The organism is Ferrovibrio sp., assembly GCF_025869515.1.
Classification (GTDB): Bacteria; Pseudomonadota; Alphaproteobacteria; order Ferrovibrionales; family Ferrovibrionaceae; genus Ferrovibrio.
Window position 1 is genome coordinate 1 of sequence record NZ_JAOZVR010000122.1, and the last position, 54,568, is coordinate 54,568.

A 54,568-nucleotide genomic window follows, 5' to 3' on the forward strand; every position below is an offset into this window, starting at 1 on the left:
CGAGCGCCGATCTGCGCGACGATCCGTCGAAGCTGGAGGCTTGGCTCGCGGTTTCCGATGGCGCACATTGATTTCATAAAACGAGGGAGCGAAACCATGCAACGTACGAAACCGCCATTCCGCGCCGATCATGTCGGCAGCCTGCTGCGCCCGCAGGTTCTGAAAGAGGCCCGCGCCGAACGCAAGGAGGGCAAGATCGATGCTGCCCGGCTGAAAGCGGTGGAAGATGAGGCGATCAAGAAGGTCATCAGACAGCAGGAAGACGTCGGCCTGAAAAGCATCACCGACGGCGAGTTCCGCCGCTCCTGGTGGCATTTCGATTTTCTCGGCTTCCTCGACGGCGTCGAGTATTACACCCATGCCGAACAGGGTATCCAGTTCTCCGGCGTGCAGACCCGCGCCGAGGGCGTCAAGGTCAAGGGCAAGATCGGCTATTCGGGCCATCCGATGGTCGATCACTTCAGGTTCCTGAAGGCCCATACGAAGCAGACGCCGAAGATGACAATTCCGTCGCCCAGCGTGCTGCATTTCCGCAGCGGCCGGAACGCGATCCCGAAGGATCTCTATCCGAATCTGGACGATTTCTTCCGTGATCTCGGCCAGGCCTACAAGAAGGCCGTGCAGGATTTCGCCAATGCCGGCTGCCGCTATCTGCAGCTGGATGAAACCAACCTGGCCTATCTCTGCGACCCCGAGCAGCGCGAACTGTCGCGCCAGCGCGGCGACGATCCGGACAGCCTGCCGGAGAAATATGCCGAGATGATCAATACGGCGATCGCCGACCGGCCGAGCGACATGGTGATCTCCATGCATCTCTGCCGCGGCAATTTCCGCTCCACCTTCATTTCCAAGGGCGGCTACGAGCCGGTCGCCAAGACCCTGCTCGACACGATCAAGGTCGATGGCTATTTCATGGAATACGACAACGAACGCTCGGGCGGATTCGAGCCGTTGCGCCATTTGCCGAAGGGCAACAAGACCGTCATCCTCGGCTTGGTGACCTCGAAATCCGGGCAGCTTGAATCGAAAGACAACATCAGGCGACGGATCGAGCAGGCGGCGAAATTCGCCGATCTGGAGCAGCTCTGCCTCAGCCCGCAATGCGGTTTCGCCAGCACCGAGGAAGGCAACGTGCTGGCCGAGGACGAGCAGTGGGCAAAACTGCGCATGATCGTTGAACTGGCCGAAGAGGTCTGGGGCAAGGCCTGACGTCAGCTCCGGCAGCAGCATCCAGCGGCCTCGCAGGCGACTGCGGGGCCGCTTTCTTTAGCCTCTGTCGCAATTGTGACGATGCCCGGGCTGCGTTTCTGGCATAAACTCCGCATAAACGGGGTGCCGCCATGATCCGATACAGTCTATTCGCAATCCTTCTGTTGGCAGCTGTGCCGGCGCAGGCACAGCAGCAGGCACAGCAACTGGCGCAGCAGCCGGCGTCAATCCTGCCGCTGATCGACGCCCATGTGCATTACAGCCACGACGCCTGGGATAATCTGCCCACCGCCGACGCCATTGCCATCCTGCGCCGGGCCAATCTGCGCAAGGTGCTGGTGTCGAGCTCGAGCGACGAGGGGACCCAGCGGCTGTATCAGGCTGCACCCGATATCATCGTGCCGGAGCTGCGGCCGTATCGCCGGCGCGGCGAGATCGGTTCGTGGTTCCGCGACGACAGCATCATCACCCATATGGAAGCCCGTCTGGCGCAGTACCGCTATGTCGGGATCGGCGAATTCCATCTCTACGGCGCCGATGCAGATCTGCCGGTGCCCAGGCGTATGGTGGCGCTGGCCAGGCAGTACAAGCTGTTCCTGCATGCCCATAGCGATGGCGATGCGGTCGAACGCCTGTTCCGCCACGATCCCGATACCATTATCCTCTGGGCCCATTCCGGTTTCGACCGGCCCGATGCGGTTCGTGCGCTCCTGAAACGCTATCCCAATCTCTGGGCCGATCTGGCCTTCCGCAACGATCACGCATCCGGCAGCAAGGTCGATCCGGCCTGGCGCGCCCTGTTCGAGGAATTCCCCGACCGCTTCATGGTCGGCACCGATACCTTTACGCCGGAGCGTTGGTATTACATCGAGGAGCATGCCAAATGGTCGCGTGCCTGGCTTGCCGACCTGCCGGCGCCGCTCGCCGAGCGGATTGCCTTCCGCAACGCGGAGGCGCTGTTCGCACGCACCGGCTTCCGGATCGATCGCTGAGCCCGGCCATGCGTGCTGTCGCGCTCAGTCTCGCCCTGCTGCTGGCGCCGGCATCGGTTCTGGCCTGCGCGGACCTGCCGGTGCAGGCGCGGCTGGTCGAGGGCTCGCATTTCCGTCTCGTGGTGCTGCCCGATCCGATGCCGATCCCGCTGAATGCGCCTTTCGCTCTTGATATCAAACTGTGCGACGCCCGCATGGCAGAGTTGCCGCGGCTCAGCGCTGTCGATGCCTGGATGCCGGCGCATCGTCACGGCATGAATTATATGCCGAAGCTGGCCAAGCTCGACTGGGGACATTATCGCGCCGAAGGCCTGCTGCTGCATATGCCGGGCGAATGGGAATTCGTTTTCGATTTCGCCGGCCCCGACAAGCCCGAGCGGCTGAGCTTCCGCTTCGACGCGCAATGAGGCTGTTCCGGCTGGTCGCTGGCTGCCTGCTGATCGCGGCTGCCGGCTTTGCGCAGGCCGCGGATGCACCGGTTTTCGATGCCGCGCAGACGCGGCGTATCCTCAGCCATGGCCCCTGGCCGCCCGAGATGGTTGCCGACCGCAGCAACCGCCTGTCGGGCCGGCCGGAAGCGATCCGGCTCGGCGCTGTTCTGTTCGGCGATACACGGCTTTCCGGCAATGGTGCGATCAGCTGCCAATCCTGCCATCAGCCGCAGCATGGCTGGAGCGAGGCCAGGGCGCGCAGCGAGGGACTGCAGCGCCTCGACCGCAATGCGCCGGGCCTGCTCAATGCGCGGCTGCAGCGCTGGTTCGGCTGGGATGGCGCCAATGACAGCCTCTGGGCCGCTTCGATCCGCCCCATCCTGGCGCATACCGAGATGGGCGGCTCTGCTGCTGCCACCGCGCAACTCCTGCGCAACGACCCGCCGCTGGCCTGTCTCGCGCGCCACGTCGATCCGGCGGCGGCAGCCATGGAGGATGCAGACCTGCTGGTGCTGGCGGCCAAGGCCATGGCGGCCTTCCAGGAGACCCTGGTTTCGCCGCGCACGGCTTTCGATGATTTCCGCGATGCGCTGGCGGCCAGCGACCGTATCGCGATGACGCGCTATCCGGCAGCGGCGCAGCGCGGCCTGGCGCTGTTCACCGGACGCGGTCAATGCGGCACCTGCCACAGCGGGCCGAATTTCAGCAACGGTGAATTCCACGATACCGGCCTGCCGTTCTTTATTGGCGATGCCGGCCAGCCGCCCGGTACGCCGCGTCGCGTCGATCCCGGTCGCCATGGCGGCATCGCACAGGTGAAGGTCAATCCGTTCAATCTGCTCGGCCGTTACAATGACGATCCGTCATCGCCGGCGGCGATTCCGATCCGCCATGTGGTGCAGTTGCATCGCAACTGGGGGGAGTTCAAGGTGCCGGGCCTTCGTAACCTGATCGCTACCGCACCCTATATGCATGATGGCAGCAAGGCCGATCTGCACGCGGTGATCCGGCATTACTCCGATCTGGATGAGGACCGCCTGCATGCCGACGGCGAGGCGATCCTGAAGCCGCTCAATCTCGGCGATGCGGAGATGGCCGATCTGCTGGCATTTCTCGAATCGCTCAGCGGTCCCGAGGACAGCGCCGCGCGCTATCAGGCTTTGCGCGCCGAGGCGGCCCGCGTCTGTCCGTAAGCAGGGCTCTCCTGATCAGGTATGGAGAATCTTCGCCGCCGCATTGCGCAGCGGCAGGGTGATCGTCGCCACCGTGCCCTTGCCGGGCTGCGATTCCAGTTCCAGGCTGCCGCCATGCAGTTCCGCCAGCGATTTCACCAGCGGCAGGCCAAGGCCGGTACCCTGATGCTCGCGACTCAGCACGCCGCGCACCTGGCCGAAGGGCGCCAGCGCTTTCGGAATGTCCTGCGCCGTCATGCCGACACCGGTATCGTGTACGGCGATCTTCAGGATGCGATCGTCCAGCGATGCCGCCACCCAGGCGCGGCCGCCGCGGGGCGTGAACTTCACCGCGTTGCTCAGCAGGTTCAGCAGCATCTGCCGCAGCATGCGTTCGTCGGCCTGCAGCAGCGGCAGCCCGTCGGGGATATCGGCGCTGAGCTGAACGCCGGCCCGGTCGGCCTGCATCTGCATCATTTCCAGACTGTCGATGATGACGGCCGATGGATGCAGTGTTGCGATATGCGGCTCCATGCGGCCAGCCTCGACCTTGGCCAGATCCAGCACGTCGTTGATCAGCTGCAGCAGATGCTCGCCGGATTTACGGATATCGTCGACATATTCCAGCTGCTTCGCCGGCATGGCGCCGAAATAACCGGCCAGCAGCGATTCCGAAAAGCCGATAATGGCATTCAGCGGCGTACGGAATTCGTGGCTCATATTGGCCAGGAAGGCGCTCTTCGACCGGTTCGCCACCTCGGCCATTTCCTTGGCATGCAGCAACTCGCGTTCGGTGGCCTCGCGCTCGGCGATATATTTGGTCAGCGCCACGGTGCGCTCGTCGACGCGTGCTTCCAGGGTATCGGCCAGGTCGCGCAGCTGGTCCTGCACCCGGCGCAGCTCGGTGATATCCGAATACGAGGTGACGAAGCCGACATCGGGGATCGGCGTGCCGATGATTTCGATCACGCGTCCATTCGGCCGGCGACGTTGCAGGCGGTGGGCTGCGAACTGGCGCGCGAGCGCTACGCGTTCTGCCACCATGGCATCCACATTGCCAGGACCGTATTCGCCATGCTCCACGTTCCAGCGCACAAAGCGTTCGAAGGGTGTGCCCGGCTCGGCCATATCGGCCGGATAATCCAGCAGCTCGATGAAACGCTGGTTGCAGATCAGCAGCTTCAGCTCGGTATCGAACAGCGTGATGCCATGACTGATGGTGCTCATCACCACGTCGAGCAGGCGGTTCTTGTCGCGCAGCTCGGCGGTACGATCCTGCACGGCGTTTTCGAGCTCTTCGCGCACGCGCATCAGGGCCTGTTCGCTCTTCCGCCGTTCGGTCACATCGCTGTAGACGGAGACCCAGCCGCCGCCGGGCAGTGGCGTGCCGCGAATGTCGATGATGGTGCCATTCGGCCGGGTGCGTTCCAGCCGGTGCGGCTGGAACTGGCCGGCCAGTGCGATGCGCTCGCTCACCAGGGACTCGACATCGCCGGGGCCGTATTCGCCGCGCACGGCGTTGTAGCGGTAGAAGGTCTCGGCCGGCGTGCCGGGTACGGCGAAATTTTCGGGAAAGTCGAGCAGGTCGAGATAACGACGGTTACAGGCGATCAGCTTCAGCTCCCGGTCGAAGATGCTGATGCCTTGATCAAGGTGGTCGAGACCCTGCAGGAGTTGCACATTCTGGTGCACGCCGCCGAGCTCCTTCGCTGTTACTGTCCCCACCAAGCTAAACCGTACGGCGCCGGAAAAAAATGGCGGAAAGGCACGCAACCGCAGTCTGTCGATTCAGCCATGAAAAAAGCCGCCTTTCGGCGGCTTCGTTCGCATTGCGAAGATTTCGCAGATCCGATTACATCGAACCTTCGCGCTGGGCGCGCTTGCGGGCCAGCTTGCGGGCGCGGCGGATCGCCTCGGCTTTCTCGCGGGCGCGGCGCTCGGACGGCTTCTCGTAGTGACCGCGCAGCTTCATCTCGCGGAAAATACCTTCACGCTGCATCTTCTTCTTCAGCGCCTTGAGCGCCTGATCAACGTTGTTATCGCGAACCAAGACCTGCACGTCGGGTCCATCCTTTCGGGTCAATAGAATTCCGTTTGCGGAGCTAGGCTCCGGCAAGTGGCGGGTTCTAACACGCTGCCCCGGCTTTGTGAAGCGGCTTTGTGGATATCCCGATGCAATATTCGCGATCTCTTAAGTCATTGGCAGAAATACATGATCTGACGACTTGGCCAGACGGGTGGTCTGTCCTAGGCTCTGTGCCATGGCAATTCTGAAGATCGCGAAGATGGGCCACCCGGTACTGGCCCGGCCGGCCGACTCGGTCCCTGACCCGACGGCCCCGGAAATCCGGCAGCTGATCGCCGATATGGTCGATACCATGATCGATGCGCCCGGCCAGGGCCTGGCTGCCCCCCAGGTGCATGTGCCGCTGCGGGTGGCGGTGTTCCTGACCCCGGACGAGGGCGACGGCGAGCGCGAACTGGTCACGCTGGTCAATCCGCGCTGGGAGCCGCTGGGGCCGGAGCAGGACATGGCCTGGGAAGGCTGCCTGTCGGTGCCGGGCCTGCGCGGGCTGGTGCCGCGCTACACCCGCATCCGCTATGAGGGTATGTTGCCCGACGGCAGCCGGCTGGACCGCGAGGTCGGCGGCTGGCATGCCCGGGTGGTGCAGCATGAACTCGATCATCTCGACGGCATCCTGTACCCGCAGCGCATGACCGATCTGAAGGACCTGGTTTTCGAAAGCGAATTGCGGCATCGGGCCAGTCTGCGTCCGCCTGAACTTGAAGATTAGGGAAGGAGGAAGAATGAGCGACGAGCATCTTCTGACCGAGAAACGGGCCCTTCTGGCGGCCATGCTGCCGCATGTGCCGTTCGATGGCTGGAGCGCCAAATCCCTGAACCTGGCGGCCGCAGATTGCGGCTACGACAGCGGCATCGCCATGCGGGCCTTCCCCGGCGGCGCGGCAGAGGTGCTGGATTTCTGGGTGGCGGAAACCGATGCCGCCATGCTGCGTGCGCTGGAAAGCCGCGACCTGGCCGCGATGAAGGTGCGCGAGCGGGTGAAGCTGGCGGTGCTGACCCGGCTGGAGCTGGTGGCGGCGCATCGCGAGGCGGTGCGCCGCGCGCTGACGCTGGAAGCCCTGCCGCAGCATGCGCCGCGCGCCCTGAAGCAATTATACCGCACTGTCGACGCGATCTGGTATGCCGCCGGCGATACCGCCACCGATTTCAACTTCTACACCAAGCGCATGCTGCTGGCCGGCGTCTATGCCACCACGCTGCTGCACTGGCTGGACGATAAATCGGAAGGCTTCGCCGGCACGGCGGCGTTCCTCGATCGCCGGCTGGCCGACGTGATGCGCATCGAGAAGGCCAAGGGTCGCCTCAGCAAGCTGGCTGACAGGCTGCCGAATCCGTTCCGCCGCCTGCGGCGGGCCTGACGGCACTGAAACCAAAAACAGGGAAGAGGGCGATCAGATCGACAGGCTGATGAACTTGCCGGCCTGGCTCACGGGCTGCGGCACATTGCCGGTCCCCTTGGCGCTGTAACTGATCACCGGGGCGGCAGGCTCGCCCGAGCCGCTGCTCGGCTGGCTCGAATCATCCTGATAGCTCGGCGCCGATGCGGGGCGTTCGACCGGCTCGGTCTGCGGCGGCGGGCTGTCAGCCAGGAAAGCCGTAAACCGGCTCACCTGCGCATATTGCTGCACAGCAGGATTGTCGGTGTTGCTGATCAGGGCATTCTTGACCGGCCGCTGCGAGAATCTCGCAACGCCAGTCGAGCCTGCACTGAGTTCATCGATCGCCATGATCGCGCTCCATCGCACCCTGGGCGTTCTGGCCCTAGTACCGACAGAAAAACCACCGTTCTCGGCAGTTATGGTTAATCAATATTAACCATCATTATAGCGATGCATCGCCCGACCGCAAGCCGAACGCAACAATATGTTTATGACTTATGGTTGTGGGGCCTGCCCCTTGGGATAGAGCCGGTTGACATGGCCCATCTTGCGGCCGGGGCGGGCTTCCGCCTTGCCGTAAAGGTGCAGTTTCGTTGAACTTTCGGCCAGCAGGGCGGGCCAGGCGTCGACCTCGTCGCCGATCAGGTTTTCCATCACGGCATCGCAGAGCCGGTCCGGACTGCCCAGCGCCAGGCCGCAGATCGCCCGGATATGCTGCTCGAACTGCGAGGTGACGGCGGCATCCAGCGTCCAGTGGCCGGAATTGTGCACGCGCGGCGCGATCTCGTTGACCAGGATCCGGTCGCCGCAGTCGAACAGTTCGACCGCCATCACGCCGACATAGTCCAGGCCCTCGGCCAGGCTGGCGGCAATTCTCTCGGCTTCGGCGGCGAGGACCGGTTCGATCCGCGCCGGCGCGTAGGTGCGCCACAGAATATGGTTGCGGTGGATATTCTCGACCGGACCCCAGGAGGCGATGCGACCGTCGATGCCGCGCGCCAGCACCACCGACAATTCGCGCCGGAAGCTGATGAAGCCTTCGGCGATCAGCTGGTCGGAGTTCAGCGCGGCGAAGGCGGGCGCGGTATCTTCGGTGCTGGCGATCTTGGCCTGACCCTTGCCGTCATAGCCCATGCGCCGCGTCTTGAGCACCAGCGGCAGGCCGAGCGGCCCGACCGCACCGCACAGATCGGCCGGATTGGCGACGGCGCGATAGGGCGCGGTGGCAATGCCGCGGCTGTTGCAGAAATCCTTCTCGAACAGGCGGTCCTGGCTGACGCGGAGCGCCTCGGTGCCGGGGCGCACCGGGACCAGCCTGGCGATCTCGGCCACCGGATCGAAGGGAATGTTTTCGAATTCGTAGGTCACCACGGCGCAGTCGCGCGCGAATGTCGCCATCGCCGCTGCATCGGTGTAGTCGGCGCGGGTGAATTTCGCCGCCACTTCGGCGGCCGGCGGATCGGCTTCCGGCGCGAAGATATGGCAATGATAGCCCAGTCGCGCCGCAGCAATCGCCAGCATGCGGCCGAGCTGGCCGCCGCCGAGGATGCCAATCATGCTGCCGGGCGGAATCACAGTCATTATTTGCCGCGGCTCGGCTTGAGCTTGATCGCCCGGGTCTGCTTGGCGCGCCAGGCCTGCAGGCGCCTGGACAGCGCCGGATCGTTCAGCGCCAGGATGGCGGCCGCGAGCAAACCGGCATTGATGGCGCCGGCCTTGCCGACGGCCAATGTGCCGACCGGAATGCCGCCGGGCATCTGCTGGATCGACAGCAGCGAGTCGAGGCCCTTGAGTGCCTTGCTTTCCACCGGCACGCCGAGCACCGGCAGATGTGTCATGGCGGCCGCCATGCCGGGCAGATGCGCCGCGCCGCCAGCGCCGGCGATGATCACCTGGATGCCGCGCGCATGCGCGCCGTGGGCATAGTCATACAGCCGCTGCGGCGTGCGATGCGCGGAGACGATGCGATGCTCGGCCGGCACCTTGAGCGCCTTCAGGATGTCGGCGGCATGTTCCATGGTCGCCCAGTCGGACTGGCTGCCCATGATGATACCGACCAAAGGCTTCTGGGCGGCCGGACCTTTACGCAACGCCATGAGTTACTCCTGCGGCGGAAAGCGGCGGATTATAGGGGCCGGGTCCGGGCTGTAAAGCCGGACTTGGGCAACCTGCAAAAGCCTGGAATCGGGCACCTTTCCTGCGGTGGCATGGCTGGCCGATCCATGCTTTGTTAACGCCTTCTGCGGCATGAGTAACGCAGACTGCCGTTTCAGACGGCTATGCCTGGAAAGCGGGGCATGGTGAAGATCGAAGACCGTCGACCGGTCGGACTGGGCACGACGACCCCCATCGGGCCGTCGGGTGGCAGCGCGCGCCCGGTTGCGGTCACGCCGGGGCAGGGGGCGATCACCGCCACCACGGCGTCGGCCAATCCGGCCGCCACCGCCACCGTGATGGGGATTCCCGAACCGGAACTGACGCCGCGGGTGCGCGATGCGATCGTGCGGCTGATGGGTGAGGTGGACCAGCTGCGCAATGAGCTGAACCGCACGCGCCATCGTCTGGCCGAGCTGGAACGCCTGGCCGACCGCGACACGCTGACGCCGCTGTATAACCGTCGCGCCTTCGTGCGCGAACTGAGCCGCGCGATGGCGCATGTCGAACGCTACGGCCGGCCGTCCTGCCTGATCTATTTCGATCTCAACGGTCTGAAGGAGATCAACGACAAGCACGGCCATGGCGCCGGCGACGCCGCCCTGATCCAGGTCGGCCAGATCCTGATCGACAACACGCGCGAATTCGACGTCGTCGCCCGGCTTGGCGGCGACGAATATGGCGTCATCCTGAGCGAGACCGATGCCCAGCAGGGCCGCGAGAAGGCCGAGCATCTGGCCGAGGCGATCCGCCGCCGTCCGCTGCACTGGGAGGGCAAAACCCTGCCGCTGGATGCCGCCTATGGCGTCTACCCGCTCAAGCCCGGCGAGGATCCTGGCGCGGCTTTGGCCGCCGCCGACCAGATGATGTACAGCCATAAACTGGCCCGGCGCACCGCGCGCGGCTAGGCGCTCTCTGCCAACCCTCTGATTTCATTCTAACAGTTGCGGCCCGCCCGACCCCGCCCGAGGCCGGATCGCGGCCAATTGGATGCCGGTTCGATCCTGTTCGAAGCCAGTTCGATCCCGTTCGAAGCCAATTCGATCCAATTCGATCCCATCCGATCCGGCTGGATCCCGTTCGATCCGGTCCGGCGCCCGGTCGCTGCGGATCTGCAGATTCACGATGGTCATCAGCGAAAACGGAACATATAATGAACGAAAGCCGGGTTTCAAGACTGTGAGCAAGGAGGCGGCATGGCGGCCGACAGCGACTTCCGCGACTACGTGCTGGACTGCATGGCGGCGACCGGGATGGGACCGGTCGAGAATGCCCGGCTGTTCGGCGGCACCAGCTTCAAGATCGATGGCGCGCTGTTCGCCGTGATCCTGCGCAACACGCTGTATTTCGTGGTCGACGATCTCAGCCGGCCGCGTTTCGAGGCGGCCGGCATGGGGCCTTTCACCTATGCGCGCAAGAACCAGCAGCGCGTGATCCCGCGCTGGTACGAATTGCCCGAAGATGTGCTGCTGGATGCCGAAGACTTACGCGACTGGATGCGCGAGGCCATGGCGGCGGTGCGCCGCACGGCCAAGCCGGCCGGCAAACCGCGCGCCTCCAAAAAGAAGCCGGCGGCCGCAAAAGCCAGGCCGGTGCAGAAGGCGCGGCCGAAGCCGGAAAAACCTGCTAAAACCGCAGCGAAACCCAAAGCCGCCGCGAGGAAAGTCCGCGGCAAATAAAACGGCCCTGCGCGATGATGCCGCGCAGGGCCGGGAGACAGGCCGGGAGACAGGCCCGGAGACAGGGCCGCGGTTCGATATGCCGCGACGCGCGCTGTTTCAGATCGGCTGATGGCGCGGGCGGTGTTCCTCGCGCAGCCGCTGCTCGCGGGCCAGCTTGAACATCACGAAGATCGGCAGGCCGCTGAGCATGGCGGCGAAATTGGCCGCGATGATCCAGTCGACATGGAACCAGGTCACCATGCCGTCGGCGACGATGAAAAATTGCAGGACGGCAAATACCAGGAAAAAGGCGGCACCGGGAAACTGCGTCTTGGGGAAGGCCATGATCGTCTCCTTTTCTTATGTCGTTTTGAGCGCACGACTGCATGGCCGGAGACTAGGCCGTGCGCCCGGTTTGCGCCCCCGATAAGACTGTGACCCCTGTGATCGCCTTGTGACCTGGATGTTGCGGTTTACCGGGAATCGGACGGGCACGGAACGCGCCTTATAAGTTGTAAGGCCGGGGCCGGCAGTTGTAATATTCTGGCCTTACGGTCCAGGGGGACCGGGAGCATCTATTCTGGGGACAAGGCCGTGCGCAGGTTCGTTCGGTTCGGGGCAGGGATGGTCGCCATTGTGGCGGTTGCCGCGCTTTTCCTGTCGGCATCGGTTGCGCTCGCGGCATCGGGCCAGCGTCTGGCGCTGGTGATCGGCAACAATGCCTATGCCGATGGCGTACTGAAAAATCCGATCAACGATGCGCGTGCCATGGCTGGTGTATTGCGCGAGCTCGGTTTCGAGGTGCGCGTGCTGGAAAACGCCGACCGTATGGTGATGCAGCGCGCCGTGGTGGAGTTCGGCCGCAAGCTGAATGAAGATACCGTCGGGCTGTTTTACTTCGCCGGCCACGGCATGCAGGTGCGTGGGTCGAATTACCTGATTCCAGTGAAGGCCGAGATCGCCAGCGAAGACGAAGTTGAAGTCGAGGGGCTGGATGTCGCCTATGTGATGGCGCGCATGGCCACGGCGAAGAACCAGTTCAACATCGTGATCCTCGATGCCTGCCGCAACAATCCGTTCCAGCGCAGTTTCCGCTCGGTCAGCAACGGCCTGGCAGCGATTTCTGCGCCGACCGGCACGCTGATCGCCTATGCCACGGCGCCGGGCTCGGTGGCGAGCGACGGCGATGCGGCCAACGGCATCTACACGTCGGAACTGGTGCGGGCGATCCGGCAGCCCGGCATCTCGATGGAAGAGGCCTTCAAGCAGGCGCGCAGCGGCGTGATTACCCGTACCCAGGGCAGGCAGACGCCGTGGGAGAGTTCGTCGGTGGTCGGTACCTTCATGTTCAAGGCGGCACCCTCGCAGACCGCGTCGCTGGCCGCGCCGGCCGCACCAGCCAGGGACAACGCCGGCGACATCGCGCTGTGGAACGCGGTGAAGGACAGCCAGGACCCGCGCGATTTCCAGGCCTATCTCGACAGTCATCCGAACGGGATTTTCGACCGGCTGGCGCGTGTGCGCATCGCCGCGCTGGGCGATGCGGCCAGCAAGTCACGCGCCGCCGTGCCTGCGGCTGCTCCCGCCGCTGCCGTGCCGGAGGCCAAGTCCCCGCCGCCGTCGGCCAAGGCGCCCGAGCCCACCGTGACGGCCAGCCTGCAGCCGCCCGTCGGGCTGAATACGGCCGCATCAGGGGATTATGAGGGACAGCTGCGCCAGAGCTGGCCGCGGGTGGAAGCGGCATTGAGGGCACACTGGCAGAAGGAATTCGCCAGCTACCGCGTGATGGTGACGGGGATGTCAACGACGGCACTGCCACTGGACCTGAAATTCTCGAAGGCAACCCTGGACTCGGTCGACCTAGCGGTGCGTAAGGCAGTTGTTACGGTCACCGGCCAGCGTCTGGAGGCAGACCGTTACGGCGGTTCCATGTGGGTCGGTTTCGTCACGCCGTTCAGCTATGCGCTGGACCTCGTCGACAACCGGGTCGTGATCGGCGAATACCACCTGGCGCCAGCCGCGGCGCGCGGCCAGTAATCCCTGATTTTGACAATAGCGACCGGAAGCCTGCGGCCTGATCAAAAGCGAAAAGATCGGACGCATGCGCACCTGCGGGCTGGAGCCGGGCGGGCAGGCGCGCTTGCCGACTGGATCGCGCAGCGCCGCATGCTGCCGGTGCGCCGGTTCGACCGCCTCGGCGCTGCTGGTCGAAGATGAGCTTTGCGTCCTGCGGCTCCCGAGCAGAAAAATTAAGATCAGAAGCGACCGGGTTGTGACCATGGAAATGGCGGGTTTCCCGGAATCGGTCGCGGCAGAGCGCGTCTTATAGGTTGTAGGCGGTTTGCCGGAAGTTGTAGTATTGAAGGTAACGTCCAAAAGGACGGGAAGCATCTATTCCGGGGGCAAGGCCGTGCGCAGATTCGTTCGGTTCGGGGCAGGGATGGTCGCCATTGTGGCGGTTGCCGCGCTTTTTCTGTCGGCTTCGGTTGCATTCGCGGCATCGGGCCAGCGCTTGGCGCTGGTGATCGGCAACAATGCCTACAGCGACGGCGTGCTGAAAAATCCGATCAACGATGCGCGCGCCATGGCCGCCACACTGCGCGATCTCGGTTTCGAAGTGAGCAAGCTGGAGAATGCCGACCGCAGTTCGATGCAGCGCGCCGTGGTGGAATTCGGCCGCAAGCTCAATGAAAACACGGTCGGCCTGTTCTATTTCGCCGGCCATGGCATGCAGGTACGCGGCAGCAACTACCTGATCCCGGTGAAAGCCAGCATCCAGAGCGAGGACGAGGTCGAGGTCGATGGCGTGGATGTCGCCTATGTGATGGCGCGTATGGCCACGGCGAAGAACCAGTTCAACATCGTGATCCTCGATGCCTGCCGCAACAATCCGTTCCAGCGCAGCTTCCGTTCGGTGAGCAACGGCCTGGCGGCGATCTCGGCGCCGACCGGCACGCTGATCGCCTATGCCACGGCGCCGGGCTCGGTGGCCAGCGACGGCGATGCCAGCAACGGCATCTATACATCCGAGCTGGTGCAGGCCATGCGCCGCCCCGGTATTTCCATGGAAGAAGCCTTCAAGCAGGCGCGCGGCGGCGTGATCGCGCGCACCCAGGGCAAGCAGACGCCATGGGAAAGCTCGTCGGTGGTGGGCCATTTTTCCTTCAAGCCGGGCGACCAGGTCTCCGCACTCTCAGGCGGCGCACCGTCGACCGACAATGCGGCCGAGATCGCTTTCTGGAATACCGTGAAAGACAGCCAGGACCCGCGCAGCCTGCAGGCCTATCTCGACAGCTATCCTCACGGCGCCTTCGAGCGGCTGGCACGCCTGCGCATCGGCACGCTGGGCGATGCGGACAAGGGCAAGGCCGGCTCAGCCGCGGTGGCCAGTCTGCAAGCACCGCAGGCCACGGGCAGCGGGCTGCCCGATGCGAATGATTTGAGCGCCGCGCTGCTGCGCGACTGGCCGGCCGTCGAGGCAGCCTTGCGCGAGCATTTCAAGGCCAACTTCGCCACCTACCGCGTGATTCTGCCCGCCAACTCGCCGATCATGGATATCCGCTTCGAGAAGGCGACGTTGACGAATGTGGTCGACGCCACCACCGCCCATATCATGGTCGAGGGGCAGCGGTATGCCGCGGGCAGCTATGTGAACAGCGCGCCGACCTGGTGGGCCTTCAAGTCGATGTTCTCTTACGAAATCAAATTCACCGACGGCAAGGTGACCCTGGGCAAATACCGCATGATCCCGGTCACCCCTGACAACCGCGCGCTGCATCAGTAATTCCCGGGGCAACCGGCCGGTGCTGCCGGAATAACGATGATGCTCTGCAATCCAACATCGATCGGCAATCATCCCGGTGCAGAGCAATCCTGAAGTTGTGAAACCCTGCAGCCGTAGTAAAATCCGCGAGCGATCAGGGGGCAGGTGGATGATTGCCCCGGCCTGGCTACAAGAGGAAGCCTGACTACAAGGGGAAGACAGTGCAGACGCTGCTTCGGTTCGGGACCGCAATGACTGCCGCCCTGGTGGCTGCGGGGCTTGTCCTGTTTGCGTCAGCAGCGCAGGCAACATCGCAGCGCCTGGCGCTGGTGATTGGCAACAACGCCTACAGCGATGGCGTGCTGAAGAATCCGATCAACGACGCGCGCACGATGGCGACCACCCTGCGCGAACTCGATTTCGAAGTCCGCATCCTGGAGAATGCCGACCGCACCGCGATGCAGCGCGCCGTGGTCGAATTCGGCCGCAAGCTCAATGCCGGCACGGTCGGCCTGTTTTACTTCGCCGGCCATGGCATGCAGGTGCGCGGCAGCAATTACCTGATCCCGGTCAAGGCCAGCATCGAGAGCGAGGACGAGGTCGAGGTCGAGGGCGTGGATGTCGCCTATGTGATGGCGCGCATGGCCACGGCAAAGAACCAGTTCAACATCGTCATCCTCGATGCCTGCCGCAACAATCCGTTCCAGCGCAGCTTCCGCTCGGTGAGCAACGGCCTGGCGGCGATCTCGGCGCCGACCGGCACGCTGATCGCTTATGCCACGGCGCCGGGCTCGGTGGCCAGCGACGGCGATGCGGCCAACGGCATTTACACGTCGGAATTGGTGCGGGCGATCCGGAGCCCCGGCATCTCGATGGAAGAGGCGTTCAAACAGGCGCGCGGCGGCGTGATCGCGCGCACGCAGGGCAAGCAGACGCCATGGGAAAGCTCATCGGTGGTGGGCAATTTCATGTTCAGGGCGGCGCCGGCGACGCAGGTGGCCTCGCTGGCCGCGCCGGTTGCGCCGCCCGGAGACAGTGCAGCCGAGATCGCCTTCTGGAACACCGTGAAGGACAGCCGGGATTCGCGCGACTTCCAGGCCTATATCGACAGCTATCCCAATGGGGCGTTCGATAAGCTGGCACGTGTGCGCATCGCGGCCCTTGGTGATGCCGCGAAGACGCGGGCGGCTCCGGTTCCTGCCCCTGAGGCCAAGGTGCCGCCGGCCGCGACGCCGGACTCGAAGAAAGATACGGTGGCTGTCGCCAGCCTGAAATCTGCGCCTCTGCCGTCGAAGCCGGGATCCGCCTTCGTGGATACCGGCGATCTGGAGGGCACGCTGCGTCAGAACTGGCCCGAGGTGGAGGCTGCGCTCAAGGCGCATGTGAAGAAAGAGTACAATATGTACCGCACCCTGATCCCGGCCTATACGCCGGTGACCGACGTGCGCCTCGACAAGGCAACGCTCGAGAACGTGGTGGATGCCACTGCGGGCCGCATCCACGTGCAGCTCAACGGCATGATCCAGCTTACCGGCAGCTTCGGCGCCAACATGCCGGTCTGGCGCACGTTCACGGCGCCGTTTGCGTATGACGTGAAGTTCGTTGACGGCAAGGTGGTCATCGGCCGCTACGATTACCGCACGCCGGCCCAGGCGGCCCAGTAACCCGCCGCAATCCGCTGCCGCGCTTTGTTCGAGACGCTGGCGAAGTATCAAGCGCAGTCATACCCAAAGATCGTCACCCTTGGGTCAAGCCCGAGGGTGGCGATGTATGGGCGGATAACGTGTGACGCTATTTCTTCCCATACCGCTTTTCGATCGCCGCATAGAGCGCGCGCAGGCCGGTGGCCTCGGCACCGAGCGGGCGGCCCGGACGCGCCTTCGGATTCCATGCAAACATATCCAGATGCGCGTAGGATTTCGTCCTGGCAACGAATTCCTTGAGGAACAGCGCGGCGGTGATCGAACCGGCAAACGGCGTGTCGCCCGAATTGCTGATATCGGCCACCTTGCCCTCGATATACTCGCGATAGCCGGCATGCAGCGGCATGCGCCACAGCGGATCGGCCACGGCAAGGCCGGCATCGAGCAGCGCTTGGGCCATCGCATCGTCGGTGGCGTAGAGCGCCGGCAGGTCGGGGCCGATGGCGACGCGCGCAGCCCCGGTCAGCGTGGCGGCATCGATCAGCCAATCGGGTTTTTCGGCATCGGCCTCGGCCAGCGCATCGCCCAGCACCAGGCGACCTTCGGCATCGGTGTTGCCGATCTCCACCGTCAGGCCCTTGCGGCTGGTCAGCACGTCGCCGGGGCGGAAGGCATTGCCCGACACGCTGTTCTCGACTGCGGCGATCAGCAGGCGCAGCCGCACCGGCAGCTTCATCGCCATGATGGCGGTGGCGAGGCCGAGCATCACGGCGGCGCCGCCCATGTCCTTTTTCATCAGCAGCATGCCGGCCGAGGGTTTGAGGTCGAGGCCGCCGCTGTCGAAACACACGCCCTTGCCGACCAGCGTCAGCTTCGGGTGTTTCGGATTGCCCCAGCGCAGGTCGATCAGGCGCGGCAGCCGCGCGCTGGCGCGGCCCACGGCATGGATCATCGGATAATTCTGTTCCAGCAGCTCGTCGCCGATAACGGTGCTGAATTCGGCACCGCCGACCAGCGCCACGCCGCGTGCCGCCTCGGCCAGTTCGGCCGGCCCCATATCGCCGGCCGGCGTATTGATCAGGTCGCGCGCCAGCACGATGGCGTCGTGCAGGGCCGTCACGCGCTGCATATTCGCCTTGGCCGGCCAGACCAGCCGCACGGTCTTCCTGTCGATTTTCTTGTAGCGGTCGAAGCGATAGGCATTCAGCGCCCAGCCCAGCGCCGCGGCATCGCCGGCTTTCGTATCCGTGAGTTTGTAATCGCCGGCCGGCAGTGCGCCGGCGATGGCGGCCCAGGACCACAGGTCGGCCGCCTCGCCGATGCCGGCCAGCACGCGCGCCGGTTTGCCGGTGCGGCTGTCGGGCAGCACCAGCACCTGGCCCGCCCTGGCCTTGAAGCCCTGGGCTTCGGCCCAGTTCGCTATCGGGCCGGCGACGGGGCCTTTTTCCTTTGCCCGCCGCGACTCCCAGGCCTTGGCGGTCAGTGTCTCGACCGGAATCGCGGTGGTGGATTTGGCAATCAGGGTGACAGGCACGGGCATCCTCGGAATTGAGACGGTTCAATATTAATATGGGCGGCGGGCAGTCCCTCGTCTATAAGGTGCGCGGCCGATTTGGGCCATACGGGCCACTGCGCAGGAGCCTCTCGTGAGCGATCTTATTCTCGTCATCGGCAACAAGAATTACTCAAGCTGGAGCCTGCGACCCTGGCTGGCGCTGAAGGCGACCGGCCAGCCCTTCGACGAGGCGCTGATCGTGCTGCGCCGGCCCGAGACCAAGGCGGAGATCCTGCTGCATTCGCCGGCCGGCAAGCTGCCCGTCCTGAAAGTCAACGGCCTCAAGCATGGCGACCTGACGATCTGGGAAAGCCTGGCGATCTGCGACTACATCGCCGAGACCTGGCCGGACGCCCGGCTGCTGCCCGCGGATGCCCGGGCGCGGGCTGTGGCGCGCAGCGTGATGAGCGAGATGCATGCCGGCTTCGTCGCCCTGCGGCGCGAGCTGCCGATGGACATCCACAAGCTGAGCCCGGCCGCGCAGCAGGGCGTGACGCCGAGCGACGAGGCGCGGCTGGATATCGCCCGCGTGCAGCAGATCTGGCAGGACTGCCGCGGACGCTTCGGCAAGCAAGGCGAGTTCCTGTTCGGCGGCTTCACCATCGCCGATGCGATGTATGCCCCGGTGGCGACGCGGCTGCGCAGCTACGGCGTCGCCATGGACCCGGTCTCGGAAGCTTATGTGAATGCGATCTATGCCCTGCCGGCGATGCAAGAGTGGTGCGCGGCGGCAGCCAGGGAAGCCCCGCTGCCGGAGAATTGAGGGCGGCAGCATAAATCCGTAGTCTCCACTAGCCTCTTACCCCTGTCGTCATGGCCGGGCTTGGCCCGGCCATCCACGCCTGCAATAGTTCCATATGGCAGGCGGCTGGATTTACATCATGACCAACCGACCCAATGGCACGCTGTATGTTGGTGTGACCAGCGACCTGCTGCGTCGCGCATGGGAACACAGGGAAAGTCTCGTACCCGGTTTTACCAAGCGATATGGGCTTAAACGGCTCGTGTACCACGAATGGCATGATGATATTCGCGATGCCATCCAGCGCGAGACGCTGATGAAGCATTGGGCGCGGGCATGGAAGGTGCGGTTGATTCTGGATGCCAATCCGGAATGGAAGGATCTGTTTGAGACGCTCAATCAGTAGAGCGGGAAGAAAGACGTGGATGGCCGGGTCAAGCCCGGCCATGACGGTATTTTTAGAACGACAACTTTTTCACGTGATCAGCTTCATCTCGCGATAGTAGCGTTCGGCGCCGGCATGCAGCGGCACGCTGACGCCGAGCAGCGCGGTGCCGAGCCGGATGCGCTGCGCCATCGCCGGGCCGGCATCGAGCAGCTTGCGATTGCGCGGATGCCACAAGGCGCGCAGCACTTCATAGACCAGATCGGGGTCCAGGCTTTCCGGGCCGATCCACTGCATGCCGATGCTGAGCGTCTCGGTCTCCGGTACATCGCGATAGGTATTGGCCGGAATGATGTCGCGGATGAAGAACTGGTGCCGGCGCAGCGCGCCCTCGATCTGGCGGCCCGACAGCGGCACCACGCGGGCGATCTCGCGGTCGGTGAGGTCGCCCACGGTCGGCGCCGGCTGGCCGGAAATCAGGAAGAAGGCATCGAGCTCGTCCTTCGCCATCAGATCGGCGGCTTCGCCGGGATCGACCTCCAGCACGCGGAGCTGGTTCAGCCGCAGGCCGTAGGCCGCCAGGATGATCTCGGCATTGAAGCGCGTGCCCGAGCCGGTGCGGTCGAGCGAGATGCGTTTGCCGGCCAGTTCGCGGATATCCTTGATGCCGCTGTTGCGCCGGACCACCAGATGGATGGTCTCGGGATACAGGCTGGCCATCACGCGCAGGTTGGCCTGCTTGGCGCGGCGGAAATAGACACCTTCGCCATGGAAGGCGCTGTAGACCAGATCGGCCTGGGAAAACCCCGATTCGATGCTTTCGTTGCCGATGGCGGCGAGGTTGGCGACGCTGCCCTGGCTGGTCAGCGCCACCGCGATGAGGCCGGGGACGCCGCAGGAGCCGCCCTTCTCGCAGGGGCGGCTTCCGGGCGGATTCGAAATGGCGGAGGCCACCGTCACGCCGACCGGAAAGGCCGTGGTATGCGCCGAACCGGTGAGGATGCGGAAAAAGCCGCCGCTGTCCTTTGGCCGGACCGTATCTGCCCGGGCGTCGCCCGCCCGCCAGGGCGCCGCGGCGAGGGCGGCACCGGCCATGGCTGAGCCAAGGAGGAAGTCACGACGGTTCATTGCATGACTGGGCATGCCGTCCGTTATAGGACGGACCGGCTTCAGTGACCAGTCGAGCCGGCGGCTTCGGCGGCGGAGATTTTGCCGGGCCGGTCGAATCTCAGTTTGGCGACCAGCACGGCGGCGGTCAGGCCCAGGGTGACGAGATTGGCCGCGATCAGCCCGGGCGAGCCGATCAGCAGGCCGTAGACCAGCCACAGCGCGATGCCGGCATTCATCAGCAGGAACATGCCGAGCGAAATGTCGCGGGCAGAGCGGCTGCGCCACACCTTCACCACCTGCGGCACATAGGCCAGGGTGGTGAGCGCCCCGGCGATCAGGCCGATCGTTTCGACAGTGTCGCTATGCATGCAGACAGTATAGCCACTCAGACGCGCGTGATGAAGGCGTTCTGCAGTTTGGCCACGGTGGCGCGCATCGCCGCATCGTCATAGGGCCTGGGCGGCAGCTTGCCCCAGACCGGGCCGGGCCAGGCGCCGTCCTCGCGGAAACGGGCGATGACATGTACATGCAGCTGCGGCACCACGTTGCCGAGCGCCGCGGCATTCAGCTTGTGCGGCGTGAAGACATGCTGCAGCACGCGCTCGGCCTGGGCGATCTCGTTGATCAGCAGTTTGCGCTGCTTTTCGTTGAGGTCGACGATCTCGGTGATGTTCTCCACCGCCGGCACCAGGATGAGCCAGGGATACTGGCTGTCGTTCATCAGCTGGACCAGGCAAAGCTTCATGCGGCAGACGGCGAAAGTGTCGCGGCGTAACTGGTCGTGCAGGGTGAACATCGACTAAGGTTCGCTTTCTTTATTTTGTGCGACGCGAAGGCCGTCCCGCGCTGATACCGAGGTCCTGAGGATTTGTCCATGACTTTCAATACGTTGCCCGTTCTGCGCGTGAAAGCGCGCGAAGACCGCCGTGTTAGGGGTGGGCATCCGTGGGTGTATTCCAATGAGATTGCACTCGATGCCGAAGCCAAGGCGGTTGCACCCGGCAGCCTTGTGCGGCTCGTCGATTCGCAGGGAGAAACGCTGGGAATCGCCAGTTTCAATGCGCATTCGCTGATCGCCGCACGTTTGTGGACGGCTGCGGCTGCTACCGTCGACGCCGGCTTCCTCGCTGGCCGGTTGCGCGCGGCGCTCGCATTGCGGGAGCGATGCTTCGCCCAACCCTATTACCGGCTGGTGCATGCCGAAGCCGACGGCATGCCGGGTTTCATCATCGACCGCTACGGCGATGTGCTCTGTGTCCAGGCCAATACCGCCGGCGCCGAGCATCTGCTGCCGCAGCTGCTGGAGTCGCTCGACGCGGTGCTGAAGCCGCGCGCCGTGGTGCTGCGCAACGACACGCCGGTGCGGGCGCTGGAAGGCCTGCAGCCCGAAATCCGCCTCGCGGCCGGCAGCCTGGACGACATGCCGGCCGCGGTGGAGGAGGGCGGCTGCCGCGTCAGCCTCGATCTGCTCGAGGGCCAGAAGACCGGCTGGTATTTCGATCTTGCCGGCGCGCGCGCGCTCATCGCCGGGATGGCGAAGGGCGAGGACATGCTGGATGTCTACTGCAACTCGGGCGGCTTCGCGCTCACGGCGGCCAAGGCCGGGGCGAAAAGCGTGCGCGGCATCGACCGTTCGGAGCTGGCCATCGGCCAGGCGGTGCAGGCCGCGAAGGACAACGCCCTCTCGCGCATCGCGAAGTTCGAGAAGGCGGAGGCTTTTCCGGCGCTGGAGCAGCTGCAGGGCGAGAAAGCCAGCTTCGGCATCGTGGTGACCGACCCGCCGAATTTCGTCAAAAGCCGCAAGGATCTCGGTCCCGGCGCCAAGGCCTACCGCAAGCTGGCCAAGCTCGCCGTGCCGCTGGTGCGGCCGGGCGGGCTGTGGTTCGTCGCCTGCTGCGCGCATCTGCTGCCGGGCGAGGCGTTCGCCAGGGAAGTCGCCATCGGGCTGTCGCAGGCCGGCCGCTCGGGCCGGATTCTCTACAGCGGCGGCGCCGGCCCGGACCACCCGGTGCATCCGCACCTGCCGGAAAGCGCCTATCTGAAATGGCAGATCCTGCAGATCGACTGAATTCCGGCGTTACTCTGCCGCAATTCCGCCATCAGTCGGCAACAGCATTGCGGTCGGCAAGCTTCCGATAAAAACCGGCACGTCCCATGGCGGGCGTGTCGCCCCAGCAAGATCGGCTGAAGCAGGGAAGTCTCGCCCGAGACGACCATGCTTTCCCCCACAGGTTTCCCATGTATCGCTGCGCTGCTGGCACTGGCCGCGCTGCTGCCCGGCTGTGCGGCTTATCACTGCAATGCGCTGTCTGAGCGCGAACAGTGCTACGCCGCCTATGACGAATACGAAAGCTGCCAGTACCAGGCGCGGCCGCTGATCCGCCAAGTCGGCGAAACCTGGCGCAGCGAATGCCGCACCGAGCGTGTTTCCTGTGGCAAGCGCGACAAGCGCTGCAGCGAGCGCACGCGCGAAGTCTGCCGGTCTTACGCCGAGCCGATCTACGACTATCGCGACTACACTCTCGGCGTCTCGCAATGCATGCGCCAGCGCGGCCTTGCGGCCTATGACATGTATTTCAACCGGCCGCTGTTCTGAAGTTCATGCCCGGAAATTCAGACTCCTGAACCACGGCTCCAGCCGCGCGATGGCCTCGTCGATGATGGCGGCATCCATGCAGAAGGAGAAGCGGATGTAATGCCGGCCCTCGGCGGTGTCGAAATCGACGCCGGGCGCCGCCACCACGCCGGTCTCGTCGAGCATGCGCTTGCAGAAAGCCACCGAATCGTCGCTGAAATCGCCGATATCGGCATAGAGATAGAAGGCGCCGTCGGGCGGCGCGAAACGCGTGATACCGCAGCGCGGCAGCATCGCCAGCAAGGCATCGCGGTTGCGTTTGTAGCCGGCCACGCGCGGGACCAGTTCGGCATCGGAATCCAGCGCGGCGATACCGGCGAGCTGCGACAGCGTGGGTGCGGAAATCTGCAGGCTGCCATGCAGCGCCTCGATGCGCGGCACCAGCCGTTCGGGCAGCACCAGCCAGCCGAGCCGCCAGCCGGTCATGCCCCAGTATTTCGAAAAACCGTTGATCACGATGGCCTCGGGGCCGGCGGAGAGCACCGTCTCGGCCGGCTGGTCGTAGGTGACGCCGTGATAGAGTTCATCGACGATCAGCCACAGGCCGCGGCGCTGGCACAGGTCGTAGATCGCGCGCAGTTCGGCGGCCGACAGCATGGTGCCGGTCGGGTTGGCCGGGCTGGCGATCACCACGCCCTTCACATGGGCCGGCAGGGCCTCGATCATCGCCGCCGTGACGCGGTATCCGGTCGAGGCGTCGGTGGCCAGTCGATACGGGACCAGGTCGATGGCCTTCAGCGTGCCGCGATAGGCCGGGTAGCTCGGCTCCACCACCGCGACCGTATCGCCGGCCGAAAAGGCGGCGAGGAAGGCCAGCATCAGGCCGGCCGAGGTGCCGACCGTGACGGCGACGCGCTTCGCCGGGATGTCGAGGCCATGGCGGCGGCGATAGAGCTGTGCGATGCCGTCGCGCAGGGCCGGGATGCCGAGCGCCTCGGTATAGCCGAGCGGCTTGCCGCCGGAGAGCGCCGCCTGCGCCGCGGCGATGGCGGCCTGCGGCGGTGGCAGGGTCGGTTCGCCGGCCAGCAGGCTGACCACCTTGCCGCCGGCCTTCACCCGCGCATTCACCGCCTTGAAGATCTCCCACATCTGGTAGATCTCGACATCGCTGCGCGGCGAGGGGGCGGGGGCGAAGACCTTGTCGATATGGTCGAGCATGCGATTCATTCTACTACTCAGGCAGGCCGTTCAGTCAGGCGAATAGCACACGGCTTCGATGCGGTAGCCGTCGGGGTCGATGATGAAGCCGGCATAGTAGGTCGGCGTGTATTGCGGGCGCAGGCCGGGTGGACCGTTGTCGGTGCCGCCATGCCGGAGCGCGAAAGCATGGAAGGCATCGACCGCCGCGCGGCTGTCCGCCCTGAAGCAGATATGGAAGCAGGATTTCGGATCGGCCGGCACCGGGCTGTCGGTGCGGTCGATCCAGAATTGCGGCTGTTTGGCGCCGTAGGCAATGCCGTAGTCGCCTTCATACAGCCGGGTATAGCCGAGCGGCTTCAGGGCGGCGTCGTAAAAGGCGCTGGAGCGGGCGATGTCGCGCACGCCGAGGGACAGGTGATCGAACATACCTAACCTCCTTATCGGTTAGATACAGTGTAGCGGTTAAACGCCCCGTTGGCCAGCGCAACGCCGAGGCTGACGGCAACGATTCCGCCCCAGGTCGCCGGTTCGGGCCATTCGCCCAGCAGCGGTACGGCGAGCAGGGCGGTGAGGGCGGGCGTCAGCGCGGCAAAGGCGGCGGCGGGCGCGGCGCCGAGCCGGCGCACGGCGTAGCCGTAGAAAGCCATGCTGAGCAGCCCGGAGGCGACGGACTGCACGACCTGGATGCCGATATGGAAAATCGGCGCGGTCAGCAGCCGGCTGTCGAGCCAGAACAGGTAGACCGGCGTGTAGAGCACGAAGGCGCTGACATAGACGATGGCAGCCGCCTGCCAGGCGCCGATGCCGCTTTTCTTCAGTGCCACCGTGTAGCAGGACCACATCGCGCCGGCGCAAATGAACATCAGGTCGCCGCGCCAGGTGTTTCCATCACCACCAATGACCTGCCAGCCGCCGACCGCGATGGCACCCAGCAGCATCAACACCGTGCCGATGCCGCGCTGGGCAGTGAAACGCTCGCCAAGGAACAGCACGGCGAGGAGTGCGGCAAACAGCGGCATGCTGCCGGGCATCAGGGCGCCGGCATGGGCGGCGGGCGCGAAGAACAGCCCACCGCTGCCGGTCAGCATGAAAGGCAGGCCGGCGCCGGCCATGATGATGACGAGCAGCAGGCCATGACGGCCGCGGCTCCGGCCGGCTGGCGCAGCCGGCAATCGGAACAGCAGCGGCACCAGCAGGAAGGCGGGCAAGGCCATGCGCAGGAACACCACATCCCACAGCGACAGCGATCCGGCGGTGGCGCCGAAGCGGGTGATGACCAGGCCGATGGCCCAGAGCAGGATGGTGGCCAGTGCGGCGGCGGCGCCCAGCAGGCGGCTCGGTTCGGCTGCGACCACGGGGGCAGGGGTGGCAAGACTTGTGTCGGCGGACATCAGCGGGACTCCGGGGTGTCAAGCGCAGGATGGCCGGGAACATGCCGGCATGTCCTTGCTAATTCTGCTTGTTATGGGATTATTTCAGCAATATATGACAATAATTGTCAGCATTTGAGGCATAAAGTGCCAAATCAGAACCTCGACGCCTTCGACCGCAAAATCCTTGCCGCCCTGCAGCGGGACGGGCGGCTGAGCAATGTCGACCTGGCCGAACAGGTCGGCCTGTCGCCATCGCCCTGCCTGCGCCGGGTCAAGCGGCTGGAGGATGAGGGCTATATCCGCAGCTATCGCGCCGTGCTGGACCGTCGCAAGGTCGGCCTCGGCCTCACCGTCTATGTCGACATCAAGGTGGAGAAGCATTCGGCCGAGAATGCCGCCAGCCACCAGCGCATGCTGGAAGCGATTCCGGAGGTCGTCTCGGCGCATATGGTATCGGGCGAGGCGGATTTCTTCGCCGAGGTGGTGGTACCCGATCTTGCGGCCTACGAGGAATTGCTGACCCAGCGCTTGTTGTCGCTGCCGATGGTGAAGGATATCCGCTCGAATTTCGTGATCCGGCCGATCAAGACCGATGGTGCCCTGCCGCTCGAGCATCTGGCCGAGGGCTAGCCGGGCCGACACCGCAGCGCGGCGGCAAACAATTCGTATAAACCGCCGTCCCCTCGACTCTTTTTTTGCCCCACCGTATAGTCCGCCGTCTGCCGTAAAGCCGCCATATTGCCTGCCTATTCAGACTGCCAGCCGGGAACCGGTACAGGCGGTTTGGGCCGGTACGGGGTAACCGGCGCTGCGTCGCAATCTCTGCCCCGGGGCCAAAGTGTCCAAGTCTCTTGCCATGCGCTATTCGGGACTGTTCGTCCTGCTCATTGTCGGCGTCCTCAATCTGGCCGGCTGGGCCTATATGAACCGTCCGATCGAACCGCGCCCGTGGGGCGAAGTGATTGCGGGCATCGACTACTCGCCGTTCCGCGGCGATCAGGACCCGCGCAACAACAAGTATCCCTCCGAAACCGAAATCGAGCAGGATATGCAAATCCTCGCCGGGCAGGTACGGCAGGTGCGCACCTATTCGACGCTGGATGGCCAGGGCGAAATCGCCAAGATCGCCGGCCGCTACGGCCTTGAGGTGATGCAGGGCAGCTGGCTCGACGGCCGGCTGGAGCGCAACGAAGACGAAATCAAGAATCTGATCGAAGTCGCCGCGACGCAGGACAACATCCGTCGCGTGCTGGTCGGCAACGAAACGCTGCTGCGCGCCGACATGCCGATCCAGGACCTGGTCGAGTATATCCGCCGCGTGCGTACCGGCCTGGCCAATCGCGGCAGGCATATCGAAGTCTCGACGCCGGAGACCTGGGATATCTGGCTGCGCTATCCGCAGCTCGGCCGCGAGGTCGATTTCATCGCCATCCATCTGCTGCCCTACTGGGAAGGCCAGGCGCCGGACAAGGCCGTGGAATACGCGCTCAGCCGCTACCAGCAGGTCAAGGATGCCTTTCCGACCAAGAAGGTGGTGATCACTGAAATCGGCTGGCCGTCGGAAGGCCGCATCCGCCGCGATGCAGTGCCCAGCCCGAGCAGCCAGGCCGCCTTCCTGCGTGCCTTCCTCAATATCGCCAACCAGCGCGGTCTCGACTATTTCATCCAGGAAGCCTTCGACCAGCCGTGGAAGCGCAATATCGAAGGCTCGGTCGGCGCCTACTGGGGCGTGTTCAATGCCGACCGCACGCCGAAATTCCCGATGGTGGGCCCGGTCAGCGACCGGCCGCACTGGCCGCAGCTGGCGGCCGCCTCGATCCTGCTGGCGCTGCCGCTGATGGCCTGGTTTCTGGCGCGCTGGGCCGATCTGCGCTTCTCCGGTCGTGCCTTCTTCATCGCGCTGATCCAGATCATCACCAGCGCGCTGGTGATGGTGGTCGATTCCGGTTTGCGCACGTATATGAGCCCGGGCATCGCGCTGATGTGGGCGATGCTGCTGCCGCTCCTGCTGCTGCTGTTCATGGTGGTGCTGGCCGAAGGCCTCGAACTTTCCGAGGTGATCTGGGCGAGCCGGCGGCAGCGGCATTTCCTGCCCTTCCGCACCGATATCGAACGCGCCTGGCCGAAGGTGTCGATCCATATCCCGGCCTATAACGAGCCGCCGGAAATGCTGAAGCGCACGCTGGATGCGCTGGCCAGGCTGGACTATCCGAATTTCGAAGTGATGCTGATCGACAACAACACCAAGGACGAGAAGGTCTGGCGGCCGGTGCAGGACTACTGCCAGCAGCTCGGGCCGGACAAATTCCGGTTCTTCCATGTCTCGCCGCTGAAAGGTTTCAAGGCCGGCGCGCTGAATTTCGCGCTGCGCAACATGGCCAGGGATACCGAGATCGTCGGCGTGATCGATGCCGATTACCTGGTCGAGCCCGACTGGCTCAAGTCGCTGGTGCCGTATTTCGACCGCGCCGATATCGGCTTCGTGCAGGCGCCGCAAGACCATTACGACTGGAAAAACGACCGCTTCAAGGAATTCATCAACTGGGAATACGCCGGCTTCTTCCAGATCGGCATGGTCCAGCGCAATGAACGCGACGCCATCATCCAGCACGGCACCATGACCCTGGTGCGCAAGGCCGCCATCGAGCATGTCGGCCCCTGGGCCGAATGGTGCATCTGCGAGGATGCCGAGATGGGCCTGCGGCTGCTCGCCGGCGGCTGGCACTCGGTCTACACCGACAAGCGTTACGGCTACGGCCTGACGCCCGACAGCTTCTCGGGCTACAAGAGCCAGCGCTTCCGCTGGGCCTATGGCGCCGTGCAGATCATCAAACGGCACTGGCGCGACATGCTGCCGGGCGACGAGCGCAAACTCGACCCGATGCAGCGCTATCATTTCGTCACCGGCTGGCTGCCGTGGTTCGCCGATGCGCTCGGCCTGATTTTCGCCATCGCCTCGCTGGTCTGGACGGTTGGCGTGCTGATCCTGCCGAAATATTTCGAACTGCCGCTGGCGCTGTTCCTGCTGCCGGTGGTGGCGGTGTTCGGCGCCAAGCTGGCGCAGTTTCTCTGGCTCTACAAAATCCGCGTGCCCTGCACGCTGCGCCAGCGGCTCGGCGCCGGTCTGGCCGGTCTGGCACTGACCTACACCATCGCCAAGGCCATGCTGTTCGGCCTGTTCACCTCCAAGCTGCCGTTCATCCGCACGCCCAAGCATGAAGACCAGGCCGCCGTCGTGCAGGCTTTCATCATGGCGCAGGAGGAAACCCTGATCGCCGTTCTGCTGCTGCTGGCCGGCATCGGCATGTGGAATTTCCAGGGCGGCGAGGATCCTGAAGCGCGGCTCTGGGCGATCGTGATGTGGGCGCAGTCGATGCCTTACTGGGCCTCGCTGATCCTGGCTTTCATCAGCACGACGCCGAAATCGCCGAGCAAGACCGCGGCGATTCCGGCCCCGGCTGCCACCCCGACCGATGCTGCCTCGCAGGGCAGCCCGGCGCAGTAACTCAAGAGCAGGTTCCGTATCATGACTGCGCCGACATCCCGGCCGGCCACGCGCTTCGTGTGGCTGCTGCTGCTGGTTCTGCTTGCCGCTCTCGCCAATGTCGTCGCCTGGTGGTGGCCGAACCGGCCGGTCCAGGTCGGCCATGCGTCCTATGCCGCGCAGGAGCATGTGGTGGAAAGCATGTCCTTCGCGCCCTTCCGGCGCGGCCAGAGCCCGCTGACCAAGACCTATCCGACGGCCGAACAGGTGACCGAAGACCTGCAGAGCCTGAAGGGCATCACGCGCGGCATCCGCACCTATACCGCGCGCGAAGGCCTGGAGATCGTGCCGCCGGAAGCGCAGAAGCTCGGCCTCAATGTGATGCAGGGCGTCTGGCTCGGGCCGGAAAAAGACATCAACGACAAGGAAGTGGCGGCCGCCATCGCGCTGGCCAACAAATACCCCGATGCGATCAAGTCGCTGGTGGTCGGCAACGAGGTGCTGCTGCGCAAGGACCTGACGGTCGACCAGGTGATTGCCTATATCCGCCAGGTGAAGGCGGCGGTGAAACAGCCGGTCACCTATGCCGATGTGTGGGAATTCTGGCTGCGCTTCCCGCAGCTGCTCGACGAGGTCGATTTCGTCACCGTGCATTTCCTGCCCTATTGGGAGGACCTGCCGATCGCGGCCGGCCATTCGATGCCGCATATCCTGGATGTGTACAAAACCGTGCGGGCCAAACTGCCGGGTAAGCCGATCACGATCGGCGAGGTCGGCTGGCCATCCGAAGGCCGGTCGCGCCGCGACGCGGTGCCCTCGCGCACCGAAGCTGCCGGCTTCATCGCCGATTTCATGCAGCTGGCGAAGAAAGAAGGGCTTTCCTACAACCTGGTCGAGGCTTTCGACCAGCCGTGGAAAGTGAAACTGGAAGGCACGGTCGGCGGCGCCTGGGGCGTGCTGGACGAACTGCGGCAACCGAAATTCGAAGTCGGCGGCATGGTTTCCAATCTGCCGGAATGGCCGCTTTTTGCCGGCCTTGGCATATTGCTGGCGCTGATTCTGCTGGTGCTGCATGCCCAGGCCGTGGCGATGCTGGCGCCGGCCGGCATGGCGGCGGCGATCTTCTTCGCGCAGGCGCTGGCTGCACTGCTCGCGGCGGCCATCGAACGCAGCCTGGAATACAATTACTCGATATTCCACAATCTTGAGGGCGGCACGGCGATCGCCCTGCAGGTGGCTTTCGCGCTGTTGCTGTTCCGCCGCCTGCTGGCTGTGCTGGGCGGCCGGGCCGTTGCGCAGCCGCTGCGTTCACTCGGTACCGCGTTCGACAGCCTGCTTCGCGTGCTCGGCAACGTGCCATTTCGGCATCCGCGGCTGGCAGAAGCGATCTACGGTCTGCTGGCGCTGTGGGTCGCTTATCATGCGGTGATGCTGGTGGCGGCCGGGCGCTATCGCGATTTCCCGATCGACTATTTCCTGCTGCCGGTGGCCGGTCTGCTGCTGCTGCGGCTGATCGCCGGTCTGTTCGGGCGCAATGGCCACGGCGGGCCGGAAAGCGCCGGGCTGGGCCGCATCGCGCTGGGCACGACTTTCGCCACGCCGCAGGATGGCGAAAACCCGCAGGGAAGATACGGCTGGGAAACGCTGCTGGCCTTCCTGCTGCTGGCCACGCCGGTGCTGGTGCTCGCCAATGAAACGCTCAGCAATCGCGAGGCGTTCTACTGGTGCACGATCACCGCGGTCTATGCGCTGCCGCTGCTCGGCAACCTGACAGTTGCCGCGCAGCGGCGGGCGATGCGCACCGCCACGGCTGTCGTCTAGCCAGCGTCAGGCGGTGCGGTTCACGACCGCTGTCCGCACCCGCTGGGTCACCGCCAGCGCCGCGGTCAGGGCCATGCCGACCAGTTTCATGATGGCGATATGCTCGCTGCCCAGCGTGGTCGACACCGCATCGAGCAGGGATGGGAACAGCAGCAGCGTGCCGGCGACGATCAGGCCGATCCGCACGACCATGCCGGTGCGGCCGAACAGCCAGCCTTGCGTGGCGCCGGCATAGGCCCAGATGCCGGCGGCAGTGGTCACCGCGACCCAGGCGATATTCGTCCAGTCGCCACCCTTCGGTACGGTCAGCAGCAGGCCGACGCCGTTGGGATCGAGCACGAAGACGAAGGGCACCAGGAAGGCCGGCATGGTGTATTTCCATGACTGCAGCGTGGTGCGGTAGGGATCGGCGCCGGTGATGGCGGCGGCGGCAAACGGCGACAGCGCGGTCGGCGGCGAGACTTCCGACAGCACGGCGTAATAGAAGATGAACATATGCGCGGCATAGTCCGGCACGCCCAGCTTGATCAGGGCGGGTGCGGCGATCACCGCGCAGATGATGTAAGATGCCGTCACCGGCACGGCGAGGCCGACGATCCACACGATCAGCGCGGTATAGACGGCGGTCAGCACCAGGCTGCCGCCGGCATAGGCGATGGCGATGGCGCTGAACTTGAGCCCCAGCCCGGTCAGCGTGACGACGCCGACGATAATGCCGGCCGAAGCGCAGGTGGCGGCGGTGCCCAGCACGCCGATCGAACCGGCGGCCAGCGCGTTGACCAGTTTTTTCGGCGTCAGCGCGGTGTCGCGGCGGAAATAGCTGACCGCGATGGCGGCGACGGTGGCCCAGAACACCGACAGCACCGGCGAGAAGCCCATCAACATCAGGATGACGATCGAGAACAGCGAACTGAAATGATAGCCGTAGTGCTTGGTCAGATCCCACAGGCTGTCGCGCGGACCAGTATCGACATTCGAGATCTTGTATTTACCCGCGTCGAACTCGACCATCGCCAGCAGGCAGAAGTAGTAGAGCACGGTGGGAATCGCCGCCATGCGGATGACGTCGAGATAGGAAATCTTGAGGAATTCGGCGATCAGGAAGGCCGCGGCGCCCAGCACCGGCGGCGAGATGATGGCACCGAGACCGCCAGCCGCCAGCAGGCCGCCGGCAGCGGAGGCGATGTAGCCGGATTTCTTCAGCATCGGCCAGGCGACCGAGCCGATGGTCACCGTGGTGGCGACGCCGGAGCCCGAGGGCCCGCCGAGCAGGAAGGACGACAGCACGATGGCGCGGCCGGCGCTGGTGCTCTTGCCGCCGAGCGCCGAGAAGGAAAAGTCGATGAAGAATTTTCCGGCGCCGGAAAACTGCAGGATGGCGCCGAAGATGGTGAACAGGATGATCAGGCTGGAGGACACGTCGACGGCCGAGCCGAAGATGCCTTCCAGCGTCATGTAGAGATGGCCGATCAGGCGTTCGGCATCGTAGCCGCGATGGGTCCACGGCGCCGGCAGATAGGGCCCCAGCATCGCATAGGCGATGAAGATGAGGCCGACGACGGGCATGATCGGGCCGGTGGTACGGCGCGTGGCTTCGAGGATCAGCACGACGAAGACGGTGCCGACCAGCACGTCGGTCTGGTTCGGCAGGCTGGCGCGGTCGGTCAGGTCGTCACCGCCCATGACCAGATAGGCCATGGTGGCGATGCCGATCAGCGCGGTGATCACATCCCACCAGCGGATACGGTCGCGGAAGCGCAGGGCCACCGGGTAGAGCAGGAAGATCAGCAGCATGACGAAACCGACATGGATCGGCCGCAGCTGCTGCGTCGGCACGATGTCGTAGGCGGCATAGAGGTGGAACAGCGTCATGAACACTGCCAGTGCGGTGATCAGATGGCCGGACCAGCCGGACAGGCGATTGGCGGCGCCTTCTTCCTGCTCGATATATTCCTCGACCTTGCGCTGGGTTTCCTTGTCCAGCGCACCCGGCGCAATCATCGCCTCGGTGACGCCCTTGGTCGTTTCCTCGGTCATCCGTTACTCCCCTCGCGCCGCCTGTTGGCGCTGCGCCCCTGTTATGGAGTGTCTTTTAACAGCGAGCCCCGCCGCGGCCAATGCCGGGGCGGGGCTCTTCGTCTGGTAAAATCTATATAAACAGCGGCAGGATCACTTCGGATCGATCTTGACGCCCTTTTCCGCCATATACTTGATCGCACCCGGATGGAACGGCACCGGCGTGTTGGCGCGCAGCTGGTTCTCCAGTTTCACGTTCTTCGCCTCGGCATGCACCGTGGCCCATTCATCGCGCTTCTCGAAGATGGTCTTGACGATGTTGTAGGCCACATCGTCAGGCATGGCGTCGGACACGACGAGGATGTTCCAGACGCTGGAGATTGCGTTCGGCGTGGCCTGGCCCGGATACATGCTGGCCGGAATGGTGCCCTTGGCATAGAGCGGGCCGTATTTCGCATTCATCTTCTCGACCACGTCGGAATGGTCGACCAGCTTCAGTTTGACGCCGGGGGTGGCGCCGAGATCGGTGACCGCCGATGTGGGCAGACCGCCGACCCAGAAATAGGCGTCGATCTTGTTGTCCTTCACCGCATTGGTCGATTCGGCGGCGCCGAGACGCTCGCGGCGGAGATCCTTGTCCTTGTCGATGCCAGCGGCTTCCAGCACGCGGAAAGCCATCACCTCGGTCGCCGAACCCGGCGAACCGGTGGAGACGCGCTTGCCCTTCAGGTCGGCCATCGTCTTGATGCCGCTGGCCTCGGTGGTCACCACATGCATGATGTTGGGGTACAGCACCGCCAGCGTGCGCTGGTTGACCACGTTGCCCTTGAACTTGTCCTCGCCGCGCGAGGCATCCAGCGAGGCATCGGCCATGCTGAAGGCGATATCGGCGCGCTTGGCCCCGAGCAGCTTGAGATTGTCGACCGAGCCGCCGGTGACTTCGGCGGTCGCCTGCCAGCCCGGCACATGCTTGGTCAGCAGATTGGCGAGACCGCCGCCCAGCGGGTAATACACACCGCCGGTACCACCGGTCACGATCGAGAGATTCTTGGTTTGCGCCAGGGCACCGTCGGTTGCGCCAACAGCTGCGAATACCAGGCCGGCCAGAGCCACGCTAATGACTTGGGCCGCGCCAAACATAAGGCGTTTCATTCTTGTTTCCTCCTCGTTGTCCGCCGTTCCGGCGGCCATTCCCTGTGCGGAGCACAGACGATACGGACTGTGACCGCTAAATCAACCCTCTTTTGCCTTGCCGCAGCGCACAACACCGGGTGCAGCACCGCAGCCATTGTGTTTCCTGCGATCAAGGTCTAAGCCCGGAACCCGATTGCCTACGAAAAAAGCAAAGTCCCCCATCATGTCGTCTGCCTCTGCCGTTACCGCCTCGCAGCGTGCCGCCCAGCGTCTGGCGCTGGCGGCCCTTGTGCTGGGAGCCCTGGCCATTGCCTTCTCGCCGATCTTTGTCCGTCTCTCGGAGGTGGGTCCGACGGCGACCGGTTTCTACCGCACCATACTGGCAGTGCCGCCGCTCTGGCTGGTCTGGCGCTTCCGGCCCGCCGATGCAGCGCCACGTGCCAGCGAGACGTCATGGGGGATTCCACCACTCGGTGTCCTGCTGATCCCGGGCCTGCTGTTTGCCGGCGATCTGTTCTTCTGGCACCTGTCGATCAAATACACCTCGGTGGCCAACGCCACCCTGCTGTCGAATTTCGCGCCGGTGATCGTCACACTCGGTGCCTGGCTGGTGTTGCGCGAAAAGATCACGTCTTCTTTCCTGGTGGCCTTGCTGGTCGCCTTCTGCGGCGCGCTGATGCTGGTCGGCGCCAGCTTCCGGCTTGGCGGCGATTACGTCTTCGGCGACCTGCTCGCCTTCACCACCGCCATCTTTTACGGCGCCTATATGATCGCGGTGGCGAAACTGCGTGGCCGTCACGGCACCCAGGAGATCATGTTGTGGTCCAGCCTGGTCAGCGGCCTGGCGCTGCTGCCCATGGTCTGGCTGATGGGCGAGAGCCTGTGGCCGGCGACACTGCAGGGCTGGGCGATCCTGTTCGGCCTGGCCTGGATCAGCCATGCGCTGGGGCAGGGCCTGATCGCCTATGCGCTCGGCCATCTGCCGGCGTCGTTCTCCTCGCTGGTGGTGCTGGTGCAGCCCGTGGCGGCAGCCTTTTTCGGCTGGCTCTGGCTCGGCGAGGGACTGCAGCCGCTGCAGATCGCCGGCGGCGCGGTGGTGCTGATCGGCATCCTGCTGGCGCGGCGTGCGCAACTCAAAGGCTGACGGCCCGCCCCAGCTGAGCGGGCGGGCCCCCAGTTCGCATTACGCGCCGAAACTCAGCGCCTTGCCCGGCAGCGCCTGCTGCAGGGCAGCCTGCAGCGCGGTCCAGTGCATGGTCTCGTCGGCGGCAATCCGTCCGGCCACCCTGGCCAGTTGCGGATCGGTAAAAGACGGTATCACGCTCAGGTAGGTATCGCTGGCGCCCTTCTCCAGCCGTGCGGCCAGCATCAGCACGTCGGTGCCGGTCTTCAGCGACGCTGCATTGATCTTGCCGGCCACTTCGGCCTTCATCGGCATGCCGACCGGGGTGCCGCCCAGTTTGCGCACCGTGGCGTCCAGGGCTGCGGCATGTTCCTTATGATGGGTCTGGAACAGCACGGCGGCATCCAGCGCCGGCTTCTGCAGCAGGCCGCTTTCGGCACCGATCTGATAGGCGGTGATGGCCTGATATTCCAGGCCGAGCGCGGTGTTGAGGATTTTCACATCCTCGGCGGGCTTAGCCATGGTGCCGCGCGCCATGCTTTCGCAGCCCATCAGCAGGGCCACGGCAGTGGCAGACAGAGTGGCGGTGCCGGCGGTGCGCAGGAACTGGCGCCGGTCATTGGGTACGACGAGGTTGGTCGACGATGTCATGCTGATCTCTCCCGGTGGCCATCGCCGATGAATGCCGGCGACGGTGCAGGAGATACGGATCAGATGACGCGCCGGATGGCGTCGCGTCGATCAGCTTGCCGTGATGTGCCTTGCGGGCGGAAACAGGAACGACTCACGTCGCCGTGAAGATCACGCCGCGCGCTGCTTCGCGAATTCCACGAACCAGGCCAGACTGCCCGGATTGGCCATGGTGCCGGGATTGGAGACTTTATCTGCCGCCTGGCCGAGCAGGATCTTCTTGACCGGCACTTCCAGCTTCTTGCCCGACAGCGTCCGCGGCACCTCGGATACCTGAAAGATGTCGTTCGGCACGAAGCGCGCCGAGACGGCCTTGCGGATGGCCTGGTTGATGCGGTCCTTCAGCGCGGCATCCAGCGTCAGGCCCGGGCGCAGCACGACGAAGAGCGGCATGTAGCTGTCGCGGCCGAGATATTCGAGATCGACCACCAGGCTGTCGAGCATTTCGGGCAGTTCCTCCACCGCGCGGTAGATCTCGCTGGTGCCCAGCCGCAGGCCATAGCGGTTGATGGTGGCATCGGAGCGGCCGTAGATGATGGCGCCGCCGCGCGGCGTGATGCGGATCCAGTCGCCATGGCGCCAGATGCCGGGATACATGTCGAAATAGCTGTCGTGATAACGCTTGCCGTCAGGATCGTTCCACAGGAACAGCGGCATCGACGGGATCGGTGCGACGCAGACCAGTTCGCCGACCTCGTCTTGCAGCGGCCTGCCATTGTCGTCGAAGGCCTGGATGTCGGCGCCGAGGCAACGCACCTGCATTTCGCCGGCATAGACCGGTTTCAGCACGCAGCCGGCAACGAAGGCGCCGGCGAAGTCGGTGCCGCCCGAAATCGGCGTCAGCCAGATATCCTTGCCGAGCTGGTCGTAGATCCAGGCATAAGAGTCTTCCGACAGCGGCGAACCGGTGGAACCGACCGTGCGCAGGCCGGAGAGATCGGCCACCTTGCGCGGTTCGACGCCGGCCTTCTGGCAATTGGCGTAGAAGGCGGCGCCGGCGCCGAAGAAGGTGGCCTTCACCTCGCCGACGAACTGCCAGAGCCGGTTCCAGTCCGGCCAGCTCGGGCTGCCGTCGTAGATGGCGATGGTGGCGCCGACCAGCAGGCCCGACACCTGCGCATTCCACATGATCCAGCCAGTGCTGGAATACCAGTGGAAGATGTCGTCGGCCGCGATGTCGTTGTGCAGCGCCATCATCGCCATGATGACGACGACGATACCGCCATGGCCATGCACGATCGGTTTCGGCAGGCCGGTGGTGCCCGAGGAATAGACCACCCAGAGCGGATGGTCGAAGGGCACGGATTCGATCTGAAGGTCGACAGGCGCGGCGACGATCTCGGCCCAGCGCGCGAGGGCAACGCGGCCGGGCAGGGCATGGGTCGTCTCGCCCGGCATCAGCACCAGGTTTTTCACGGTCGGCAGTTCAGCCACCAGCGCAGCCAGCACGTCACCCTTGTCGATGAACTTGCCGTTATAATGGCTGGACGGCACGGCGAAGATCGCCACCGGCTCGATCTGGCGGAAGCGGTCGAGCACCGCATTCAGGCCCATATCCGGCGAACAGACCGACCAGACCGCGCCGATGCTGATCACGGCCAGGAAGGCGATGATGGTTTCCGGTGTGTTTGGCGCATAGGCCACCACGCGGTCGCCGCGTTTCACGCCGATACGGCGCAGATGCGCCGCCATGGCGCCGGCCTGGCCGCGCAGGTCGTGCCAGGACATTTCCTTCAGCGGCTGCGTTTCTGACGAATAGAGGATCGCCGGCTTCTGGTCCGTCTCATGACGGAAGACTTCCTCGGCGAAATTCAGTTCCGCGCCGGTGAACCATTCGGCGCCGGGCATGGTGCGCCTGCCCAGCACACGGCTGTAGGGCTTGTGGGCCCTGATCTGGAAATAATCCCACAGCGAGGCCCAGAAAGCCTCGACATCCGTGACCGACCACTGCCACAGCGCATCGTAATCGGCAAAGACAAGGCCGCGCTCACGCGCCAGCCAGTCCATGTAGCGGCGCAGCTGGCTGCGCCGGATACGCTCGGCCGACGGGGTCCACAGCAGGGCGGGCGCGGCAGTCTCGGTCATGGTCTCTCCCGGAAGAACTTAAGCCTTTTCGATCAGCTTACGCACATCGGGGGAAAATGCACCATCCAGCAGGATGAAGGCCATGCGGGCGGGACTGGTTTCCGAAGGATTTTCCCAGGCATGGTCGGTGCCGCGCTGCACCACCACGTCGCCGGTCTTCAGATGGGTGCGCGAACCGTCATCCAGCACCAGCACGATCTCGCCATGCACGACGATGCCATAATCGATCGATTCGGTACGATGCATCATCGGATGCGGCGAACCCGGCTTCCAGGTCGAGGCATGCGCCGAGCCGACCAGGGCGAAGGCAGCCTGTGCCATTTCCCTGGTCATCGCCGGCGCACCGGCGGCGACAGCCTGTTTCGGGCCGAAATCGACGAAGCGGATGATGCTGCCCTGTTCGGGCGGTTCGATCTGCAGGCCGCGGGCAGCGGTCGGGTCGGCGCCGTTATCTACCGTCGCCGGGCAGCCGGCCGTGTTCCAGACCTCGAAGAAAGCGATGCCAAGCTCCGGCTTCTCGATGGTCGGCGTCATCACCGTGTCGATGGCAACGACGGACTGGCCGGCGGCATTGTGGCCGGTGACGATACGGCGGGGGGCTTTCATCGTTCGCTCCAATGGACCATGGGAAGGCCGGGGACCGGGCTGCGGAACCAGGGAATATTGGTGCCGAACAGCGTGCCGATATAGGCATTGCGCAGATCGGGTCCGCCGAAAGTGACACTGGCGATCCAGGGCGCGACCGCGCTGCGGGTCGCCATCATCTGCTCCGGCGTCGGCCTGCCGGCCTGATAGCCGGCTTCCAGCGCAGCGATCTTGTCGGGCTTGCCGTCGTCGAACAGGGTGAGCAGCTCGCCGTCCGGTGTCAGCGCGATCAGCTTTTCGGCCATCACCAGGGTGACCCAGAGATTGCCGTAAGAATCGAAGGCACAGCCATCGGGGAAGCCGGCCGGGCCGAAATCGCTGGGGCCGAAAATCTCGCGGCCGGACAGGCTGCCGTCATCTCCGACGCGGAAGCGGGTGATGCGGCGGCCGCAAGTCTCCACCGCATAGAGATACTCTTCCTTCGCATCAAGCCGCACCTCGTTGGTGAAATGCAGGCCATCGGCGACGATCCGCAGGCCGTTTTCATCGGCCAGCGCGATATAGCCGTCGGCCAGACCAGGCCGGATCGCCTCCATCCAGTTCTTGATGCGGGTCGAGACGGTGAGCCAGATGCGGTTCCTGGAATCGCGCAGCACGAAATTCACCTTGCCGATCGGCTGACCGTCGATGCTGTCATACAGCACCCGGCTGTGGCCTTCGCGGTCCATGATCTCAAGCCGGTCGGTGCCGAAATTGGAAATCAGGATGTCGCCGTTGCCGGCGAAAGCGAGGCCGTTGGGCAGCGTGCCCTCGGTGAAGCGGCGCGCGAGATCGGTGGTGCCGGCGAAATGGCTGTCGGCCTGCTGGGCGATCAGGCGCTGGCTGCCATCGGGCGCAATCCGCATGACACCGCCGCGCGCATCGGCCGACCACAGTGTGCCGTCGGGTTCGGCCAGGATGCATTCCGGCCGCTGCAGGTCGGTGCCGACGAAGTTCAGGTCGTCGCGGGTGAGGCGGAATCCTTTGAGCGGATTAGTCATTCTATAATAGCGCCAGCGTGAGTTTGGGGAAGAGCACCAGCAGGATCAGCGTCAGCAGCATGATGAGGGCAAAGGGCATGGCCCCCATGAAGATGGTGCGCAGCGTGATGGCGGAATCGTTCAGCGTGCTTTTTATGACAAAGACGCTGAGTCCAAAGGGCGGGGTCAGCAGTCCGATCTCCACCGCGACGATAGTGACGATGCCGAACCAGATCAGGTTCATGTCGAAGCCGGTGGCAATCGGCAGCATCAGCGGCAGCACGATCAGCAGGATCGAGCTGGAGTCGATGAAACAGCCGAGGATGACGATCAGCAGGATATAGATGGCGAGGAAGGCGAAGGGGCTGAAGCCCGCGGCGCTGATCTCGCCGACCAGGAATTGCGGCACGCCGCTGAGTGCCAGCATGCGGGTGTAGAGGCTGGCGCCGATGATGAGGAAAGAGACCGACACGGTGACATGGCCGGTTTCGACCAGCACCTGCCAGAATTTCTTGCCATCCAGCTTGCGCTTCCACAGCGCAATCGCCAGCGCGCCGGCGGCGCCGACCGCGCCGGCATCGGTGGCGGTGAAGAAGCCGGCATAGATGCCGCCCAGCACCACGGCGATCAGCAGCACGATGGGCAGCAGCTTGGCACTCATCTCGCCGCCGCCCATCAGGGTGACGCCGGCGGCATCGCCCTCGGGCGGGGCGCCGACATAGGAGGGCCACAGTCTCGCCATCACCATGATGCCGATGGAATAGGTGCCGGCGAGCAGCAAGCCGGGCACCACGCCGGCCATGAACATGGCACCGACCGAGACCTCGGCCAGGAAGCCGTAGAGGATCATCAGCAGGCTGGGCGGGATCAGCATGCCGAGCACGGATGAGCCGGCCACCACGCCGGTGGCAAAGGCCGGCGTGTAGCCGTAGCGCAGCATTTCCGGCACGGCGACGCGGGTGAAGACGGCGGCGGAGGCGATGCTGATGCCGGTGATGGCGGCAAACACGGCATTGGCTGCCACGGTGGCGATGCCCAGGCCGCCGCGCAGGCGGCGCAGGCCCTGGTTGGCGACCTCGAAGGCATCCTTGCCGATATCGGCGATGGAGACCAGGAAGCCCATCAGCACGAACAGCGGCACCACGCCAAAGATATGGCTGGCGATCGAATCCGAGGCGCCCTGGGCCAGCATGCTGGTGGCGACGCCGAGGTCGCCCTTCAGCAGCCAGACTCCGACAAAAGAGGTGAGGCCGAGCGCGACCGCGACATGCAGGCCGCACCAGACCAGCAGCATCATGCCGGCCAGGGTAAGGAAGCCGATTTCAAGGCCGGTCATTTGTCACCTGTGGCGACGAAACGGAAATCCTGCCAGGCCATGACCAGATACTGCAGGCCGGTGGCGGCAGAGCCGATCAGGATCAGCAGGCGGATCGGCCAGGTCGGTGCGGTGAAGTCGCCGGCGGCGCCGACATATTCACCGATCTCGATGGCCTCCTTGAAGGGCGCGATGCTGCCCCAGAAGATGACGGCGAGGAACAGCACGCCGAGCAGGTTGAACAGGCCCTGCAGTCCACGGCCGATCCGTGGCCGCAGTGTCAGCAGGTTCTCGATCACCATGTCGGATCGCGTCATGCGGCCGACCATCAGGGTATGGCCAAGCTGCAGGAACACGATGCCGACAATCGACAGCGACAGCAGTTCGGTGGTGCCGCGCACCGGGGCGCTGAACAACTCGCGCCCCAGGATGTCGGCGTTGATCAGCACCATGAGGAGGAAAATCCACACGGTGCCGAGCGCGTTCATCGCGCCAAGCAGTCGGGAAAACATCGCGGTACCACCCAATGATGAACTGGCGAAACAGGCCTGGACTTACTCTTTCGACCAGTCGCGCGGGAAGCTGACATTCGCCGCCTTCATCTGCGCCACGAACTCGTTCAGCACCACGGTGCCGGGCAGGCCCTTGGCATCGAGATCCTTGGCCCAGGGCAGCGCAACGTTCGGCAGGGCCATCGCCCACTGCTTGCGCTCGGCGGGCGACAGGTCGCGCACCTTGGCGCCGCCTTCCACCATCTTCTGCATCAGCGTGACGGTGGTGGCGGTGAGCAGGGCGGCGAATTTCGCGTCATACTCGGCGCCGACCTCGTTGACGATCTTCCTGGCATCGGCCGGCAGCTTGTCGTAGACGCGCTTGCTCATCACCAGGGCGCCGGCGAACTGCGCGCCGTAATTCACCTTGGTGATATGCGGCGCCACTTCGATCAGCTTGGCCGGGAAAGCGCCGGTGGTGAAGGTGAGCGCGCCTTCGGTTACGCCGGTCTGGATGTCGTTGTAATAGGTCTGCAGCGTGCCGGCGACGGCGACCGCGCCGGTGCCCTTGACCCAATTGGCCGAGGGGCCGGGCGCATTGATCTTCTTGCCATTCAGGTCTTCCAGTTTGTTGATCGGCCCCTTGGTGAAGAGGTGATAGCTGTCGAGGCCGGTGCCGCCGAGGAAGATCATGTTGTTCTTCGTCCAGGCCTCGCCCATCGCCGGGATCTTGGCCTGCATTGACTTCACCACCTTCGACATCACGGCAACGTCGTCGGTCATGAAGGGTGCCACATAGGACACGTTCTGCAGCGGGAATTTCGGCGCCTCGAAGATGGTCGAGACGAAGGCCAGTTCGGCCAGGCCGTCCTTGATCGCGCCGGACTCGCTGCCCAGCTTCACTGCCGTGCCGCCCCAGGCCTTGGTCCATTCGAACTTGGTCTTGCTGTTGGCGGCGGCGAGGCGCTTGTCGACCTCGGGGATGAAGAATTCATCGGCCAGCTTCACCCAGGGGAAGATGGCCGGATGGCCGGCGACCGCCGTCATCTTGACGGTCTGCGCCAGTGCCGGCTGCGCCAGGGCGAGCAGAAGTCCGGCGCCAAGGATGCCGGGGATGGTCTTGATTGCGGTCATGGTTTCCTCCCGAGGATTTATCCGCGTGTTTTTGCTTGTCAGGCTGTCAGGGTGGTGCCGTCTGCCTGGCATTCGCTGCGGCGGTATCGCCGTAGCAGAATTCATACGTGTGGCTGAGATGATGGTGCAGGCTGTCGCAGGCACGGGCTGCATCGCGGGCCAGCACCATGTCCATCAGCTGCTTGTGCTCGTCCATGATGCCGGCGCCCTGCACGACGAGGAAGTTCTGCATCATGCCGTGGCGATAGCGTTCGGCCTGGTCGTAGAGGCGGCTTTGCTCGTCCAGCAGGCGCGGCGAGCCGCAGGCGGCGATCAGCGCGACATGGAAGCCTTTGTGCAGCTCGCCGAATTCAGCAAGGTTTTCGATCGGCTTACCCTCCAGGCGCGCCACATAGCGGTCGAGCCGGTGATAGGCGCCGAGAATATCGGCCTCCCAGGCATCGTTGCCGCGCTCGATCGCACGTTTCAGCGCGGCGGTTTCCACCACCTGGCGGGCCAGCGTGATATCGGCCAGATCATCGGCGCTCATGGCGGCAACGCGGAAGCCGCGCTGGCTTTCCACCGAGACGAAGCCCTGGCTGATCAGGCGGGCCAGCGCCTCGCGCAGCGGGCTGGCGCTCAGCCCGTAGCGGGCTTTCAAATCGTCGATCTGCAGCTTGGTGCCGGGCGGGAAGCGGCCGGCAATGATGTCGGCCCGGATATTCCGGTATGCAGATTCGGTCAGGCTGCCGGCTTCGGCCGCCAGATCGCGGATATCTGCTTTTGTCCTCCCGTCATTCATGCGGCCACTCTGGGCAGCGGGTCAGAGAGTGTCAACGATAAAAAAGAAAAAAATCGACAAAATGATCCGTGGTCGTTATTGTTGCCCGTGAGCCGCCCGCCAGAGCCGGCCGAAAAGAGTTTCTTGGAGGAATCATGCCCCGTCGCTTTGTCGACCTCTCCATCTTTCTCGAAAACGACGTCCAGTCCGATCCGCCGGGCTTCAGCCCGAAGATCGACTATATCCGCCACAAGGACAGCGCCTCGGATGTGGTGAAGTTCTTTCCCGGCCTGAAAGAGCAGGACCTGCCCGATTCAGAAGGCTGGGCGGTGGAGAATGTGCAGCTCAACACCCATAACGGCACGCATCTGGATGCGCCGTACCATTTCCATTCGACGATGAACCATGGCGAGCGCGCCTGGACCATCGACGAAGTGCCGCTCGAATGGTGTTTCGGCGATGGCGTGAAGCTCGACTTCACCAGGCTGCCCGACGGTTATGTGGTGACCGACAAGGATGTCGAGGCCGAACTGAAGCGGATCGGTTACACGCTGAAGGAACACGATATCGTCGTGGTCAACACTGCCGCGGGCAAAGCCTATGGCAAGCCCTCCTATGTCAGCACCGGCTGCGGCATGGGTTACAAGGCCACGATGTATCTGCTGGAGCGTGGCGTGCGCGTGACCGGCACCGATGCCTGGAGCTGGGATGCACCCTTCGTGCATACCGCCGAGAAGTTCAAGGACAGCAACGATGCGTCGCTGATCTGGGAAGGCCACAAGGCCGGCCGCCATATCGGCTACTGCCATCTGGAAAAGCTGCATAACCTGGAAGTGCTGCCGCCGTTCGGCTTCACGATTTCCTGCTTCCCGCACAAGATCCGCGGTGCCTCCGCCGGCTGGACCCGCGCCGTCGCCATCTTCGAGGAATAACAGATATGAAATTCTGCACCTTCAGCCACGCGTCGCGCGGCGAGAAACGTCCCGGCGTGCTCACTGCCGACGGCAGCACGATCATCGACCTGGGCGACAGTTTCGACAGCACGCTCGCCATCATCAAGGGTGGCGACGAGGCCAAGGCAAAGGCGAAAGCCCTGCTCGATAAAGCGGAAATCCGCGTGCCGTTGAGTGAAGCAAAGCTGCATGCGCCGGTGCCGGTGCCGGAGCAGATTCGCGACAGCATGCTGTTCGAAAAGCATGTGCAGCAGGCGATGGAGCGCATCGTCATGATGCGAAAACCCATTCTCGGCCCGCTGATGGTCAGGCTCGGCATGGTGAAGGTGGCGCCGACCTGGTACCAGATTCCGATCTACTACAAGTCCAACCGTTTCTCGGTGAACGGCCCGGAGGGCGATGTGATCTGGCCACGCTACAGCCAGGTGATGGATTTCGAGCTGGAATTCGGTTTCTTCCTCGGCAAGGGCGGCAAGAACATCAAGCCGTCAGAGGCGCGCGACCATATCTTCGGCTTCACCATCTTCAACGACTTCTCCGCCCGCGATGCGCAGTCGATCGAGATGCAGAGCATGCTCGGGCCCTGCAAGGGCAAGGATTTCGATACCGGCAACAGCATGGGGCCGTTCCTGGTCACGCTGGACGAGATCGGCGATCCCTACAGTCTGCGCATGCGGGCACGCGTCAACGGCGAAACCTGGTGCGACAGCAATTCCAGCACCATCCATCACAAATTCGAAGACCTGCTGGCCCGTGTGTCCTCCGACGAAACCGTGTATCCGGGTGAATTCTTCGGCTCGGGCACCGTGGGCGACGGCTGCGGCCTGGAGCATGGCCGGTATCTGAAGGATGGCGATGTGGTGGAGCTGGAGGTCGAGAAGATCGGCATCCTGAGCAACCGCGTGGTCAGGCAGAAATAGTCAGCCGGCGAACGGCGTTTCCGGCAGGCCGGGAATATCGACCCGCACTGAGAAAATGCCGCCAGCCAGCGGCATTTTCGCCAGTTCATCGGCATCGTGCTTCTGCCGCGCCGTGGTGATGTAGAGCGTCTTCAGGTCCGGCCCGCCGAAGCAGGGCATGGTCGGTGCCTTCACCGGCAGATGCACATCACGCAGGCGCTCGCCCACAGGCGAAAACTGCACCACCCTGCCGGCGCCATACAGTGCAACCCAGTAATTGCCGGCTGAATCCACCGCGGCGCCATCGGGCCGTTCGCCGCTGTCGCGCAGGTCGAGGAACAGCCGGCGGTTCGAGATCGCCGCGGTCTTTGCATCATAGTCATAGGCGAAGACGCAGTGCGTCGGTGTATCGGCGTGATACAGCGTGGCGCCGTCCGGACTCCAGGCCAGTGCATTGGATGTGGCAATGGCGCCGACCAGGCCCTGACGGGTCAGGCGCCCGGGGAGACTGGCGCCATCCAGGCGATACAGCGCGGTTTCCGGCTCGCGCGTGTCGGTCATGCCGCCGACCCAGAAACGGCCCTGGCGGTCGCAGCGGCCGTCATTGAAGCGCGCGGCTTCCAATGGGGAGGGCGCCAGCAGGGTTTCCGGCCCGCCTGCAAGATCAAGCCGCCAGATGCCATCGCGCCGCGCGGCGATCACGCCACCGTCCTGCATCAGCGCGATGCAGCCGATGGCGGCCGGCATTTTCCAGGTTTCGAGGGTGAGCGTTGCCGGATCGAGGCGATGCAGGGCCGGGGCGTTGATGTCGACGAACCACAGCGTCTGCCCGGCGACCGACCAGACCGGCGATTCCGCCAGGTCGAATTTGCCGTCCAGCAGGCAGGTGGCGTCCATGCTTACTCCAGCCGAATTAATCTATCTGGCTCGCCATGTCGGCGACCAGTTCGCCGATGCTGAGCGAGGCGGTCAGTCCCGGGCTTTCGATGCCGTAGAGATTGATCAGGCCGGGCACGCCATTCTGATCCGGTCCCTGAATCAGGAAGTCGTCCCCCGTCTTGCCACTGCCGCGGCTGAGCTTGGGCCGGATGCCGGCATAGCCGGGCTGGATCGCGCCGTCGGGCAGGCCGGGCCAGTATTGCCGCACGGCTTCATAGAAGCTGTCGCCACGCGCCGGATCGACGTTGTAATCGACGGTCTCCACCCATTCGACATCGGGACCGAAGCGCATCTGGCCGCCCATATCGATGGTGACATGGGTGCCGAGGCCGCCGGGTGTCGGGATCGGATAGATCAGCCGCGAAAACGGCGGCTTCACGCCGGACAGCACGAAATAATTGCCCTTGGCATAATAGGTGGGCGGCACGCTGTCGGGCCGGATGCCGGCGATTCTGGCGGCAATGGCCTGGGCGGCAAAGCCGGCCGAATTGATCACCAGCCGCGCCTTCAGCCGCATCGGATCGGCGCCGCCGGTCTCGATGACGATACCGTCGTTGGCCATGTCGCCGCGCAGCACCGGGCAGCCGAGCGCCAGCATCGCGCCGTGGTCCTCGGCCTCGCCCTGATAGGCCAGCATCAGGCCGTGGCTGTCGATCACGCCGGTGGACGGCGAAAGGAGCGCGGCGACGCAATGCAGCTGCGGCTCCAGACGGAGCGCCTGCTCGCGCGTCAGCCATTGCAGGTCATGGACACCGTTGGCCTCGGCCTTTTTCTTCAGGGCTTCCAGGTCCGGCAACTGCGTCTCGTCAGCGGCGACGATCAGCTTGCCGCAGCGGTTATGGGCAATGCCGCGTTCGACACAATAGGCATAGAGTGCCTGCTTGCCCTCGACGCAGAGCCGCGCCTTCAGGCTGCCGGCCGGATAGTAGATGCCGGCATGGATCACTTCGGAATTGCGCGAGGAGGTCTCGCTGCCGATCAGGTCGGCGGCCTCGGCGATCACCACCTCGCGGCCGCGCCGGGCCAATGCCCGCGCCACACCCAGGCCGACCACGCCGGCCCCGATCACCAGACATTCGACGCTGTCCATCGCCCGCGCTGCTCCTTCTGACGCCCCGTTATCGGCAGGCGGCAGCGGCAGCGCAACCCCTTGTTTGGCCTGCCCGTAATAGCTTCCGGACGGCGCTTGACTTCTCCAGGCCGGAGCCGTAAACACTCGCCTCGGTTCGGACGGCCCCTCAGGTCGCCCCGCACCGCCTGCCCAGGTGGCGGAATTGGTAGACGCGCTAGCTTCAGGTGCTAGTGACCGAAAGGTCGTGTAAGTTCGAGTCTTATCCTGGGCACCAATTCCTCGATTGCCGCGCCGCGTAGCTTAAGGCGCCCGCAACCGAGTGCAGCACCCGAGAGTGCACCGCAAATGACTATCGCCGTACATCAGAATGATCTGCCTGCCGGCCTCGATCTCGGCGCCGTGGTGGCGGTCGATACCGAGACCATGGGGCTGCGCACGCTGCGCGACCGGCTCTGCGTCGTGCAGCTGTCGGGCGGCGACGGCAATGCGCATCTGGTGCAGTTCCGCAGCGGCACCGGCTATGCCGCGCCGAACCTGAAGGCGCTGCTGGAAAACCCGAAAATCCTCAAGCTGTTTCACTTCGCCCGCTTCGACCTGGCGGCGCTGAAACAGTATCTGGGTGCGGAAACCACACCGGTTTACTGCACCCGCACGGCATCAAAGCTGGTACGCACCTTCACCGACCGCCATGGTCTGAAGGATCTGTGCCGCGATCTGATCGGCGTCGAAATCTCCAAGCAGGAGCAGTCCTCGGACTGGGGCGCCCAGACCCTGACCGAAGCGCAGCAGCGCTATGCCGCTTCGGATGTCCTGCATCTGCATCAGCTCAAGGCCGTGCTGGACGGCATGCTGGTGCGTGAGGGGCGCATGGCCCTGGCCGAGGCCTGTTTCGGCTTCCTGCCGGCCCGGGCGGCCCTCGACCTCGCCGGCTGGCCCGAGGACGATATTTTCGCCCATTAGTCGTCTTCGGATCGTCTTGGAATTTCCGGGATTTATCCTGAATCCGGCAAGTCTCTGAATTTGGCTGCGAACCGGTCATCAGGTTTGCAATTCCGGGGGCGATTCTCCATACTTGGCACGATTCTTGTTAGTGTCTCGCAAGCGGTGGAAAGCCCATGACGTCCGCACCATCCGCCGCGCGTGTTAAGCGCGCCGGAAAGAAACGTGCGAAAGCGCAGCCAAAAGCCAATTCGGCGAAGCCCAATTCGGCAAAGCCCACTTTGGCAAAGCCCACTTTGGCAAAGGTCGTGCAGGTCGCCAGCCGGCGCCCAGCCGCGAGTCCCGATATCGAAGTCGGCCGCCGCGTCCTGCTGATGGAAGCCAACGGCCTGGCCGCCCTGGCGGCCAATCTGGACAGCAGCTTCGGCAAGGCCCTTGATACGCTGCTGAATGTCAGCCGCGAGGGCAGCCATTTCCGCGTCATCGTTTCGGGTATGGGCAAGAGCGGTCATGTGGCGCGGAAAATCGCCGCGACCATGGCCTCGACCGGCACGCCGGCCATGTTCGTTCATCCGGCGGAAGCCAGCCACGGCGATCTGGGTATGGTCACCAATGGCGACGTGCTGCTCTGCCTCTCGAATTCAGGCGATGTGCCGGAAATGGCCGACCTGATTGCCCATGCCAAGCGGTTCGGCATTCCGCTGATCGGCATGACCAGCAAGCCGAAATCGGCGCTTGGCCAGGCTTCCGACATCACGCTGGTGTTGCCGCCGGTGGAAGAAGCCTGCCCGATGGGGCTGGCGCCCACCACATCGACCACCATGATGCTGGCGCTGGGTGACGCGCTTGCGGTCGGCCTGATGGAGCGCAAGGGCTTCACTCGCGATCACTATCGTGTCTTCCATCCCGGCGGCCGGCTCGGCAAGCAGCTCATCAAGGTGAAAAGCCTGATGCACAGTGGTGCCGAGATGCCGCTGGTGCCATCCGGCACCGCGATGCGTGAAGCGCTGGTCACCATGGCCGGCCGCAGTTTCGGCTGTATCGGCATCGTCGGCAAAACCGGCCGCGAGAAAGACAGGCTGATCGGTATCGTGACGGACGGCGATCTGCGTCGTCATATCGAAGGCGATCTGCTGGCGCAGAAGGTGGATGCGGTGATGACCCGGAAGCCGATGACCATCGGCCAGGACCTGCTTGCCGTGGAAGCCCTGCGCGAAATGAACAGCCGCCGCATCACGGCATTCTTCGTGGTCGAGAACGGCCATCCTGTCGGCATCCTGCACATGCATGATTGCGTGCGCGCAGGCATTACCTGATGCATGGCGCCATGATGACCGCAGATTTCAGTCAGCAGGGTTCTCCCAAGTCGCATCGCAGCGCCGATTTCATGCCGCGCGATGCCCGGCAGGTACTGTCGGCGTTGCCGCGCCGGCGCGGTTTCGTCCGCTTCATGAAATTCATCCTGCCGCTGCTCGCGCTTGGCACCGTGGCGGCGGTGATCGCCTGGCCGCAGCTGAGCAAGCGGCGGCTGGCGATCCCGCTGACCTTCAGCGATGTTGACAGCGTCAATGCCGCGCTGGTGATGAACAATCCGCGCTATCGCGGTTCGGATGCGAACGGCCAGCCCTATGTGGTCACCGCCGATCGCGCCATCCAGGACCCGAATGACGACAAGCAGGTGACGCTCGACCGCGTGCAGGCCGATATCACCATGAGCAGCGGCGAATGGTGGTCGCTGACCGCCGATACCGGGCTGTATAACGGCAATGCGAGCCTGCTCGACCTGTACGGCAACATCAATGTCTATGGCGACCGCGGCAACGAAATGCATGGCCATTCGGCCGAGGTCAACCTGCAGACCAAAGTGATTTCCAGCGATGATAAGGTCTGGGGCCAGGCGGAATTCGGCACGATCCACGCCAATGGACTGCGGGTTTATGACAGGGGGCGGGTTATTGTGTTCATCAATGGCGTGAAGACGAAGGTCTTTCCGCGCGAGAAGCGGGGATGACCGCGATGTATCGCTTCCGACTGAATCGACCCGGCAAGATCGCGGTCCTGACCAGCCTGGCGGGCCTGTTGCTGGTCTGCGGCCCTGCCGCGGCCCAGCTCAATCTCGGCGCCCGGCAGAACAGCAACGAGCCGATCGATATTTCCTCCGACACGCTGGAAGTGCAGCAGGACAAACAGCTGGCGATCTTCCGTGGCAAGGTCGATGTGCAGCAGGGCGATACGCGCCTGCGCTCGGATGAACTCTTCGTCTATTACCGCGACCGCAACCCGCCGGCGACCGGCACGGCCGGCGGCGCACAGCCGCGCCAGCCTGTGCCACGGCCGGCTGCGGGCCAGGCTGCCGGCCCCGATTCCAGCTCGATCACCAAGATCGAAGCCAAGGGAAATGTATTCGTCTCTACGCCGAAGGAACGGGCGCAGGGGGATTTCGGCGTCTACGATGTCGACAAGCGCACCGTCACCATCACGGGCAACGTGCTGCTGACCAGCGACGACAGCACGCTGCGCTGTGCCCGTGCCGTGATGTATCAGGATACCGGCCGCAGCACCTGCGACCCGGCTGCCGGCCAACGTGTGCGCGGTGTGATCATGCCCAACAATGCGGAGAAATCCGGCCCTGTGCCTGCAGCCCCGGCACAGGGAGGGCAGCGCTGATGACAACGGGTGGCGAAAAGCTCGAAGCCGGCGGCGACGGCCTGCGCCTGGTGGCGGAAAATCCCTTCCCCGGCCTGGCGGCGCATCGCCTGGGGAAAAGCTTCAAGAAGCGGCCGGTGCTGCGCGATGTGTCGCTGTATGTCCAGCGCGGCGAGGCGGTCGGCCTGCTCGGTCCGAACGGCGCCGGCAAGACCACGACCTTCTACATCATGACCGGCCTGATCCGGCCCGATCACGGTGCCATCACGCTGGATGGCCATAACATCACCGGCCTGCCGATGTATCGCCGGTCGCGGCTCGGCATGGGCTACCTGCCGCAGGAGGCCTCGATCTTCCGCGGCCTGACGGTGGAGCAGAATATCCGCGCCGTGCTCGAACTGGTCGAACCGGAAACCGACCGCCGCGAGGCGATGCTGGACGATCTGCTGGCCGAATTCTCGATCACGCATCTGCGCCGCACCCCGGCGCTGGCTCTGTCGGGCGGCGAGCGGCGGCGCTGCGAAATCGCCCGCGCGCTGGCGACGCAGCCTTCCTTCATGCTGCTCGATGAGCCGCTGGCCGGCATCGACCCGATTGCGGTCGGCGAAATCCGCCAGCTGGTGTCGCATCTGAAGGATCGCGGCATCGGCGTGCTGATCACGGACCACAATGTCCGCGAAACACTCGATATCATCGACCGCGCTTACATCCTGCATGACGGCAAGGTCTTGATGGAAGGCAGCCCGAGCGAGATCGTCGCCGACGAGAATGTCCGGCGGGTTTACCTCGGCGAACGGTTCAGCTGGTGACGGGTACCTAGACCATGGCCTTGGGTCCTCGTCTTGAGCTCAGGCAAGGTCAGGCGCTCGTTATGACGCCGCAGTTGCAGCAGGCGATCAAGCTGCTGCAGCTCTCCAATCTCGAATTGATGGCCTATGTCGAGCAGGAGCTCGAACGCAATCCGCTGCTCGAGCGGATCGATGGCGATGCGCCGGGCGGCGAGGACAGCCGCGATGCCTTCGAAGTCACGGATGGCGATGCGCCGGCCGAGCGCCTGGACCTCAGCTCCGACGGCATTGCCGACAAGGCGCGGGAGGCGATGGATGTCGACCCCGACGGTGACAATACCTTCAACAATGACAGCGGTTACGACGCCGCCAATGCCGATATCGGCCTGGCCAGCAATTATATCAGTGGCCGCGGCGGTGATGGCCGTTTCGATGACGAAGGCGGCGGGCTGGAGCAGACGCTGTCCGAAACGCTGAGCCTGCGCGAGCATGTGCAGGACCACTGGCTGCTGATGCCGGCCAATGTGACCGACCGGCTGATCGGCCAGGCCCTGATCGATTGCCTGGACGATGCCGGTTATATCACCGAGCCGCTGGAAGAGATCGGCGCGCGGCTCGGCATCGAGGCCGATGAGATCGAAGCCGTGCTGCTCGATCTGCAGACCATTGAGCCGGCCGGCCTGTTCGCGCGTTCCCTGAAGGAGTGCCTGGCACTGCAGCTGCGCGAGCGCGACCGGCTCGATCCGGCGATGCAGGCGCTGCTGGATAACCTGGAACTGCTGGCCAAGCGCGATATTCCTGGCCTGATGCGTATTTGTGGCGTCGACCAGGAAGACATCGCCGATATGGTGCAGGAAATCCGCGCCCTGAACCCAAAGCCGGGCCTGTTGTTCGGCGGTGAGCCGGTGCAGACGCTGGTGCCCGACGTTTATGTGCGGCGTACCAATGACGGCAGCTGGACGGTGGAATTGAACAGCGACACGCTGCCGCGCGTGCTGGTCAACAGCCGCTATTATGCGCGCGTGACCAAGCCGGAAAAGAACAGCGGCGCGCAAAATGGTCAGCTCAAGCAGACAAAAACCTATATGTCGGACTGCCTCAATTCGGCGAACTGGCTGGTCAAGTCGCTGGACCAGCGCGCGCAGACCATTCTGAAGGTTGCCAGCGAAATCGTGCGCCAGCAGGATGCCTTTCTGCGCCATGGCGTATCGCATCTGAAGCCGCTCAATCTGCGGGCCGTGGCCGAGGCGATCGAGATGCATGAAAGCACGGTCAGCCGCGTGACCTCGAACAAAACCATGGCGACGCCGCGCGGCATCTTCGAGATGAAGTATTTCTTCACCGCCAGCATTGCAGCCACCGATGGCGGTGAGGCCTTCTCGGCCGAATCGATCCGGCATCGCATCAAGACGCTGATCGATGGCGAAAGCATCGAGGATGTATTATCGGATGACAAGATCGTCGAGATGCTGGCCGGTAAAGGTGTCGACATCGCCCGCCGCACCGTGGCGAAATACCGCGAAGCAATGAATATTCCGTCTTCAGTCGAGCGCCGGCGCCTTAAAAAGGCCGGCCTGCTGAAGGCCGGTTGAGGCAAGGCAGACCATGGCTGATATTGCACCCCTGTTCGAAAGCAACCGCGCTTGGGCGATTTCCAAGCTCAATGCCGATCCAGGATTTTTCGACCGTCTGGCGCATCAGCAGAACCCGTCCTATCTATGGATCGGCTGTGCCGACAGCCGCGTGCCGGCGAATGAAATCGTTGGTCTGGATCCCGGCGAATTATTCGTCCATCGCAATGTCGCCAATCTGGTGCATCCCGCCGACATGAATTGCCTCGCGGTATTGCAGTACGCCATCGAATTCCTGAAGGTGAAGCATGTCATCGTCACGGGTCATTACGGCTGCGGTGGTGTGCGGGCGGCGATGCAGCCACAGCAGCTCGGCCTCATCGATCACTGGCTGCGGCCGATCCGCGATGTCTATGCCAAGAATGAAGCTGAGCTTGAGGCCGTGATCGACGAATACAAGCGCGTCAATCTGCTCTGCGAGTTGAATGTCCGTGAGCAGGTCGCCAACCTGGCCAAGACCACGATCGTGCAGAATGCCTGGCATCGCGGCCAGGATCTCAGTCTGCATGGATGGGTATACGGAATATCAAACGGCTTGATCCGCGATCTGGGCGTTACCATATCCGGCGTGGAAACCGTCGACCGAATCTTTCGTACCGAAACGGACCGGTCGGCGCCTTAACCATTGGGATCATGGATAAACCATGGCATTGGGCTGTGGATATCTTTGAAATCAATGGCTTAACGAATTTCCCTGCGGTTGACAGGGAAAAAGCCCTTCTCTATGGTCCGCCACCGCATGACGGGCGTAGGCCGCCGTACTAGACTTCATGCCCTGACCGATCGAACTCGGATTTCGACACAGATGAAAATCCTGACTTCCGGACAGCAGCTCGACCTCGGCGACTCTTTGCGCGCCTATGTCGAGGAGCATCTCATCACCGCCGTGTCCAAGTACATGGACAATGCCATCGAGGCCAATGTCGTGTTCAAACGCGAAGGTCCGATGTTCCATTGCCAGTGCACGGTTCATGTCGGCAGCGGCATTTCCATGCAGTCGGCGGGTGAGGCCAATGAAATTTACCTCAGCTTCGACCAGGCACTGGAGAAGCTGGCCAAACAGGTCCGGCGTGATAAACGCAAGCGACGTAATCATCACCAGCGGCTCTCCGAGCCTGGAGATGTGGCCTGAGCCTCCTGTGAGGTCAGCCCATCAATGGCAGAAGCCGCGGAGGCAGTATTCCCCATGGAAATCTTTCAGCTCTTGAGCCCGGATGGCGTGATTGCCAATCTCAAGGCCAACAGCAAGAAACAGTCGCTGCAGGAACTTTCTGCCCGCGCGGCCAAGATCACCGGCCAGCATGAGCGCGCCATTTTTGACACGCTGCTCGAGCGCGAGCGGCTGGGCACCACCGGCGTGGGCAACGGCATCGCGATTCCGCACGGCCGCCTGCCCGGACTGGACAAGCTCTACGGCCTGTTTGCGCGCGTCGAGCGGCCGATCGATTTTGACTCAATCGATGAGATGCCGGTCGATCTGATTTTTCTGCTGTTGGCTCCGGAATCGGCGGGTGCCGATCACCTGAAGGCGCTGGCACGAGTGTCGCGCCTGCTGCGCGACAAGGCGGTCTGCGAAAAACTGCGCGGCGCCGAAAGTGCCGACGCCATCTACGC

The 54,568-nt window shown here is 64.2% G+C and carries 56 protein-coding genes and 1 tRNA gene (1 of these 57 cut by a window edge); 31 read left to right on the forward strand and 26 right to left on the reverse strand.

What is annotated here, in order from left to right; translation table 11 throughout:
* The first annotated feature begins 96 nt into the window (after positions 1–96).
* The 4 genes from OJJ21_RS23275 to OJJ21_RS23290 all read left to right on the forward strand — a co-directional run bounded on the left by OJJ21_RS23275 (position 97) and on the right by OJJ21_RS23290 (position 3,825).
* Positions 97–1,209, forward strand: coding sequence for a 5-methyltetrahydropteroyltriglutamate--homocysteine S-methyltransferase (locus tag OJJ21_RS23275; protein WP_297690344.1), 1,113 nt, complete (start codon positions 97–99; stop codon positions 1,207–1,209).
* A 173-nt stretch (positions 1,210–1,382) separates the two neighbouring features.
* Entirely contained in the window at positions 1,383–2,201 is an 819-nt protein-coding gene (locus OJJ21_RS23280) for an amidohydrolase family protein (protein ID WP_297690455.1), read from the forward strand.
* 8 nt (positions 2,202–2,209) lie between these two features.
* Positions 2,210–2,608, forward strand: a complete 399-nt coding sequence (locus tag OJJ21_RS23285) for a hypothetical protein (RefSeq protein ID WP_297690345.1) — start codon at positions 2,210–2,212, stop codon at positions 2,606–2,608.
* Entirely contained in the window at positions 2,605–3,825 is a 1,221-nt protein-coding gene (locus tag OJJ21_RS23290) for a cytochrome c peroxidase (protein ID WP_297690346.1), read from the forward strand. The genes OJJ21_RS23285 and OJJ21_RS23290 overlap by 4 nt, the downstream gene beginning before the upstream one ends.
* A gap of 15 nt (positions 3,826–3,840) precedes the next feature.
* Here the strand turns inward: OJJ21_RS23290 and OJJ21_RS23295 are convergent, their stop codons facing one another.
* Both OJJ21_RS23295 and rpsU read right to left on the reverse strand, forming a co-directional pair.
* The gene (locus tag OJJ21_RS23295; RefSeq protein WP_297690347.1) at positions 3,841–5,496 is read right to left on the reverse strand and encodes a PAS-domain containing protein; all 1,656 of its coding nucleotides are present in this window, start codon (positions 5,494–5,496) and stop codon (positions 3,841–3,843) included.
* 160 nt (positions 5,497–5,656) lie between these two features.
* The gene (gene rpsU, locus OJJ21_RS23300) at positions 5,657–5,863 is read right to left on the reverse strand and encodes a 30S ribosomal protein S21 (RefSeq protein WP_144069020.1); all 207 of its coding nucleotides are present in this window, start codon (positions 5,861–5,863) and stop codon (positions 5,657–5,659) included.
* A gap of 202 nt (positions 5,864–6,065) precedes the next feature.
* On the opposite strand from rpsU, the gene def reads away from it, so the two are divergent.
* Both def and OJJ21_RS23310 read left to right on the forward strand, forming a co-directional pair.
* Positions 6,066–6,599 (forward strand): peptide deformylase, encoded by a 534-nt coding sequence (gene def / locus OJJ21_RS23305; protein ID WP_297690348.1) that lies wholly within the window; start codon positions 6,066–6,068, stop codon positions 6,597–6,599.
* Positions 6,600–6,612: 13 nt separating this feature from the next.
* Positions 6,613–7,248 (forward strand): COQ9 family protein, encoded by a 636-nt coding sequence (locus tag OJJ21_RS23310; RefSeq protein ID WP_297690349.1) that lies wholly within the window; start codon positions 6,613–6,615, stop codon positions 7,246–7,248.
* A 33-nt stretch (positions 7,249–7,281) separates the two neighbouring features.
* On the opposite strand, the gene OJJ21_RS23315 is transcribed toward OJJ21_RS23310, so the two are convergent.
* The 3 genes from OJJ21_RS23315 to purE form a co-directional block, all read right to left on the reverse strand.
* Positions 7,282–7,617 carry a hypothetical protein gene (locus OJJ21_RS23315; protein WP_297690350.1) on the reverse strand — a complete coding sequence of 112 codons (336 nt, stop codon included), beginning with the start codon at positions 7,615–7,617 and terminating at the stop codon, positions 7,282–7,284.
* 147 nt (positions 7,618–7,764) lie between these two features.
* Positions 7,765–8,850, reverse strand: a complete 1,086-nt coding sequence (locus OJJ21_RS23320; RefSeq protein ID WP_297690351.1) for a 5-(carboxyamino)imidazole ribonucleotide synthase — start codon at positions 8,848–8,850, stop codon at positions 7,765–7,767.
* On the reverse strand, positions 8,850–9,365 hold the full coding sequence (purE, locus tag OJJ21_RS23325) for a 5-(carboxyamino)imidazole ribonucleotide mutase (protein ID WP_297690352.1): 516 nt from the start codon (positions 9,363–9,365) through the stop codon (positions 8,850–8,852). The genes OJJ21_RS23320 and purE overlap by 1 nt, the downstream gene beginning before the upstream one ends.
* Positions 9,366–9,566: 201 nt before the next feature.
* On the opposite strand from purE, the gene OJJ21_RS23330 reads away from it, so the two are divergent.
* Positions 9,567–10,331 carry a GGDEF domain-containing protein gene (locus OJJ21_RS23330; protein WP_297690353.1) on the forward strand — a complete coding sequence of 255 codons (765 nt, stop codon included), beginning with the start codon at positions 9,567–9,569 and terminating at the stop codon, positions 10,329–10,331.
* 24 nt (positions 10,332–10,355) lie between these two features.
* Here the strand turns inward: OJJ21_RS23330 and OJJ21_RS23335 are convergent, their stop codons facing one another.
* On the reverse strand, positions 10,356–10,556 hold the full coding sequence (locus tag OJJ21_RS23335; RefSeq protein WP_297690354.1) for a hypothetical protein: 201 nt from the start codon (positions 10,554–10,556) through the stop codon (positions 10,356–10,358).
* A gap of 63 nt (positions 10,557–10,619) precedes the next feature.
* Between OJJ21_RS23335 and OJJ21_RS23340 the strand changes: the two genes are divergently transcribed.
* Entirely contained in the window at positions 10,620–11,102 is a 483-nt protein-coding gene (locus tag OJJ21_RS23340) for a TfoX/Sxy family protein (protein WP_297690355.1), read from the forward strand.
* 99 nt (positions 11,103–11,201) lie between these two features.
* On the opposite strand, the gene OJJ21_RS23345 is transcribed toward OJJ21_RS23340, so the two are convergent.
* Positions 11,202–11,429, reverse strand: a complete 228-nt coding sequence (locus OJJ21_RS23345) for a hypothetical protein (RefSeq protein WP_297690356.1) — start codon at positions 11,427–11,429, stop codon at positions 11,202–11,204.
* Positions 11,430–11,708: 279 nt separating this feature from the next.
* Between OJJ21_RS23345 and OJJ21_RS23350 the strand changes: the two genes are divergently transcribed.
* The 3 genes from OJJ21_RS23350 to OJJ21_RS23360 all read left to right on the forward strand — a co-directional run bounded on the left by OJJ21_RS23350 (position 11,709) and on the right by OJJ21_RS23360 (position 16,511).
* Positions 11,709–13,121 carry a caspase family protein gene (locus tag OJJ21_RS23350; RefSeq protein WP_297690357.1) on the forward strand — a complete coding sequence of 471 codons (1,413 nt, stop codon included), beginning with the start codon at positions 11,709–11,711 and terminating at the stop codon, positions 13,119–13,121.
* Between the two features lie 403 nt (positions 13,122–13,524).
* Positions 13,525–14,868, forward strand: a complete 1,344-nt coding sequence (locus OJJ21_RS23355; protein ID WP_297690358.1) for a caspase family protein — start codon at positions 13,525–13,527, stop codon at positions 14,866–14,868.
* 230 nt (positions 14,869–15,098) lie between these two features.
* Positions 15,099–16,511: a caspase family protein gene (locus OJJ21_RS23360; protein ID WP_297690359.1), complete on the forward strand. Its 1,413-nt coding sequence runs from the start codon at positions 15,099–15,101 to the stop codon at positions 16,509–16,511.
* 127 nt (positions 16,512–16,638) lie between these two features.
* Here the strand turns inward: OJJ21_RS23360 and OJJ21_RS23365 are convergent, their stop codons facing one another.
* Positions 16,639–18,024, reverse strand: coding sequence for a leucyl aminopeptidase family protein (locus OJJ21_RS23365; RefSeq protein WP_297690360.1), 1,386 nt, complete (start codon positions 18,022–18,024; stop codon positions 16,639–16,641).
* A 112-nt stretch (positions 18,025–18,136) separates the two neighbouring features.
* Here OJJ21_RS23365 and OJJ21_RS23370 point away from each other — a divergent pair, with 112 nt between their 5' ends.
* The gene (locus OJJ21_RS23370; RefSeq protein ID WP_297690361.1) at positions 18,137–18,808 is read left to right on the forward strand and encodes a glutathione S-transferase family protein; all 672 of its coding nucleotides are present in this window, start codon (positions 18,137–18,139) and stop codon (positions 18,806–18,808) included.
* A 94-nt stretch (positions 18,809–18,902) separates the two neighbouring features.
* Positions 18,903–19,193, forward strand: coding sequence for a GIY-YIG nuclease family protein (locus OJJ21_RS23375; protein WP_297690362.1), 291 nt, complete (start codon positions 18,903–18,905; stop codon positions 19,191–19,193).
* A 69-nt stretch (positions 19,194–19,262) separates the two neighbouring features.
* On the opposite strand, the gene OJJ21_RS23380 is transcribed toward OJJ21_RS23375, so the two are convergent.
* The 3 genes from OJJ21_RS23380 to OJJ21_RS23390 are packed head-to-tail and all read right to left on the reverse strand — an operon-like array spanning position 19,263 to position 21,078.
* Positions 19,263–20,300: a TAXI family TRAP transporter solute-binding subunit gene (locus OJJ21_RS23380; RefSeq protein ID WP_297690363.1), complete on the reverse strand. Its 1,038-nt coding sequence runs from the start codon at positions 20,298–20,300 to the stop codon at positions 19,263–19,265.
* 41 nt (positions 20,301–20,341) lie between these two features.
* Complete coding sequence (locus OJJ21_RS23385) at positions 20,342–20,650, reverse strand: SemiSWEET transporter (protein ID WP_297690364.1); 309 nt, start codon at positions 20,648–20,650, stop codon at positions 20,342–20,344.
* 17 nt (positions 20,651–20,667) lie between these two features.
* Entirely contained in the window at positions 20,668–21,078 is a 411-nt protein-coding gene (locus OJJ21_RS23390) for an HIT family protein (protein WP_297690365.1), read from the reverse strand.
* Positions 21,079–21,156: 78 nt separating this feature from the next.
* Here OJJ21_RS23390 and OJJ21_RS23395 point away from each other — a divergent pair, with 78 nt between their 5' ends.
* Positions 21,157–22,350, forward strand: coding sequence for a class I SAM-dependent rRNA methyltransferase (locus tag OJJ21_RS23395; protein ID WP_297690366.1), 1,194 nt, complete (start codon positions 21,157–21,159; stop codon positions 22,348–22,350).
* A gap of 147 nt (positions 22,351–22,497) precedes the next feature.
* Complete coding sequence (locus tag OJJ21_RS23400) at positions 22,498–22,878, forward strand: hypothetical protein (protein WP_297690367.1); 381 nt, start codon at positions 22,498–22,500, stop codon at positions 22,876–22,878.
* Between the two features lie 3 nt (positions 22,879–22,881).
* Here OJJ21_RS23400 and OJJ21_RS23405 read toward each other — a convergent pair whose 3' ends face one another.
* Genes OJJ21_RS23405 through OJJ21_RS23415 form a run of 3 tightly spaced genes read right to left on the reverse strand, consistent with a single transcriptional unit; the run spans position 22,882 to position 25,448 of the window.
* Positions 22,882–24,084, reverse strand: coding sequence for an aminotransferase class I/II-fold pyridoxal phosphate-dependent enzyme (locus OJJ21_RS23405; protein ID WP_297690368.1), 1,203 nt, complete (start codon positions 24,082–24,084; stop codon positions 22,882–22,884).
* A gap of 21 nt (positions 24,085–24,105) precedes the next feature.
* On the reverse strand, positions 24,106–24,483 hold the full coding sequence (locus OJJ21_RS23410) for a VOC family protein (RefSeq protein WP_297690369.1): 378 nt from the start codon (positions 24,481–24,483) through the stop codon (positions 24,106–24,108).
* Positions 24,484–24,494: 11 nt separating this feature from the next.
* Positions 24,495–25,448, reverse strand: a complete 954-nt coding sequence (locus tag OJJ21_RS23415; protein ID WP_297690370.1) for a DMT family transporter — start codon at positions 25,446–25,448, stop codon at positions 24,495–24,497.
* Positions 25,449–25,574: 126 nt separating this feature from the next.
* Between OJJ21_RS23415 and OJJ21_RS23420 the strand changes: the two genes are divergently transcribed.
* The 3 genes from OJJ21_RS23420 (at position 25,575) to OJJ21_RS23430 (ending at position 30,735) form a co-directional block, all read left to right on the forward strand.
* Positions 25,575–26,060, forward strand: coding sequence for an Lrp/AsnC family transcriptional regulator (locus OJJ21_RS23420; protein ID WP_297690371.1), 486 nt, complete (start codon positions 25,575–25,577; stop codon positions 26,058–26,060).
* Between the two features lie 208 nt (positions 26,061–26,268).
* A complete protein-coding gene (locus tag OJJ21_RS23425) occupies positions 26,269–28,935 on the forward strand; it encodes a glycosyltransferase (protein WP_297690372.1) in 2,667 nt (888 codons plus the stop codon).
* Between the two features lie 21 nt (positions 28,936–28,956).
* Positions 28,957–30,735: a hypothetical protein gene (locus tag OJJ21_RS23430; RefSeq protein WP_297690373.1), complete on the forward strand. Its 1,779-nt coding sequence runs from the start codon at positions 28,957–28,959 to the stop codon at positions 30,733–30,735.
* Positions 30,736–30,741: 6 nt separating this feature from the next.
* Here the strand turns inward: OJJ21_RS23430 and OJJ21_RS23435 are convergent, their stop codons facing one another.
* Together OJJ21_RS23435 and OJJ21_RS23440 are read right to left on the reverse strand one after the other, a co-directional pair.
* On the reverse strand, positions 30,742–32,772 hold the full coding sequence (locus tag OJJ21_RS23435) for a TRAP transporter fused permease subunit (RefSeq protein WP_297690374.1): 2,031 nt from the start codon (positions 32,770–32,772) through the stop codon (positions 30,742–30,744).
* A 132-nt stretch (positions 32,773–32,904) separates the two neighbouring features.
* The gene (locus OJJ21_RS23440) at positions 32,905–33,903 is read right to left on the reverse strand and encodes a TAXI family TRAP transporter solute-binding subunit (protein ID WP_297690375.1); all 999 of its coding nucleotides are present in this window, start codon (positions 33,901–33,903) and stop codon (positions 32,905–32,907) included.
* A gap of 205 nt (positions 33,904–34,108) precedes the next feature.
* Between OJJ21_RS23440 and OJJ21_RS23445 the strand changes: the two genes are divergently transcribed.
* Positions 34,109–35,029: a DMT family transporter gene (locus OJJ21_RS23445; RefSeq protein WP_297690376.1), complete on the forward strand. Its 921-nt coding sequence runs from the start codon at positions 34,109–34,111 to the stop codon at positions 35,027–35,029.
* Between the two features lie 39 nt (positions 35,030–35,068).
* On the opposite strand, the gene OJJ21_RS23450 is transcribed toward OJJ21_RS23445, so the two are convergent.
* The 8 genes from OJJ21_RS23450 to OJJ21_RS23485 form a co-directional block, all read right to left on the reverse strand.
* Complete coding sequence (locus OJJ21_RS23450; protein ID WP_297690377.1) at positions 35,069–35,659, reverse strand: ferritin-like domain-containing protein; 591 nt, start codon at positions 35,657–35,659, stop codon at positions 35,069–35,071.
* A 150-nt stretch (positions 35,660–35,809) separates the two neighbouring features.
* Positions 35,810–37,783 (reverse strand): acetoacetate--CoA ligase, encoded by a 1,974-nt coding sequence (locus tag OJJ21_RS23455; protein WP_297690378.1) that lies wholly within the window; start codon positions 37,781–37,783, stop codon positions 35,810–35,812.
* A gap of 18 nt (positions 37,784–37,801) precedes the next feature.
* Positions 37,802–38,389, reverse strand: a complete 588-nt coding sequence (locus OJJ21_RS23460; protein WP_297690379.1) for a cupin domain-containing protein — start codon at positions 38,387–38,389, stop codon at positions 37,802–37,804.
* The gene (locus OJJ21_RS23465) at positions 38,386–39,408 is read right to left on the reverse strand and encodes an SMP-30/gluconolactonase/LRE family protein (RefSeq protein ID WP_297690380.1); all 1,023 of its coding nucleotides are present in this window, start codon (positions 39,406–39,408) and stop codon (positions 38,386–38,388) included. The genes OJJ21_RS23460 and OJJ21_RS23465 overlap by 4 nt, the downstream gene beginning before the upstream one ends.
* A gap of 1 nt (position 39,409) precedes the next feature.
* Positions 39,410–40,723, reverse strand: a complete 1,314-nt coding sequence (locus OJJ21_RS23470; RefSeq protein WP_297690381.1) for a TRAP transporter large permease subunit — start codon at positions 40,721–40,723, stop codon at positions 39,410–39,412.
* Complete coding sequence (locus OJJ21_RS23475; RefSeq protein WP_297690382.1) at positions 40,720–41,214, reverse strand: TRAP transporter small permease; 495 nt, start codon at positions 41,212–41,214, stop codon at positions 40,720–40,722. Before OJJ21_RS23475 ends, OJJ21_RS23470 begins: the two co-directional genes overlap by 4 nt.
* A 42-nt stretch (positions 41,215–41,256) precedes the next feature.
* Positions 41,257–42,327: a C4-dicarboxylate TRAP transporter substrate-binding protein gene (locus OJJ21_RS23480; RefSeq protein ID WP_297690383.1), complete on the reverse strand. Its 1,071-nt coding sequence runs from the start codon at positions 42,325–42,327 to the stop codon at positions 41,257–41,259.
* Positions 42,328–42,373: 46 nt separating this feature from the next.
* Positions 42,374–43,108 carry an FCD domain-containing protein gene (locus OJJ21_RS23485; protein ID WP_297690384.1) on the reverse strand — a complete coding sequence of 245 codons (735 nt, stop codon included), beginning with the start codon at positions 43,106–43,108 and terminating at the stop codon, positions 42,374–42,376.
* A gap of 134 nt (positions 43,109–43,242) precedes the next feature.
* On the opposite strand from OJJ21_RS23485, the gene OJJ21_RS23490 reads away from it, so the two are divergent.
* Both OJJ21_RS23490 and OJJ21_RS23495 read left to right on the forward strand, forming a co-directional pair.
* On the forward strand, positions 43,243–44,019 hold the full coding sequence (locus tag OJJ21_RS23490) for a cyclase family protein (protein ID WP_297690385.1): 777 nt from the start codon (positions 43,243–43,245) through the stop codon (positions 44,017–44,019).
* Between the two features lie 5 nt (positions 44,020–44,024).
* Positions 44,025–44,960, forward strand: coding sequence for a fumarylacetoacetate hydrolase family protein (locus OJJ21_RS23495; RefSeq protein ID WP_297690386.1), 936 nt, complete (start codon positions 44,025–44,027; stop codon positions 44,958–44,960).
* Here OJJ21_RS23495 and OJJ21_RS23500 read toward each other — a convergent pair whose 3' ends face one another.
* Together OJJ21_RS23500 and OJJ21_RS23505 are read right to left on the reverse strand one after the other, a co-directional pair.
* Positions 44,961–45,836 carry an SMP-30/gluconolactonase/LRE family protein gene (locus tag OJJ21_RS23500; RefSeq protein WP_297690387.1) on the reverse strand — a complete coding sequence of 292 codons (876 nt, stop codon included), beginning with the start codon at positions 45,834–45,836 and terminating at the stop codon, positions 44,961–44,963.
* Between the two features lie 16 nt (positions 45,837–45,852).
* Entirely contained in the window at positions 45,853–46,968 is a 1,116-nt protein-coding gene (locus OJJ21_RS23505) for an NAD(P)/FAD-dependent oxidoreductase (protein ID WP_297690388.1), read from the reverse strand.
* A 169-nt stretch (positions 46,969–47,137) separates the two neighbouring features.
* Between OJJ21_RS23505 and OJJ21_RS23510 the strand changes: the two genes are divergently transcribed.
* From OJJ21_RS23510 to ptsN, 10 genes are all read left to right on the forward strand, one after another.
* Positions 47,138–47,224 (forward strand) — tRNA-Leu (locus OJJ21_RS23510).
* A 71-nt stretch (positions 47,225–47,295) separates the two neighbouring features.
* On the forward strand, positions 47,296–47,910 hold the full coding sequence (locus OJJ21_RS23515) for a ribonuclease D (protein WP_297690389.1): 615 nt from the start codon (positions 47,296–47,298) through the stop codon (positions 47,908–47,910).
* A 287-nt stretch (positions 47,911–48,197) separates the two neighbouring features.
* Positions 48,198–49,205 (forward strand): KpsF/GutQ family sugar-phosphate isomerase, encoded by a 1,008-nt coding sequence (locus OJJ21_RS23520; RefSeq protein WP_297690390.1) that lies wholly within the window; start codon positions 48,198–48,200, stop codon positions 49,203–49,205.
* Between the two features lie 11 nt (positions 49,206–49,216).
* Positions 49,217–49,900, forward strand: coding sequence for an LPS export ABC transporter periplasmic protein LptC (gene lptC, locus OJJ21_RS23525; RefSeq protein WP_297690391.1), 684 nt, complete (start codon positions 49,217–49,219; stop codon positions 49,898–49,900).
* 5 nt (positions 49,901–49,905) lie between these two features.
* Positions 49,906–50,556: an LptA/OstA family protein gene (locus tag OJJ21_RS23530; RefSeq protein ID WP_297690392.1), complete on the forward strand. Its 651-nt coding sequence runs from the start codon at positions 49,906–49,908 to the stop codon at positions 50,554–50,556.
* Positions 50,556–51,344: an LPS export ABC transporter ATP-binding protein gene (gene lptB / locus OJJ21_RS23535; protein ID WP_297690393.1), complete on the forward strand. Its 789-nt coding sequence runs from the start codon at positions 50,556–50,558 to the stop codon at positions 51,342–51,344. Before OJJ21_RS23530 ends, lptB begins: the two co-directional genes overlap by 1 nt.
* A gap of 14 nt (positions 51,345–51,358) precedes the next feature.
* The gene (gene rpoN / locus OJJ21_RS23540; RefSeq protein ID WP_297690394.1) at positions 51,359–52,915 is read left to right on the forward strand and encodes an RNA polymerase factor sigma-54; all 1,557 of its coding nucleotides are present in this window, start codon (positions 51,359–51,361) and stop codon (positions 52,913–52,915) included.
* Between the two features lie 13 nt (positions 52,916–52,928).
* Positions 52,929–53,576, forward strand: a complete 648-nt coding sequence (can, locus tag OJJ21_RS23545; protein ID WP_297690395.1) for a carbonate dehydratase — start codon at positions 52,929–52,931, stop codon at positions 53,574–53,576.
* Positions 53,577–53,759: 183 nt separating this feature from the next.
* On the forward strand, positions 53,760–54,086 hold the full coding sequence (gene raiA, locus OJJ21_RS23550) for a ribosome-associated translation inhibitor RaiA (RefSeq protein ID WP_297690396.1): 327 nt from the start codon (positions 53,760–53,762) through the stop codon (positions 54,084–54,086).
* A 54-nt stretch (positions 54,087–54,140) separates the two neighbouring features.
* Positions 54,141–54,568: the 5' portion of a PTS IIA-like nitrogen regulatory protein PtsN gene (gene ptsN, locus OJJ21_RS23555; RefSeq protein WP_297690397.1), read on the forward strand. It continues 37 nt past the right edge of the window; only the first 428 of its 465 coding nucleotides appear in the window; its start codon is at positions 54,141–54,143; its stop codon lies off the right edge, out of view.

Coding starts and splice junctions, on each gene's coding strand:
- OJJ21_RS23275 (WP_297690344.1), top strand. CDS start 97: ATGCAACGTACGAAACCGCCATTCCGCGCCGATCATGTCGGCAGCCTG.
- OJJ21_RS23285 (WP_297690345.1), top strand. CDS start 2,210: ATGCGTGCTGTCGCGCTCAGTCTCGCCCTGCTGCTGGCGCCGGCATCG.
- OJJ21_RS23290 (WP_297690346.1), top strand. CDS start 2,605: ATGAGGCTGTTCCGGCTGGTCGCTGGCTGCCTGCTGATCGCGGCTGCC.
- def (WP_297690348.1), top strand. CDS start 6,066: ATGGCAATTCTGAAGATCGCGAAGATGGGCCACCCGGTACTGGCCCGG.
- OJJ21_RS23310 (WP_297690349.1), top strand. CDS start 6,613: ATGAGCGACGAGCATCTTCTGACCGAGAAACGGGCCCTTCTGGCGGCC.
- OJJ21_RS23315 (WP_297690350.1), bottom strand. CDS start 7,617: ATGGCGATCGATGAACTCAGTGCAGGCTCGACTGGCGTTGCGAGATTC.
- OJJ21_RS23320 (WP_297690351.1), bottom strand. CDS start 8,850: ATGACTGTGATTCCGCCCGGCAGCATGATTGGCATCCTCGGCGGCGGC.
- purE (WP_297690352.1), bottom strand. CDS start 9,365: ATGGCGTTGCGTAAAGGTCCGGCCGCCCAGAAGCCTTTGGTCGGTATC.
- OJJ21_RS23330 (WP_297690353.1), top strand. CDS start 9,567: ATGGTGAAGATCGAAGACCGTCGACCGGTCGGACTGGGCACGACGACC.
- OJJ21_RS23335 (WP_297690354.1), bottom strand. CDS start 10,556: ATGACCATCGTGAATCTGCAGATCCGCAGCGACCGGGCGCCGGACCGG.
- OJJ21_RS23340 (WP_297690355.1), top strand. CDS start 10,620: ATGGCGGCCGACAGCGACTTCCGCGACTACGTGCTGGACTGCATGGCG.
- OJJ21_RS23345 (WP_297690356.1), bottom strand. CDS start 11,429: ATGGCCTTCCCCAAGACGCAGTTTCCCGGTGCCGCCTTTTTCCTGGTA.
- OJJ21_RS23350 (WP_297690357.1), top strand. CDS start 11,709: ATGGTCGCCATTGTGGCGGTTGCCGCGCTTTTCCTGTCGGCATCGGTT.
- OJJ21_RS23355 (WP_297690358.1), top strand. CDS start 13,525: ATGGTCGCCATTGTGGCGGTTGCCGCGCTTTTTCTGTCGGCTTCGGTT.
- OJJ21_RS23360 (WP_297690359.1), top strand. CDS start 15,099: ATGACTGCCGCCCTGGTGGCTGCGGGGCTTGTCCTGTTTGCGTCAGCA.
- OJJ21_RS23375 (WP_297690362.1), top strand. CDS start 18,903: ATGGCAGGCGGCTGGATTTACATCATGACCAACCGACCCAATGGCACG.
- OJJ21_RS23380 (WP_297690363.1), bottom strand. CDS start 20,300: ATGAACCGTCGTGACTTCCTCCTTGGCTCAGCCATGGCCGGTGCCGCC.
- OJJ21_RS23385 (WP_297690364.1), bottom strand. CDS start 20,650: ATGCATAGCGACACTGTCGAAACGATCGGCCTGATCGCCGGGGCGCTC.
- OJJ21_RS23390 (WP_297690365.1), bottom strand. CDS start 21,078: ATGTTCACCCTGCACGACCAGTTACGCCGCGACACTTTCGCCGTCTGC.
- OJJ21_RS23395 (WP_297690366.1), top strand. CDS start 21,157: ATGACTTTCAATACGTTGCCCGTTCTGCGCGTGAAAGCGCGCGAAGAC.
- OJJ21_RS23400 (WP_297690367.1), top strand. CDS start 22,498: ATGCTTTCCCCCACAGGTTTCCCATGTATCGCTGCGCTGCTGGCACTG.
- OJJ21_RS23405 (WP_297690368.1), bottom strand. CDS start 24,084: ATGAATCGCATGCTCGACCATATCGACAAGGTCTTCGCCCCCGCCCCC.
- OJJ21_RS23410 (WP_297690369.1), bottom strand. CDS start 24,483: ATGTTCGATCACCTGTCCCTCGGCGTGCGCGACATCGCCCGCTCCAGC.
- OJJ21_RS23415 (WP_297690370.1), bottom strand. CDS start 25,448: ATGTCCGCCGACACAAGTCTTGCCACCCCTGCCCCCGTGGTCGCAGCC.
- OJJ21_RS23430 (WP_297690373.1), top strand. CDS start 28,957: ATGACTGCGCCGACATCCCGGCCGGCCACGCGCTTCGTGTGGCTGCTG.
- OJJ21_RS23435 (WP_297690374.1), bottom strand. CDS start 32,772: ATGACCGAGGAAACGACCAAGGGCGTCACCGAGGCGATGATTGCGCCG.
- OJJ21_RS23440 (WP_297690375.1), bottom strand. CDS start 33,903: ATGAAACGCCTTATGTTTGGCGCGGCCCAAGTCATTAGCGTGGCTCTG.
- OJJ21_RS23445 (WP_297690376.1), top strand. CDS start 34,109: ATGTCGTCTGCCTCTGCCGTTACCGCCTCGCAGCGTGCCGCCCAGCGT.
- OJJ21_RS23450 (WP_297690377.1), bottom strand. CDS start 35,659: ATGACATCGTCGACCAACCTCGTCGTACCCAATGACCGGCGCCAGTTC.
- OJJ21_RS23455 (WP_297690378.1), bottom strand. CDS start 37,783: ATGACCGAGACTGCCGCGCCCGCCCTGCTGTGGACCCCGTCGGCCGAG.
- OJJ21_RS23460 (WP_297690379.1), bottom strand. CDS start 38,389: ATGAAAGCCCCCCGCCGTATCGTCACCGGCCACAATGCCGCCGGCCAG.
- OJJ21_RS23465 (WP_297690380.1), bottom strand. CDS start 39,408: ATGACTAATCCGCTCAAAGGATTCCGCCTCACCCGCGACGACCTGAAC.
- OJJ21_RS23470 (WP_297690381.1), bottom strand. CDS start 40,723: ATGACCGGCCTTGAAATCGGCTTCCTTACCCTGGCCGGCATGATGCTG.
- OJJ21_RS23475 (WP_297690382.1), bottom strand. CDS start 41,214: ATGTTTTCCCGACTGCTTGGCGCGATGAACGCGCTCGGCACCGTGTGG.
- OJJ21_RS23480 (WP_297690383.1), bottom strand. CDS start 42,327: ATGACCGCAATCAAGACCATCCCCGGCATCCTTGGCGCCGGACTTCTG.
- OJJ21_RS23485 (WP_297690384.1), bottom strand. CDS start 43,108: ATGAATGACGGGAGGACAAAAGCAGATATCCGCGATCTGGCGGCCGAA.
- OJJ21_RS23490 (WP_297690385.1), top strand. CDS start 43,243: ATGCCCCGTCGCTTTGTCGACCTCTCCATCTTTCTCGAAAACGACGTC.
- OJJ21_RS23495 (WP_297690386.1), top strand. CDS start 44,025: ATGAAATTCTGCACCTTCAGCCACGCGTCGCGCGGCGAGAAACGTCCC.
- OJJ21_RS23500 (WP_297690387.1), bottom strand. CDS start 45,836: ATGGACGCCACCTGCCTGCTGGACGGCAAATTCGACCTGGCGGAATCG.
- OJJ21_RS23505 (WP_297690388.1), bottom strand. CDS start 46,968: ATGGACAGCGTCGAATGTCTGGTGATCGGGGCCGGCGTGGTCGGCCTG.
- OJJ21_RS23515 (WP_297690389.1), top strand. CDS start 47,296: ATGACTATCGCCGTACATCAGAATGATCTGCCTGCCGGCCTCGATCTC.
- lptC (WP_297690391.1), top strand. CDS start 49,217: ATGATGACCGCAGATTTCAGTCAGCAGGGTTCTCCCAAGTCGCATCGC.
- OJJ21_RS23530 (WP_297690392.1), top strand. CDS start 49,906: ATGTATCGCTTCCGACTGAATCGACCCGGCAAGATCGCGGTCCTGACC.
- lptB (WP_297690393.1), top strand. CDS start 50,556: ATGACAACGGGTGGCGAAAAGCTCGAAGCCGGCGGCGACGGCCTGCGC.
- rpoN (WP_297690394.1), top strand. CDS start 51,359: ATGGCCTTGGGTCCTCGTCTTGAGCTCAGGCAAGGTCAGGCGCTCGTT.
- can (WP_297690395.1), top strand. CDS start 52,929: ATGGCTGATATTGCACCCCTGTTCGAAAGCAACCGCGCTTGGGCGATT.
- raiA (WP_297690396.1), top strand. CDS start 53,760: ATGAAAATCCTGACTTCCGGACAGCAGCTCGACCTCGGCGACTCTTTG.